Origin of the sequence: Mesorhizobium sp. CO1-1-8 (assembly GCF_020164875.1) — a bacterium.
In the GTDB taxonomy this organism is placed as follows: domain Bacteria; phylum Pseudomonadota; class Alphaproteobacteria; order Rhizobiales; family Rhizobiaceae; genus Mesorhizobium.
The window spans coordinates 1-56360 of record NZ_JAIUGZ010000025.1; the positions used below are offsets into that span (position 1 = coordinate 1).

Sequence of the window (56360 nt, forward strand, 5' to 3'; positions counted from 1 at the left end):
CCCAGCCTCCGTTCGCTGAAGATCAAACCGGACAACTCACGTGCTACCTAATCCGGACAACTCGTGTGCTTACGACATGCCGATTGCCTTTGGCTTGCACCTCCGGCCGCCTTCCGCTATAGAGCCGCCACCCGCGTAGACACCCTTGGAGGCAACGCGGCGGAAGGCCGCCTTCCCGCATGATCCCGAAAAGTGGATTCCGGTTTTCGGACCAGATCATGCGTGAGTATGTCGGCTTTCGACGTTTACGGTCCAGGCACTCTGCCAACCGTGAGCGCTCCAGAACAAACCGAAAGGAAATGCCATGAGCCACGACACTTACGAGCTCAAGGCCGAAGCACGCGAACAGGTCGGTAAGGGGTCCGCCCGTGCAGTTCGCCGCAACGGTAAAGTGCCTGCAGTAATCTATGGTGACAAGCAGCCTCCCCTGGCTATCGCGCTCACCTACAAGGACATCTACTACAAGATCCATGGCGGCGGGTTCCTGACCACGATCGCCACGATCGATGTCGACGGCAAGAAGATCCAGGTCCTGCCGAAGGACTTCCAGCTCGACCCGGTCAAGGATTTCCCTGTCCATGTCGACTTCCTGCGTATCGGCAAGGACACCCAGGTCAATGTCGACGTGCCTGTCCACTTCATCAACGAGGACAAGTCGCCCGGCATCAAGCGCGGCGGCGTGCTCAACATCGTGCGTCACGAAGTCGAGTTCCACTGCCCGGCCAATGCGATCCCGGAATTCATCACCGTCGATCTCACCGGCGCCAACATTGGCGACTCGATCCACATCTCGGCGGTCAAGCTGCCGGCCGGTGTGAAGCCCGTGATCTCCGACCGCGACTTCACCATCGCGACCATTGCCGGTTCGTCGGCGATGAAGCCGGAGACGGAAGAGACGGCTGAAGCGGCTGCACCCGAAGCGGCTCCTGCCGCCGAAGAGAAGTAACTCTTTCACGCCCGGAGCAGGCGATGCTGCTGTTTGCAGGTCTCGGCAATCCGGGCGCGAAATATGCCGGCAATCGGCACAATGTCGGTTTCATGGCGGCGGACGCAATCGCCCGCCGCCATTCCTTTTCGCCTTGGTCGAAGAAGTTCCAGGGCCTGATTTCAGAAGGCACGCTCGGCGGCGAAAAGATCGTCTTGATCAAGCCGCAGACCTTCATGAACCTGTCCGGCCAGTCGGTCGGTGAAGCGCTGCGCTTCTACAAGCTTGAGCTTTCCGCACTCACCGTCTTCTATGACGAGATCGACCTTGCCGAAGGCAAGCTGCGCATCAAGACCGGCGGCGGCGCCGGCGGCCACAACGGCATCCGCTCAATCGATGGCCATGTCGGCAATGCCTATCGCCGCGTACGCATCGGCGTCGGCCATCCCGGTGTCAAGGAAATGGTCCAGCACCATGTGCTCGGCGATTTCGATAAGGCCGACCGCGAATGGCTCGAACCGCTGCTCGACGCGATCGCCGACAACGCCGCCATGATCGCCAAGGGCGACGAGTCCGGCTTCATGAACAAGGCCAGCCTCGCCGTCCAGGGCAAGGCCGGCTCGGAACCTGAAAAGCCGGCGCCGAAGCAGCCGGCGCAGAAGCAGCAAAGTCACGTCCGCCAGGCACGGCCGCAGCAGGTGCCAGCCAAGCTGCCGGAATCCGGCCCGATGGCTGCCATGCTCAAGAAACTCTTCGGCGGCAAGGACTGAGCGGGATTGGCGCCACAGGGCTTGACGTTGATCACCCCTATCGCCCATAGCCCTGATCAAATTTCTATTTTCCCGATAGGACCGGACAAAAATGGGTTTCAAATGCGGCATCGTTGGCTTGCCCAACGTCGGCAAGTCGACGCTTTTCAACGCGTTGACCAGGACGGCTGCGGCGCAGGCCGCCAACTATCCGTTCTGCACCATCGAACCGAACACCGGCGAGGTGGCGGTGCCCGATCCGCGCCTGCAGAAGATCGCGGCGATCGGCAAGTCGAAGGAGATCATCCCGACCCGCATCTCCTTCGTCGACATTGCCGGCCTGGTGCGCGGCGCCTCGAAGGGCGAAGGGCTGGGCAACCAGTTCCTCGCCAACATCCGCGAGGTCGACGCCATCGTGCATGTGCTGCGCTGCTTCGAGGATGACGACATCACCCATGTCGAGGGCCGCATCGACCCTGTTGCCGACGCCGAGACGGTCGAAACCGAGCTGATGCTCGCCGACCTCGACAGCCTCGAGCGCCGCATCGTGCAATTCCGCAAGCGCGCCGGCAGCAAGGACAAGGAAGCGACGTCAGTGCTGCCGATGATGGAGGCCGCACTCGAACTGCTGCAAGCCGGCAAGCCGACCCGCGTCCTGCTCAAGGGAATCTCGGCGGAAGACCTGCGCATCCTGCAGGGGCTCAACCTTTTGACCTCGCACCCGGTCCTCTACGTCTGCAACGTCGCCGAAGCCGACGCCGCCACCGGCAACGAGCACACCAAGGCCGTGGAGAAGATGGCGGCGGCGCAAGGCGCCAGCACTGTCGTCATCTCGGCCGCGATCGAGGCCGAGGTCGCCCAGCTCTCGGATGAGGAAGAGATGGAATTCCTGTCCTCGCTCGGCCTCGACGAGCCCGGCCTGAACAAGGTCATCCGCGCCGGCTACGAGCTGTTGCACCTCATCACCTATTTCACCGTCGGGCCGAAGGAGACGCGTGCCTGGACCATCCATAAGGGCGACAAGGCCCCCCAGGCCGCTGGCGTCATCCACACCGATTTCGAGCGCGGCTTCATCCGCGCCCAGACCATCGCCTACAACGACTTCGTCACGCTGGGCGGCGAAGTGGCGGCCAAGGAAGCCGGCAAGGCGCGCGACGAAGGCAAGGAATATGTCGTCCAGGACGGCGACATCCTGCTGTTCAAGTTCAACACGTGATGTGAGGAAGGTCACGCCGCCGTGGCGGCGTGATCAGCGATTCTCTCCGTGGCCGAGAAATCGGCTATTGGCTGACCACCCTGCTGCCACTCACCCAGACCGTGGCGATGTTGGCCCGCGCTGCGTTGAGCACGATCTTCTGGAATATCTCCTCAAGCGTATCGTCGGCCATGCCGATGTGGATGTTCGAGGCCCTGGCACTGGTGTCGATCAGCAGCGCGTCAAACTCATAGCCGACGCGAAAATTGCCCGTCGGCAGATCAAGGGCTTCCGCACCGCCGGCGGTCGCCAGCCAGAACGCCTCCTGGTGCGTGATGGGTTCGCCGGGCGCACCGCGTTGCTCCGGAGGCAGGCCGGCATGCACACCGCTTTGCAGCGTCCTCGATGCTGACAATGCATGTCTGCAGCCGTCGAACAGTGACGGGCTGTAGCCTCCGGAAATGTCGGTTCCGAGCCCGACATGCATGTGCCGGTCAAGTGCCGCGCGCAGCGGAAATGCGGCATTGGCGAAATAGAAATTGGACAGCGGGCAATGGGCAACACCCGCGCCCCTCTCCTCTATGAGGTTCATATCCTGCTCATCGATGAAATTCGAATGCGCCAGGATCGTATGCCGGGTGAGCAGGCCGAAACCATCAAGGCTTGCCGCATCGGTGCGGCCGAAGCGCGTCTCGACGAACTGCTTTGCCCAGTCGCTTTCCGAGCAATGCGTCTGCACGTGGCAGCCGAATTCGGTTGCCAGCTCGCCGAGTCCTTGCAGCGCCGCATCCGTGCAGCTTGGGATGAAGCGCGGTGTGATCGCCGGCTGGACGAGCGGCCTGTCGCGCGGATCCAGCGCCTTGACCGCCTCGATGAACCGTCTGGTGTCCGACACCGCGCTTGCCGCATCGGCGTCGCGGTAGAAGGGCGGGCACTGCTCTGGATCGTCCATCACCACCTTGCCGACAAGCGCGCGCTGCCCCTTCTCAAGACAGGTCTCGGCAAGCACCAGACTCGCGTCGACATGGACCGTGGCGAAATAGAGCGCCGTGGTGGTGCCGTTGGCCAGCAGATTGTCGACCAGATCGGCATAGATCTCGCGGGCATAGTCGACGTCGGCGTAGCGCGCTTCGAGCGGAAAGGTGTATTTCTGCAGCCAGACTTCAAGCGGCACATCCAGCGCCTTGCCCATCTGCGGCCATTGCGGCGCATGGATGTGCAGGTCGATCAGGCCAGGCAGCAGGAATTGTCCATCGGCAAGCTCAACCAGCGTGCCAGACTGGCGTGCAGCGTTCTGCCTCGCTTGGTACTCCAGATGACCAGGCGCCAGAATCTCCGCGATACACCCCTGCCCATCGACGCTGAACAGATGGTCCTTCAACACCTCCAGCCTGCCGCGTTGGGGCGTATGGAAGGCGGTGCCGAGCAGCGTGAAGGGCTCTGTCGTCATGTGCGGTTCCGATTCGGCTAACAGTCTGCTTGGCCTACAAAAAAACAGTTGGCAAATGTTGTCGCCGCTGTCCTTCGGCACCGACTGATCCCATGATCGAGCGAAGATTTCCAGAGGGCCAGAAGGGGAACGGTATATGGAACGCGTTGCACCAGAGATCACATTGATTGCCCAACCGGACGATCCGCTGCCATGGGGCAAGGCAGCGCTGCTCGGCCTCCAGCACGTACTGGCGATGGACGTCTATATTGTGCCGTTTATCATCGCATCGGTGCTCGCCTTCAGCGTCGGCGATGCCGGCGCCTTTATCCAGTCCGCATTCGTCGCCGCAGGCATCGCCACACTGATCCAGTCGCAGCTGTTGATGCGACTGCCGGTCGTGCAGGGGCCATCCTTCGTCCCGATCGGCGCGGTGCTGGCCATCGCCTTCGGAGCGGGCGGCGGCATCGGCGGCCTTTCCGCCGTGGTCGGAGCGCTCATTCCGGGTGCCATATTGGTCATGCTGCTCGGGTCGCCGACAAGGATCTTCCATCGCCTTGTCAACCGCTTCGTACCGCCCATCGTCGGCGGTGCGATCATCATCGTCGTCGGCGTCGCCTTGATGCCGGTGGCGCTCAAGGAGAGCGTGTTCGCGGTCCACGGCACCGCCACGGTCGGCGGCAACATCGTCCTCGCTTTTATCGCCGCTGCCTTCCTCGTCGGCTGCATGCTGACCGGCATGGCACTTGGCGCGAAGGGCGCCTGGCTGCGCCTGCTGTCCGTGATCATCGCCCTGGTGGCAGGCAGCGTGGCCGCCGCCTTCATGGGCCAGTTGAACATGGCGGGCGTTGCTGACGCGACATGGTTTTCCATGCCGCGAATCGCCTTCCTCAATCTCGATGTGACGTTCTCGCTGTCTGCGACACTGACGATGCTGATAGTCTATATCGTCGTTCTTGCCGAAACGACCGGCACCTGGTTCGCTGTCGGCGCCGTCATCGACAAGCCGCTGTCGGACGAGCAGCTCGACCGAGGCGCCACCGGGGAAGGCCTAGGCTGCCTGGTCAGCGCGCTGCTGTGCAGCACGCCGGTGACAGGCTATTCGTCCAATGCCGGCATCATTGCCATTACCGGTATTGCCAGCCGCGCCGCCTTTGCCGCGGCCGGCATCTTCCTGGTCCTGTTCGGCCTGATCGGCAAGCTTTCGGCGGTCATCGCCTCGATACCGGGGCCGGTCATCGGCGGCGTTTTCGGCGTCCTCTGCGTCGTCATCGCCATGAACGGTTTTCGCGTCGTGCGCGGTACACCCCTGACCGAGCGGAACATGCTGGTCATCGGTCTGCCGATCCTGATGGCGCTGTTTGCCACGCTGGCGCCGCCGGATTTCGTCAAGACGCTCCCTGACCTCGTGCAGTACATCCTCGGCTCATCAATCGCCTTCGGCGCGGTCTGGGCCATCGTGCTGCATCAAATCCTGCCAAAGTCCCGGTAGACGTATCCCTAAGATAGCGGGCGGCAATGTGCTGTCCGCTATCTCTCTGCATCGTTGACAGCACGTGCCGTTGACCTGTTTTGCGGGCGGCATGGCCTGCCTTGACCTTGTCACATCACGGGTCTAATCGGCTGGGGTACGCGGTCCGCGCTTTCGGCGAAAGTGTCCGTCTCGTGCAATCCAACACGACGCGTCAATCCGAACGCACCCTTTGGCCCGAGCAAGGGATATCAGGCGATGATCAAGGCCTTCGTCGTGGACAATGATCGCCTGCGCGTCGTCGACGATCTCCTGGCAAACAGCGAGACCATCGTCTGGGCCGACCTGTTCAACCCGACAAAGGAAGAGGAAGCGACGATCGAGAGCTGGCTCGGCGTTGCCATCCCGACGCGCGAGGAGATGGAGGAGATCGAGATTTCGAGCCGCCTCTATGTCGAGGACGGCGCCTACTTCATGACCGCCACCCTGCCCGCCCAGACCGAGGTCGACGATCCCTTGATGTCGCCTGTCACCTTCGTGCTCGCCGGCACAAGGCTGATCACTGTGCGCTATCACGAGCCGAAGGCCTTCAAGACCTTTCCGCAGCGCGCCGAGAAGGTGGCGACCGGTTGTACCAGCGGTGACACCATCCTGATCGGCTTGCTGGAGGCGATCGTCGACCGTCTCGCCGATATTCTGGAACGTGCCGGCCGCGACATCGAGGCGATCTCGCGCGATATTTTCGAAGCGCGATCGACCAAGGTTTCCAAGCGCAATCGCGACTTCCAAGAGTTGTTGAAAGCCATCGGCCGCAAGGAGGACATTGCCTCCTCGATCCGCGACAGCCTGATCTCTCTGCAGCGCCTGGCAGGCTTTTTCGCCCATGCCTCGACCCGCACCAAGATGAGCAAGGACACCAAGGCGCGCATCAAGACGCTGTCGCGCGATGTGCTGTCGCTCGCAGACCACGCCACCTTCCTGTCGCAGAAGATCTCCTTCCTGCTCGACGCCACGCTTGGCATGATCTCGATCGAGCAGAACGCCATCATCAAGATCTTCTCGGTCGCCGCCGTCATCTTCCTGCCGCCGACTTTGGTCGCTTCGATCTACGGCATGAATTTCGACGTCATCCCCGAGTTGAAATGGGAGCTTGGCTATCCCTTCGCCATCGCCATGATGGTGATGTCGGCGATCCTGCCCTTCTGGTATTTCCGCCGCCGCGGCTGGCTCTGAGTGGCCCTGTCGATCGGCTGCCACAGGCTGGCGCAGTAGAAATCGCTTGACCAAATGAACGCCGGCCTGCATCCGGAAACCCCCATCCTGGGGATCGTGGGTCGACAAGCCGGATTCCAGACATGACTGCAGAGATAAAAACATGGGCCTATGAGGACTTCATCGAGGGCGCGTCGATCGACCTCGGATCGAAGCTCGTGAGTGCCGCCGAGATCGTCGAATTCGCCGGAGAATTCGACCCGCAGCCGATGCATCTCAACGAGGAAGCCGGCAAGGCCAGCATCCTTGGCGGGCTGGCGGCGTCGGGCTGGCACACCTGCGCCATGTTCATGCGCATGCTGTGCGATGCGTTCCTGCTGGACTCGACCTGCCAGGGCGCGCCCGGCGTCGATCAGGTCAAATGGAAGAAGCCGGTCCTGGCCGGCGATCAACTCACCGGCACCCTGCTGGTTGTTGCCAAGCGCCTGTCGAAATCGAAGCCGCAACTCGGCTTCGTCACCATGCGCAGCGAGCTGTTCAACCAGCGTGGCGAAAGCGTCTTCGAGCTCGAGAACTCCGTCATGTTCCTCACGCGCGATGCCGCGGGGAGCCAAGCATGACACTGGATGAGTTCTTCCGTATCGGCACCACCGTCACGCTCGGCTCGCACACATTCGAGCCCGAGGCGATCAAGGCCTTCGCCCGCAAATACGACCCGCAGATCTTCCATATCGACGAGGAAGCCGCGAAGAAAAGCGTGCTCGGCGGCCTCTGCGCATCCGGCTGGCACACGACCGCGACCTGGATGAAACTCAATCTGGAAAACCGTATGGACGCCGAGATCGCTGCGTGGAGCGGCCCCGGCCCGGTGCCGGAATTCGGCCCCTCGCCCGGTTTCAAGAACCTGAAATGGCTGAAGCCGGTCTATGCCGGGCAAACCGTCACCTTCACCCGCACCGCACTGTCCCACCGCCCGATCGCCTCACGCCCTGGCTGGCGGCTGCTGGCGCTGCGTTCGGAAGCTTTTGATCCGACCGGCGACAAGGTCCTCGAGTTCGAAAGCGCCGTGCTGGTGAAGACAGAGTAGTGGCGCCTCTTCCTTCTCCACTTGTGGGAGAAGGTGGATCGGCGCTCAGCGCCGAGACGGTTGAGAGGTGCTGGACGGAGTGAGGCGTTGGCGTTCCCTGGAACACCCCTCATCCGACCGAGCTTCGCTTGGCCACCTTCTCCCACAAAGGGAGAAGGATAGCCCCGCTCAGCTCAATGCCCTTCGAAACCAATCAGCGTCCGCACCGGCACGCCGAGCGCCTCTAGCTTGGCGCGGCCGCCGAGGTCCGGCAGGTCGATGACGAAGCAGGCGGCGAGGATGTCGGCACCGATCTGGCGCAGCAGCTTGACCGCCGCTTCCGCGGTGCCGCCGGTGGCGATCAGATCGTCGACCAGGATCACCTTCTCGCCCGGAGCGACGCCGTCCTTGTGCATCTCCATCTCATCCAGACCGTATTCCAGGCTGTAGGCGACGCGCACCGTCTCGTAGGGCAGCTTGCCTTTCTTGCGGATCGGCACGAAACCGGCCGAGAGCTGATGGGCAACGGCGCCGCCGAGGATGAAGCCGCGCGCCTCGATGCCGGCGATCTTGTCGATCTTCTGGCCGGCATAGGGATGCACGAGCTCATCGATGGCGCGGCGAAAGGCGCGCGCATTGCCGAGCAGCGTGGTGATGTCGCGAAACAGGATGCCGGGCTTGGGATAGTCCGGAATGGTGCGGATCGCGGCAAGCAGCGTGTCTTCGAGAGAGGATTTCATGGGTCGAGATTACCTGAAACGGAGGTTGTTGCGCGACAATTGTTCGATCGAACTGCAGCCCATCAGCTTCATGCCGCGTTCGATCTCGACCCGCATCTGCTCAAGCGCCCGTTCGACGCCGGGCTGGCCGGCCGCCGCGAGCGGAAACAGATAATAGCGGCCGACACCGACGGCCTTGGCACCGAGCGACAGCGCCTTCAGCACATGGGTGCCGCGCTGCACGCCGCCATCCATGATGACGTCGATCCTGTCGCCAACGGCATCGACGATCTCGGCAAGCTGGTCGAACGCCGCCCGCGAGCCATCAAGCTGCCGGCCGCCATGGTTCGACAGTACGATGCCGCTGCAGCCGATGTCGACGGCGCGTCTTGCATCCTCCACCGACATGACGCCCTTGAGGCAGAATGGACCCGCCCAAAGCTTGACCATCTCGGCGACGTCGTCCCACGTCATCGACGGGTCGAGCATCTCGGTGAAGTAGCGGCTGATCGACATCGTGCCGCCGCCCATGTCGACGTGCTCGTCGAGTTGCGGCAGCTTGAACCCCTCATGCGTGAAATAGTTGATCGCCCATGCCGGCTTGAGCGCGAACTGTGCCATTCCGGCGAGATTGAGCTTGAAGGGAATGGCAAAGCCGGTGCGTTTATCGCGTTCGCGGTTTCCTCCGGTGATGCTGTCGACGGTCAGCATCATCACCTCGACGCCGACCGCCTTTGCCCGCTGCATCATCGCCCGATTAAGACCGCGATCCCGATGGAAATAGAACTGGTAGACCTGCGGGCTGCTGCTGATGCTGCGCGCCTCCTCGAGGCTGACGGTGCCAAGCGAGGAGACGCCGAACATGGTGCCGTATTTGGCGGCGGCCTTGGCGACCGCGCGCTCGCCCTGATGGTGGAACAAGCGCTGCAAGGCGGTCGGCGAGCAATAGAACGGCATCGCCAGCTTCTGGCCCATGACCGTCACCGACATGTCGACCTCGCTCACCCCGCGCAGCACGTTGGGAACCAGGTCGCAGGTCTCGAAGCTTTCGGTGTTGCGGCGATAGGTGACCTCATCGTCGGCCGCGCCGTCGATGTAATTGAAGATCGGCCCGGGCAGCCGCTGCTGCGCCATGCGGCGGAAATCGGAAAAATTGTGACAGTCGCTGAGCCGCATCATCGAATTCCAAAGGCCGTGGCGGGACAGGTTTCCCCGCCACCGTTCGATGCGTCGAATATCAAGCTGATGCCGCTATGCCAACGGACTAATTACCGAACCTCCGCTCAAGCACTGCCTAAACGAGAAGGGAGCGCCTGAGGCGCCCCTTCCCGTCTAAATTCGACTGAAGAAGATTACATGCCGAGATCGGAGCGAAGCTCGGCCCGGGCCACTTCATACTCGGCCTTGAAGTCGTCCCGGTTGAGCAGGACTGCGGCAATCACGCTGCCGGAAATCTTGCCCATCTCGACGTCGGACGCGTAGTGGATGCCGCCGACTTCACGATTGTGGGCGTATTCAGCCGCACGCGCCATGATCTCGGCGCGCTTTTCCGGGACCATGTCGGACAGGATGATGCCCATCATGGTGCCGACGGTGGCGTGTCCGGACGGCCAGGAACCGGAGCTCGACAGCTTGACCGCCGGCTTGACGAGGTCGCTGAGCTGGTGCGGGCGCGGGCGCTTCCAGACATCCTTGGCCGGATCGACGACGGCGCCTTCGGTGGCCACGACGCGATCGAAGAAGGCGCTGAATTTCGGCAGCGTTTCCTTGTTGAATTTCGGCCCCATGACGTTGGCAAAGCGCCAGACATTCTCCTCGGCGTCGGCGACGGCGCTGGCGACCATCTCTGGGGTCCGCGTGACCTGCAGCGTCAGCACTTCGCCGAGTTCGGCCTTGGTCTGCGCCGAATCATTTGCCGGCGGCGGCGGCAGGATCATCGTCAGGTCGACGTCCTTGTTGGTGACGAAGGGCTGGGCGTCTTCCGCTTGCGCGGCCGAGCCGACGATGAGCAGCAACAGGCCTGCCGCGAGCGATGCGTATCTTTTCATGGGTGCGATCCTTTGATGAGAGCAGCACAGGATCGCCGGATGCGGTGACGGCCATGTGACACGACAGGCCTCCGGAAATGCAAAAGGGCGCCTCTCGGCGCCCTTTTCGATCACTTGATTGTGTGGCTCAATGCGCCACGCCTTCCCACACCTTGCGCTTGGTGAGATAGACCAGCGCGCCGAACAAAAGCAGGAACACCAGAACGCGAAAACCGGTCTTCTTGCGGTCTTCCATATGCGGCTCGGCCGCCCACGCCAGGAAGGCGGAGACGTCGCGGGAATACTGGTCGACGGTCTGCGGCGCGCCGTCATCATAGGTCACCTGGCCGTCGGAGAGCGGCTTGGGCATTTTCAGCGACACGCCGGACATGAAGTACGGATTGTAGTGGGTGCCTTCCGGGATCACCATGCCGGCCGGCGGCGTCTGGTCGTAGCCGGTCAGCAGCGAGTGTATATAGTCGGGGCCGCCCGCATCGTACTGGGTGAAGATATCGAAGACGAACTGCGGAAAGCCGCGTTCGACACCGCGTGCCTTGGCCAGCAGTGACATGTCGGGCGGAGCAGCACCGCCATTGGAGGCAGCGGCGGCTTCCTCATTGGCAAAGGGCGGCGGGAAGTGGTCGGACGGCTTGCCGGGACGGTCGAACATGTCGCCGGCATCGTTGGGGCCGTCGTGGATCGTGTACTCGGCCGACAGCGTCTTGATCTGCGCATCGGAATAGCCGAGGTCCGACAACGTGCGGAACGCCACCAGATTCATCGAATGGCAGGCCGAGCAGACTTCCTTGTAGACCTTGAGGCCGCGCTGCAGCTGCGCTTTGTCGTAAGTGCCGAATGGGCCGGTAAAACTCCAGTCCATTTCCTTCGGCTCGTCGATCGGGAAATGCGTCGGATTGGCCACATTGTGTGCCTCTTCGGCGGCGATCGCCCGAGTGCCCGCGGCCCCAGCGGCGACGGCCACAAGGCCGATCAGCGCCAGCGAGGTGAGAATCTTTTTCATGCCAAATCCCCTTAGATTCTCTACCCGCTCAGCCTTTGGTTTCCGGAGCCGCCGTAGCGCCCGCCGGATGTCCGCTGCCGCCCTTGTTCTTCTCGAGCACCGCCTCGGTGATCGAGTTCGGCAGCCGTCGCGGCGTCTCGATCAGTCCGAGCACCGGCAGCGCGATCAGGAAGAAGGCGAAGTAGAACAATGTCGCCATCTGCGCCATGAACACATAGCTGCCTTCGGCCGGCTGCGAGCCCAGCCAGCCAAGCAGGATGGCATCGGCCACGAACAGCCAGAAGAACAGCTTGTACCAGGGCCGGTAAACCGCCGAGCGCACCTTCGAAGTGTCGAGCCACGGCACCAGGAACAACATGACGATGGCGCCGAACATGCATAGCACGCCGCCGAGCTTGGAGTTGATCGGCCCGACATTGAAGGTGATGGCGCGCAGGATCGCGTAGAACGGCAGGAAGTACCATTCGGGCACGATGTGGGCCGGCGTCTTCAGCGGGTTGGCGACGATGTAGTTGTCGGGATGGCCGAGATAGTTCGGCAGGTAGAAGACGAAATAAGCGAAGAAGAACAGGAACACGATCATGCCGAACGCGTCCTTGATGGTCGCGTAGGGGGTGAAGGCGACGGTGTCGGTCTTCGACTTGACCTCGATGCCGGTCGGGTTCGACTGGCCGACGACATGCAGCGCCCAGATGTGCAAAACGACGACGCCGGCAATCATGAACGGCAACAGATAGTGCAGCGCAAAGAAACGGTTGAGCGTCGGGTTGTCGACGGCAAAGCCGCCGAGCAGCAGCTGCTGGATCCAGTCGCCGACCAGCGGAATGGCGCTGAAGAAGCCGGTGATGACGGTGGCGCCCCAGAAGCTCATCTGGCCCCATGGCAGCACGTAACCCATGAAGCCGGTCGCCATCATCAGGAGATAGATGATGCAGCCAAGGATCCACAACAGCTCGCGCGGCGCCTTGTAGGAGCCGTAATAGAGGCCACGGAAGATGTGGATGTAGACGGCGACGAAGAAGAACGAGGCGCCGTTCGAATGCATGTAGCGCAGCAGCCAGCCCGAATTCACGTCGCGCATGATCTTCTCGACCGACCCGAAGGCCAGATTGGTGTCGGCCGTGTAATGCATGGCCAGCACGATGCCGGTCAGGATCTGCGCCACCAGCATGATCGAAAGGATGCCGCCAAAGGTCCATGCATAGTTGAGGTTGCGCGGCACCGGATAGGCAACGAAGCTGTCATAGACCAGCCGCGGCAGCGGCATGCGGGCGTCGAACCAGCGTCCGAGACCGGTTTTGGGCGTATAGGTCGAGTGTCCCTCGCTCATCGAAATATCCCCTGCCTCAACCGATAAGGATCTTGGTATCGGAAATGAACTTGAATACCGGAACCGCCATGTTCTCAGGCGCCGGGCCTTTGCGGATGCGGCCGGCCGTATCGTATTGCGAACCGTGGCACGGGCAGAACCAGCCGCCGAAATCGCCTTCCTGGCCAAGCGGAATGCAGCCGAGATGCGTGCAGACCTGAACCATCACCATCCAGGCTTCCTTGCCGGGTGTGGTGCGATTGGCGTCGGTCGCCGGCGCATCGGACGGCAGATTGGCGTTGCGGGCGATCGGATCCTTGAGATCGGCGAGATTGACAGCCTCGCCGTCCTTCATTTCCTGTTCGGTGCGGTTGCGGACCACGACAGGCTTGCCGCGCCATTTGACGATCAGCGACATGCCCGGCGTCAGCGAGGCGACGTCGACTTCGACGGAGGCGAGCGCCAGCGTCGAGGCGTCAGGGCGCATCTGGTCGATGAACGGCCACGCGAAAGCACCCGCGCCGACCACTGCGGCCATGCCGGTGGCGACGTAGAGAAAATCACGACGGTTGGGATCCTGGGTGTCGGTTGCGCTCACGGGTGCCTGATCCTTTCGCCTCTTCCGTGCCGGTGGCTGAGCCTTGTTCCCCGCTCAATTACGCCAACCCGACAGCGCATGGCGAACAGGCTTGCGAATTCCTCCGGCATTTGGACTTCGGTTTATGCGTGAAGCCCGTTTTTGTCCAGACGGGTGAAGGCACAAGGGCAGATTGTCGCGGGGACAAAATCTGCCGCCGGTCAACACGACGCCGGATGGCCGCCAAACATCGCTAAACAACCGGGAAACAACCGCAAATCCGACGCCCTTGTTCGGCTCGACACAAGGCGCCAGCCGGGTCTATCCTTGCCATCATGGCACACGTCATAGACCGCGACACCTGGGCCGTTCGCTCCGACCATTGGAAGGGCGAGTTGCAATGTGGCGCCTACGGCTCCAACTCCTGCCTGATCTTCAACCACCTGCCTGATGTCGGCGGCGGTCCACGGCTGCACGCGCATCCCTACGCGGAGATCTTCATCATCCGCCAGGGCACCGGCCTGTTCACCGTCGGCGACCAGGAGATCGAGGCATCCGCCGGCCAGATCCTGATCGTGCCGCCCAATACGCCGCACAAATTCACCAATCTCGGCCCGGGCCCGCTGGAAACGACCGACATCCACGAGAATGGCAGCTTTATCACGGAATGGCTTGAGTGATCTCTATTTCGCGCCGAGCCTGGCCAGCACTGCTTTCGGGATGTTGTATTCACGAATGACGGCATCGTGCTTGCGCAAGCCGCACAGCTCGCGCTGGATGAAATAGCCATGCACCGCCTCGGCGGCATCCCTGAGCAACCGGGGGCGCAGTTGCTCGTCGGCATTGTCGCGCAGCCTGGCCAGCGTTTCCTCTACCCGCTGGCCGGCGCGGCCAAGTGCTGCCGCCTTTTCCGCCAATATTTCATGGCCGAGTGCGTCGAAGGCCGCTTCAGCGGCCGAGCCGCCGGCAAGATGAGATGGCGGACGCAAGGACATTTCAGCCTCCTTTCCCGAAAACCATGCGGTGTGTGACGAACTCTTCGCCTTCCACACGCGTAAATCCGAGCCGTTCGTAAAAACCAGAAGCCTCTTGCGGCGCGCGGGTGTTCAGCGCGGCAAAATGGTGACGTGCCCTGTCGATAACGGTTTCGACCAGCATCCGGCCAAGACCGGCGCGACGCTGGCGCGCGCTGACGAACAGGTGCCGGACCCGGCCCTGGTCCCTGCCTTCGAAATAGGGATCGATGTTCAACCCGCACACGCCGGCGAGTTCCCTTCCATGCCAGGCTCCGTATAGCGCCTCGCCCCGTTTCAGGAACTTGTTGCGGCCACTTGCCCAGCCATCCGCCAAGCGCACCAGCATCCAGTAGCCTTCCAGCCGGCTCTCTTCCTTCAGCGTGTCGAAGGCCGGCATGGTCGGCCGGAGCCGCTTGAGCACGTAGCCGACCTCTGAGATGGCGCCTGTTGATCCACCCATGGAGCTACTCCGCCGGGCGTGTCTCTTCGAGCACGCTGTCCTCGTGATAGAGAAAACCGCCAGACTGCCGCTTCCACAGCCGCGCATAGAGCCCGTCGCGTGCTACCAACTCGTCATGCGTGCCCTGTTCGACGATGCGGCCGCCATCGAGCACCACCAGTCGGTCGAGTGCCGCGATCGTCGACAGCCGGTGGGCGATGGCGATGACCGTCTTGTTTTCCATCAGCCGCGTCAGATTCTCCTGGATCGCCGCCTCGATGTCGGAATCGAGTGCCGAGGTCGCCTCGTCGAGAATCAGGATCGGCGCATCCTTGAGGAAGACGCGGGCGATCGCCACGCGCTGGCGCTGGCCGCCCGACAGTTTGACGCCGCGCTCGCCGACAAAGGCCTCGTAGCCGGCGCGGTCCCTGTTGTCGCGCAAGGTCAGGATGAACTCGTGCGCCTCGGCCTTTTTCGCCGCCGCGATCACCTCGGCATCGGTCGCGTCAGGCATGCCGAGCTTGATGTTGTCGCGCAGCGAACGGTGGAACAGCGCCGTATCCTGGCTGACGACGCCGATGTTCGCGCGCAGCGAATTTTGCGTGACTTTGGCGACATCCTGGCCATCGATGGTGATCGATCCGCTCTCGAGATCGTAGAGCCGCAGGATCAGATTGGCGAGGGTCGTCTTGCCGGCGCCAGACGGTCCGACCAGCCCGACCTTCTCGCCCGGCTTGACGACAAGGTCGATGCCGTTCAGCACGCCGAAACCTTTGCCGTAATGGAACTCGACGTTCTTCACCTCGATACGCCCGCCTGCCACCACGAGTTCCTTGGCGTCCGGCGCATCGGTGAGGCCGAGCGGCTGCGAAATCAGCGCCTTGGAGTTCTCCAGCACGCCGAGGTTTCGCAAGATGCTGTTGAGCTGCATCATCAGCCGGCCAAGCAGCATGTTGAGCCGCAGCACCAGCGACAGGGTGAAGGCGACAGCGCCGACGGTGATCGAGCCCTCGACCCAGAGATAGACGGCAAAACAGCCGATCGCCGTGATCATGATGCCCGACAGCGTCGTCAGCGCCATGCGCACGCCGGTCAGCCGGCGGGTGAACGGGCGCAATGCGTCGAGATAGATATCGAAGCCGTTCCTGATGTAGCGATCGTCGCCATCGGCCGAGAACAGTTTCAGCGTCTGCACGTTGGAATAGGAATCGACGATGCGGCCGGTGATCATCGAGCCGGCTTCGGCTGTTTCCTCGGCATGCTTGCGGATTGCCGGCAAATAGAGCTTGGCCAGCCAAGCGAAAGCGGAAATCCAGATCACCACCAGCACCGCCAGCCTGAGATCGAGGCCTGCGACCAGCGCCAGCGTCGTCACTGTGTAGACGATCATGAACCAGACGACCTCGATGAAGCTTTCCATCAGGTCGCCGGTGGCTTGCCCCGCCTGCCAGACCTTTGTCGCGATGCGGCCGGCGAAATCGTTCTGGAAGAAGGCGTAGGACTGGCGCGAGACATGCCGGTGCGCCTGCCAGCGCACCAGATTGTAGAAACCAGGCGTGATCGTCTGTTCGTCGACCAGCGCCGAAAGGCCGACGACGAGGGTGCGGATGACCAGCACCACCACGGCCATGAAAACCAGTTCAGGGCCGGCGGCGGCCCACAGTGCGTGCCAGCTGCGCTCGGCGGGAAGCTGGTCGAGAATATCGACCAGCCGCCCGACGAAGTAGAACAGGCCGGCCTCGACCAGCGGCGCGATGCCGCCGATGACCAGCATGGCGAAGAAGGCGAACTTCGCCTGGCCGACATAGTGCCAGAGAAAGCCGCCGACGCTGGTCGGTGGCCGAAGATTCGCTGGCTCCCTGAACGGATAGACCCAGCTCTCGAACCAGCGATAGACGGCTGTCATCATGCGGCGGCCATCATTCTGCGGCTTGCCCCTTTGCGAGTGCGTCGTTGGCGGCGTCGGCGGGACCGTCCTCAAGCAGGAACCCGCCCGACTGGCGCTGCCAGAGCTGCGCGTAGAGCCCGCCCTTGGCGACGAGTTCTTCGTGCGAACCTTCCTCGATGACACGGCCCTTGTCCATCACCACCAGCCTGTCCATCGCCGCGATGGTCGACAGCCGGTGCGCGATGGCGATGACGGTCTTGCCTTGCATGAGCTTGTAGAGATTCTCCTGGATCGCCGCCTCGGCTTCGGAATCAAGCGCCGAGGTCGCTTCGTCAAGGATAAGTATAGGTGCGTCCTTCAACATAACGCGAGCAATGGCGACGCGTTGCCGCTGACCGCCGGACAATTTGACGCCGCGGTCACCGACATGGGCATCGAAGCCCTTGCGGCCGCTGGCATCCGAAAGCCCTGATATGAAATCCAGCGCCTCGGCGCGCCGCGCCGCCTCGACAAGCATCTCGTCGGTGGCATCGGGCCGGCCATAAAGGATGTTCTCGCGCACCGAACGATGCAGCAGCGAGGTGTCCTGCGTGACCATGCCGATCTGCGCACGCAGCGAATCCTGCTTCACACCGGCGATCTCCTGGCCGTCGATCAATATCTGCCCGGCTTCGAGGTCGTAGAAGCGCAGCAACAGGTTGACCAGCGTCGACTTGCCGGCGCCGGAACGGCCGACGATGCCGACCTTCTCGCCCGGCTTCACCGCCAGCGACAGGCCTTCGATCACACCCTTCTGCTTGCCGTAGTGGAAGCGGATGTCCTCGAACCGGATCTCACCCCTGGAAACGCTGATCTCCTTCGCGTCCGGCCTGTCCTCGACAAGGCGCGGCAGCGAGATCGAGGCGATACCGTCCTGCACCGTGCCGATGTTCTCGAACAGGCCCGACATTTCCCACATGATCCATTGAGACATGCCCCACAACCTGAGCACAAGGCCGATGACCACGGCGACCGCGCCGATCGTCACGGCTTGCCCCAGCCACAGCCACAGCGCCATCGCGGTCACTGAGAACAAGAGCAGCGCGTTCAGTATGTAGAGCGAGCCGAAAAGCACTGTCACCAGCCGCATCGACCGGTAGACCGTTTCGAGAAAGCCGGACATGCCGTCTTTGGCGAATGACGCTTCCCGGCGTGCATGGCTGAACAGCTTGACCGTCTGGATGTTTGAGTAGCTGTCGACGACCCGGCCCGTCATGATCGAGCGCGCATTGGCCTGTTCCTCGCCGACCTTGCCCAGCCGGGGAATGAAAAACCGCAGCAAAAGGATATAGCCGACCAGCCAGACGCCGAGCGGCGCGGCCAGCCGCCAGTCGGCCGAGCCGACAATGAGCAGCATGCCGAGGAAATAGACGATAACGTAGTTCAGGACGTCGATCACTTTGATGACGCATTCGCGCACCGCGAGAGCCGTCTGCATCAGCTTGGTCGCGATGCGGCCGGCGAACTCGTCCTGGTAGAAACTCATCGACTGCTTGAGCAGATAGCGGTGCACCTGCCAGCGGATGCGCATGGGATAATTGCCCATCAGCGTCTGCTGGTTGAGGAGCGAATGCAGCCATACCGTGCCCGGCAACGCGAACAGCACGATGAAGGCCATGCCGGCGAGCTTCCAGGCTTCCGTCTGCAGGAAGGTTTCGCGATTCTGCCCCGACAGCCAGTCGACGATGCGGCCGAGGAAGCCGAACATCCATACTTCCGCGATCGCGATGGCCGTCACCAGCACCGCGTCGAAAAGGATATAGGGCCACGCGCCGCGCGTATAATGTACGCAGAAGGCAACCAGCGTCTTGGGCGGCTCGACCGGTTCCGCCGCGGGGAACGGATCGAGCCTTTTTTCAAACCAGCTAAACAACAACATAGGTCATGCCTGTGAAATGTATTTGCCGCTTACGCGGCACGTGAGCGTACGAAGTCCCCGGTACCATGGCATCAAGAGCCGACGGTCCGGAATCACCCGGACCGTCGGCCCTACTTCGCGCAATATAGGGGCTCGCGGGCTTTTCGCCGACAGCTGCGCCAGACGATCCTGACGACACGGTGCCGCCAGCCCGGTTTTTCGCGCCCGGCCTGACCAGCCGGATGATCCGGCGCACCAGCGACGGCCGGCTCGGATCGGGAACCGCGCGCGAAAAATCGACGTCCGGCAGCATGCCGCGATGCGGTCGGCGGCGAACCTCGGCGTGAACCGCCGACGAATAGGTGTCGCCGATCAGCAGCGCCCAGGTCGGAAGTCGGTGGATATGCAGGCTCCTCGAGCCCGGTATTCTGTAGGGATCGAACATCGGTCCGTCCTCCGTGTTGAAATAGAGATAAAATGGATGATCGACGTCCTGCCGCGGGATCGGCGACGGATCAGTCGAGACGCGTTGGGACGGGGCCATCGGCCCCTTCGGCAGCTTGAAAAACATCGCAGGATTCCTTCGAAGACCAGGGAATGGTTTCGGCGGAGATCGGTGCGGAAGTGCCTAAAAGATCAGGAGAAACGTCGTACCGAAACCGCCAGGGCGCAAGTAAGCCCACGGGTGGGGCGCTGGATGTGCATGGTCATCATGAATTACCCCTCCATCGGTTCGGGTTGACAATGCTGGCCGTATACCCGACTTCGCAGAAAATGGCCACCCGCAGGTCGAGGAATTTCCAAAACCGCGAGCCCGCTGTGGCCGATCCGCCACTTATTAGAAGGACGCGGAAATGAACTGTCGTCTCCGCATCGCCCTCTACCAGCCTGACATTGCCGGCAACACCGGAACAATCCTGCGCTTCGCCGCGTGCCTCGGACTTGGCGTCGACATCATCGAACCGGCCGGATTTCCGCTCTCCGACAAAGCGCTCAAGCGAGCCGGCATGGATTACCTCGAAATGGCTGCCCTGACCCGGCATGTCGACTGGCACGCCTTCGAGGACTGGCGCAAAACTGGCGCGCCGGCTGGTGCTGCTGTCGACCAAAGCCACGGTCGCCTACACGGATTTCGCCTTCGCCGGCGGCGACATATTGCTGTTCGGCCGCGAATCCGCAGGCGCTCCGGATCCTGTCCATCAGGCGGCGGATGCGCGGCTGACCATCCCCATGCAGGGAGCGGCGCGCAGCATCAATGTCGCGCTGTCCGTCGCCATGGTGGCGGGCGAAGCCATCCGGCAACTCGGATAGGATCCGCAACCCGTCGGCAACACCACGTCTGTCGGCGACGACGACAGGGGCTTCCCCACTTGTTGTTACCCAGGCGCACATCGCCTTCTCCTGCATTTGCCCAAACGATCTTTCTTCGCTACAAGCTCAACTTAACTTGAGGTCAAGAAGAAAAAACGGAGCGGAAAGTCAGGAATGGCACCGGTAACGGAATTGACGGTCGGCCAGGTCGCCATGCGCAGCGGTGTGGCGGTGTCGGCGCTGCATTTCTACGAGGCCCGCGGCCTGATCCGCAGCCACCGCACGGCGGGCAACCAGCGCCGCTACGGCCGCGACGTGCTGCGGCGGGTGGCGATCATCAAGGTGGCGCAGGAGGTCGGTATCTCGCTGGCCGAGATCGGCGAACCCCTGGCATCGCTGCCGGAGGGCCGCACGCCGACGCGCGATGACTGGAACCTTTTGTCGACCGCCTGGCGCGACGGGCTCGATCACAAGATCGCCCAGTTGAAGAAACTGCGCGACGGGCTGACCGACTGCATCGGCTGCGGCTGCATGTCGATCGACAAATGCCCGCTGCGCAACAAGGGCGACCGGCTGGCGAGGGAAGGCACAGGCGCTAGGCGGCTGGTGGCCGGCTGAGCAAGCTGCGCTTCAATCAGCTACCGGCAACCGCCTGATGGTGAACTCGATCAGGTCGCCCGGCCGCTCGAACCAGCTTTCGATCTCGGTCCAGTAGGCCTGCTTGGGAAAGCGCTCGAACCATTCCTTGGCCTTGAGCCGCGCATCGGAGCGCGGCAGCACGAAGGTCTCGCGCAGAAAACCGTCGCGCGGCATGCGCACGCGCTCGGCACGGCTTTGGTCGAGCCTCTTCTTCAGGCCATCCAGCGGCGGTCTTGCCGGGGTGCGCACGAAACAACTCCTTGCACCGTAATGACACTTGACCCTGTCCCCTAAGAGATTAGGGATCGCGCCCGGAAAAGACGAGTCTTTTGTCGACTCACCGCCCCGCAACCGGAGACGGCACTTGGAACGACCTGAAATACCGGCAGGGTTGCCCGCCGACATCGAACAGAAGAAGATGAAGGCGCGCCTCTGGTTCGAGGCGCTGCGCGAACGCATCTGCGCCACGTTCGAGCAGATCGAGCAGGACCTTGGCGGGCCGCTGGCCTCGTGGTCGCCCGGCCGCTTCGAAAAGACCCCATGGGAACGCGACGAGGGCCGCGGCGGCGGCGGCACCATGTCGATGATGCACGGCCGCGTCTTCGAAAAGGTCGGCGTCCACACTTCGACCGTCCATGGCGAGTTCTCGCCCGAGTTCAGGAAGCAGATGCCCGGCGCCGAGGAAGACCCGCGCTTCTGGGCATCCGGCATTTCGCTGATCGCGCACCCGTGGAATCCCAACGTTCCGGCCGTACACATGAACACGCGCATGGTGGTCACATCCAGCCAATGGTTCGGCGGCGGCGCCGATCTGACACCAGTGCTTGATCGCCGCCGCACCCAGGACGACCCTGATACCGTCGCCTTCCACCGTGCCATGCAATTCGCTTGCGAGAAGAATGTCGCGGTGGCCGATTACCCGAAATTCAAGGCCTGGTGCGACGAGTACTTCTATCTGCCGCACCGCAACGAGCCGCGCGGCACCGGCGGCATCTTCTTCGACTGGCTGCATTCGGGCGAGGACAAGGGCGGCTGGAATGCCGATTTCAACTTCGTCCAGGATGTCGGACGTTCTTTTCTCGTCGTCTACGGTCACCTCGTGCGCGCCAACTTCAACGAGAACTGGACCGATGGCGACCGTGACGAACAACTCATCCGCCGCGGCCGCTATGTCGAATTTAATCTGCTTCACGATCGCGGCACCATCTTCGGACTGAAGACCGGCGGCAATGTCGCGTCCATTCTCTCCAGCCTGCCGCCCGAGGTTCGCTGGCCGTAACAAAATGGTGAGCGGGGCGTGAGCCGCATTGATGTCACATTCGCCCGAAATGGGCATGGAATGTGGCACAAGGTGCGGCGAAAAATTTCTTTTTCGTCTAATAGGCTGGTGAAAAGACTGGTCTATTTGTGGCGCTGGGTCGGGAAGCGCCGGCGGTTCGCCTGCGCGCAATTCCAGGAAAGTGCGAAACGGCTTCCGACCGGAATTGCGTCAAGACAAAGCGAGCCGCGACCCGACGCGACCGGACGGCCCAGGACGATGCGGGACATCTTCGTCAAAAAGATGCCCGCCTTTCCAGGAGTACCTCGCATGCGCAAGATCATTGTTTCGGCGGCCGCCGCTGCCCTTCTCGCTTCCGGTTCGGTGGCATTCGCCGCCGTCAAGCACACCACCGGGACGATCAAGACCTTTGACACGACGGCCATGACCCTGGTCCTCGATGATGGGTCGTCTTTTACGCTTCCCAAGACCTTCAAGGATCCTGGCCTGACGGTCGGTGAAAAGGTCCGCGTCTCATGGGATATGAAGGGCAAGAACAAGGTCGCCGAGGCCGTCAAGGTCGCAAAATGATGGCTTGCCCGCCAGAGCAGGATGAGACGATATCCGCTCCTGTTTCGGGGTAGCGTAAGAGGGCGGAGCAGCGCCTGCTCCGCCTTTTCGCCGTTGACTGCAACCAATGCCACCCCATCTGTGTTATGTTTCTCCCGCTCGCGGCCCCAGGATCCGATCTCGGATTTGGACCGTCAGCCAAAAAAGTGCCGGAGCCTCGAGCTCCACGGAGGAAAGGAGAAATCTCATGAAGGAATTTCACTGCGGGTCGCTCGTGCCCGGCTGTGACTGGCATACACGTGCCAACGAGGAAGCCGAGGTCATGCGCCGTGCCGTCGAGCACATGCGCGAGACGCATGGCGAGACGGTCATCCGCGAGACGATGATCGAGGCGATCCGCTCGCGCATCGAAAAGACCCGCGACGCGGCCTGATCTACCCGGCCTTCAAGGCTTCGGCGGCGCGCTTGAGGAGCGCGTCGCGATCGGGGGTAAACCCGGCTTCGACCCATTCCGCTTCGAGATTCCGGAGGATTTCGCCGAGTTTCAGGCCTGGAGTTGCGCCGAGCGCCGTCAGATCGGCACCTTTCAGCGGAAACAACGGCTTTTCCCATTTGGTGGCGAAGGCAAGCAGGCGCGAAAAGCCACCGGCTTCGAGCAGCGCCTCGTTGTCCTCGACGGCGCGCACCCTGGCTGCCGCAAGCGACAGCCGCAGACGGTCGACAAACCCTTGCCGGTCAGCGCGATAGAGCCTTTTCGCCAGTTCGCCCTCGGTCGTCTTCGGCTCGACGGCGGTGGCAAGCGCCCAGTGGCGCAGGCGATCCGCTTCAGCGGTCGAGAGTTTGAGCCGCTCGGCCAGCGTCTCCATGCGAGCGGCATCGGGCGGCACGACCGCTTCCAGTCTGAGCAGCGGGTCGGGTGCCCAGCCCAGATCCTTCCCGGCCTTGGCCAACCCATGGATGGCATCGATGCCCCATTTCTCGCTTTCCGGCAGCGCTGCGGTCAAGACACCTGCCTGCCGCATCCAGAGCAGTGCCCGTGACGGATCGGGCGCCGACAAAAGTTTCTTCAGTTCCGACCAGATTCGCTCGGACGAAAGCTGGGCCAGTCCTTCCTTAAGCCGGGCGCAGGCTTTCAGCCCTTCGGCGTCCGGCCGTCCGTCGCCGTACCAGGCGAAGAAGCGGAAGAAGCGCAGGATGCGCAGGTAGTCTTCGCGAATACGCGCTTCCGGGTCGCCGATGAATCGCAGCCGGCGCGCCTCGATGTCGGCAATGCCGCCGACCAGGTCGACCACCTTGCCATCGGCCCCGGCATAGAGCGCGTTGATGGTGAAGTCGCGCCGCTCGGCATCGAGCTTCCAGTCGCGCCCGAACAAGACTTTCGCGCGCCGCCCGTCCGTCTCGATATCGGCGCGCAACGTGGTGATTTCATAAGGTTTTCCGCCGGCAACCACGGTGATTGTCCCATGCTCGATGCCGGTTGGCACCGCCTTGAACCCTTCCGCTTCGGCGCGGCGGAGGGTTTCCTCCGGCAGGCAGGTGGTGGCGATGTCTATGTCGGCGACCGGGTGGCCCATCAGCGTGTTGCGCACCGCGCCGCCGGCGACTCGCGCCTCTTCACCGCCTTCGGCCAGTGCGAACAGCAGGCGCTGCAGATGCTTGTCGGTGAGCCAATCAGCCCTGCCCGCGATCGAGACACTCACGCATAGAGCCTTTCATAAAGGGTACGAATGATGCCGGCGGTGACGCCCCAGATGCGCCGGTCGCCGTAAGGCATGTCGTAGAAGAACCATTCGAGATCGTTCCACATACGGCTGTCGCGCTTGTGGTTCGCCGGGTCCATCAGGAAGCGCAGCGGCACTTCGAAAGCGGCATCGACCTCGTCGGCGTTGAGCGTCAGCTGGAAACCGGGCCGCACGATGCCCAGCACCGGAGCGATACGGTAGCCGCTGCCGGCCACATAATCGGGCATGCGGCCGATGATCTCGATGCGGTCTTGGCCAAGCCCGATCTCCTCGAAGGTCTCGCGCAGCGCCGCCGCCTCAGGGCTCGGATCCGTCGGATCGATGGTGCCGCCGGGAAATGCCACCTGCCCCGAATGGCTGCGCAGCTTTTCGGCCCGTTTGGTCAGGAGAACCGTCGCATCACCCTCATGATCGACCACCGGGATCAGCACCGCGGCATCGCGCAGCGCCTTGCCCTGGTTGAGGCGCGGATGGCCGGGGTTGAAGCGATGGTCGCCATAGTCGTCGTCGCCTGCATGCGCATCGGGCTGCACGGCAAAGCGCGCGCGAAAATCCGCGGATGAAAACGGCCCCGGCGTCACCTGGTCCATCACGCACTCAGCCGCTTCAACTGGTCCGCCGGCATGATCGGGAACACCGCGCCCTTGGAGCGCACCGCGAACATCGTCTCGCCGCCGATCTCGACCTCCTCGCCATGCCCGACCAGTTCATACATCACCGGCCGCGCCACCAGCGCCTCCAGACGGCCACGCACCAGCACATAGGGTTTCAATCCGCCGGTCTCGTTCTCATCGACAAACCGCAACGGCCGTTCCGGCCCGGCCTCGACGACATCGCCGACATTGGTGCGGAAGGTGATGATCTGCGCTTCGCCGTTACCCGAAACGTCCATTTCGACGGCGATGAACGGCGCATCGGCGACGCGGATGCCGACCTTTTCCACTGGTGTCACCAGATAGGTCCTGCCATCGGCGTCCTTGCGCAGCACCGAGGAGAAAAGCTGCACCAGCGGCATGCGGCCGATCGGCGTGCCCAGATAGAACCAGGTGCCGTCGGCCCGGATTTCCATGTCGAGATCGCCGCAGAAGTCCGGATTCCAACGCTCAACGGGTGCTGCGCCCTTGCCGGCGCGGGCCGCGCGCGAGATCAGCGCCTCAAGACCGCGCGCCTCGGTGGCATCAGTCAGGCTTTCTTCACGATGTCCCAAGGGTCCCGTCATGGTCACGAAATAGTCACTGTTGTTCCGCTTGTCAGCCTAAGTCTGTGATTTAAGTTTTGACATAGGCGCCACGCGAGGCCGAATCGCGGCAACTTATGGTATGGTGCAGCCGTTGTTCCAGCCATGGTCTTCCAACCACAAGCCAACCACAAGGATCGATGCGGCATGAGCGTGATGGTCAAGGAAAGCCCGATCAGCGAAAAGGACATGATCGCCGAGGCCGAAAAGGCGCTTGCCGACATCTCCCGGATCCGCGACGGGGTCGGCCGGGTCATCTTCGGACAGGAAAGCGTCGTCGAGCGTACGCTGGTGGCGCTGCTGGCCGGTGGCCATGCGCTTTTGGTCGGCGTGCCGGGCCTCGCCAAGACCAAGCTGGTCGAAACACTTGGCATCGTGCTCGGCCTCGATTCGCGTCGCATCCAGTTCACGCCGGACCTGATGCCGTCCGATATTCTCGGCTCCGAAGTGATGGAGCAGGACGAGACCGGCAAACGCTCCTTCCGCTTCATCTCCGGGCCGATCTTCGCCCAGCTGCTGATGGCCGACGAGATCAACCGCGCGTCGCCGCGTACCCAGTCGGCGCTGCTGCAGGCCATGCAGGAATACCACGTCACCATTGCCGGCGCCCGCCATGACCTGCCGGCGCCCTTCCACGTGCTGGCAACCCAAAACCCGCTGGAGCAGGAAGGCACCTATCCGTTGCCCGAGGCTCAGCTTGACCGCTTCCTGATGCAGGTCGATATCCTGTATCCCGAGATCGAGGCAGAGCGCCGCATCCTTCTGGAAACCACCGGCATCGAGGACGCGAAAGCGCAAAACGTGCTGCAGCCGGTGCGGCTGAAGGAGATCCAGACGCTGATCCGCCGCATGCCGGTGCCTGAAAGCGTCGTCGAGGCGATCCTGACGCTGGTGCGCTCGGCGCGTCCGGGCGAAGGCAACGCCGAGACCGACAAGAACGTCGCCTGGGGTCCCGGCCCGCGCGCCAGCCAGGCGCTGATGCTGTGCACAAGGGCGCGCGCGCTTTACGACGGACGGCTGGCGCCCTCGGTCGACGACGTGCGTGCGCTGGCCGAGCCGGTGCTGCAGCATCGCATGGCGCTGACCTTCGCCGCCCGCGCCGAAGGCACCAGCGTGCGTGACGTGGTGGCGAAACTCGTGAAAGGGATTTGATGCCGCGCATCGGCGAGGTCCAGGCTCCGGCAGCGACGCGTGACGCGCTCGCTCGTGGCCGGTTGCGGGCCTCGCTTGTGCCAGACCTGCTGGTCGAGGCGCGGCGCATCGTCAACACCGTGATCGCCGGCTGGCATGGCCGCCGCAAGCGCGGCATCGGCGAGAATTTCTGGCAGTTCCGGCCCTATGTCGAGGGCGATTCCTCGCGCATCGACTGGCGCCGCTCGGCCCGCGACGACCACACCTACGTGCGCGACCGCGAATGGGAAGCCGCCCATACCGTCTGGCTGTGGGCCGACCCCTCGCCGTCGATGCTCTACAAATCGACCGGCGCCAGCGTTTCCAAGCAATCGCGCGCTTTGGTGCTGGCGCTGGCCATGGCCGAGCTGTTGTCGCGCAGCGGTGAGCGCATCGCCTGGCCGGGCCTCACCGACCCGTTCACCGCCCGCAACGGCGCCGAGCGCATTGCCGCCCAGTTGATGCATGCCGGCGAGCTGCCGGCAAAACCCGGCCTGTCCGACATCAGGCGCTTCTGCGACATCGTCATCGTCAGCGACTTTCTCGATCCCGTCGAGGAGACGATGGCCTGGCTCGACGTGCTGGCCCGCCACGGCGTGCGTGCCCACCTGATCGAGGTCGCCGACCCGGCCGAGGAGACCTTCCCCTATGCCGGCCGCACCGAATTCACCGATCCCGAGACCGGCGACAAGCTGACCGCCGGCCGCGCCGAAATGCTGGGGGATGAGTATCGCCTGCTCTACACCGCCCGGCGCCACGAACTGGCGGCCTGGTGCAAGCGGCTTGGCTGGAGCTTTACCGTCAATCACACCGACCGGCTCGCTTCCGACGCGCTGGTACGGCTGCACATGGCGATGACCACTGATGGCCCCTCGGTCAGGCCGACCGCTGGCGGTCGTGCAGGCACGATCGCTGGTGACGATCGGCCAGGAAAGGCTGTCGCATGAGTTGGCTGCCGCTCTCCTTTGGCGCCCCCATGGTGCTGTGGGGCCTGCTGGCACTGCCGGTAATCTGGTGGCTGCTCAGGCTGACGCCGCCCAAGCCGCAGACCGAAATCTTCCCACCGCTGAAAATCCTGGCCCGCGTGCTGAAGCGCGAGGAGACGCCGCAGCAGAGCCCGTGGTGGCTGACGTTGCTAAGGCTCTTGATGGCGGCGCTCATCGTCGCCGCATTGGCCGACCCGGTCTTCAATCCGCGTGAAAAGCTGCCGGCCGAGGGAGCAGCGCTTGCGCTCGTCATCGACAATGACTGGGCAAGTGCCGCCGACTGGGGCAAACGCGTCGCCACCGCCGAGCGGCTGATCAACGACGCCGGCTCCAACGGCGTACCCGTCGTCATCGCCTTCACCGCCGAAAAGGCCAATGCCGAGATCGGCCCGTTCGATGCCGCCACCGCCCTTGACCGGCTGCGCGCCGCCAAGCCGCGGCCGATCCCGACCGACCGGCCCGCCGTCTATGCCCGCGTCGCCGGCGCGCTGGAAACCTTGCCTGGGGCCAGTGTCGCCGTGCTTGCCGACGGCCTGGCGGCGAAAGGCGATGAAGCCGCCTTCAACATACTTTTGTCGAAAAATGCCGCCCGTGTCGTCTGGGCAACCGCCGACAGGCTGTCGCTGACCGGCCTGACCGCCGCCGACAACCAGGTCGACGGCTTTGCACTGACCGCCATCCGCGCGCCGGGCGATCCCGCCCCGGCTCAGGTCACCGCCGGCGCCTTCGATGACAAGGGCCGCCGCATTGCCGATGCGACGCTGACCTTTTCGCCTGGCGAAACCACCGCCACCGGCACCATGGCGGTGCCGTTCGAGTTGCGCAACGACTTCGCTTCGATCGCGCTCGACGGCGAGCGGCAGGCCGGTGCGGTGCGCGTCCTCGACGAAAGCTCCAAGCGCCGCCGCGTCGGGCTGCTGTCGCAGGCCGAGGCCGACCAGGCGCAGCCGCTTTTGTCGCCGCTCTACTACATCAGGCGAGCGCTGCAGCCCTTCGCCGATCTGGTCGAACCCTCCAGCGCCGATCTTGCCGACGCCATCCCGCAGATCCTCGACCAAAAGCCCGCGATGATCGTCATGGCCGATATCGGCACCATTCCCGGACAGGTCCGGCAGAGACTTGTCGATTGGGTCGACAATGGCGGCACGCTGGTGCGTTTCGCCGGTTCGCGGCTGGCTATTGCGAGCGATGACGACGATCTGCTGCCGGTCCGCCTGCGCACCGGCGAGCGTTCGCTCGGCGGCGCGCTGTCATGGACGTCGCCGCAGCCTGTCACCGAATTCCCCAAGGCCGGCCCGTTCGCCGATCTGGCGCCGCCGACCGAGGTCACCGTCAGCAGGCAGGTGCTGGCCGAGCCGACGCCCGATATCGTCGAGCGCACCTGGGCGGCCCTTGCCGACGGCACGCCGCTGGTCACCGGACTGAAGAAAGGCAAGGGCACGCTGGTGCTGTTCCACGTCACCCCTGAGGCAACCTGGTCGAACCTGCCGATCTCAGGCAGCTTCGTCGAGATGCTGCGCCGCATCGTGCAGCTGTCGCGCAACCAGGGCGCGGCCATCGCCAATGCCGAAGCCGCCGCGGCGTCGCTGGCGCCCTATCGCATGATTGCAGCCGACGGCTCGCTGGTGCCGCCGACGCCGGATGCACGGCCGCTTGTACCGGGCGCCGGCGCGCTGCCGGTGACTTTTGAAAACCCGCCCGGTCTCTATGGTTCCGAGACGGGTGTATTTGCCCATAATTTGCTTGAAGCCGACAGCACGCTGGCCCCGCTGGCGCGCCCGCAAATCGCTGTTCCCGTCACCTCGATCCAGTATGCCTTTGACGAATCGCGCAATTTGAAGGGCGCGCTGGTCGCGGCCGCCCTGGTGCTGATGCTGCTTGATACGCTGGCGGTGTTCTGGATGGGCGGCCTGTTTTCACGCCGGCCGCGCCGCGCCGGTGCCGTGGCAACAACCGCCGCGGTCCTGATTGCGCTCGGTGCCTTGTTCGGCCACGCAGACCTTGCCCGCGCCGACGACGCCAAGCCGGGCGACGAGGTTGCCATCGAAGCGATTTCGAAGACCCGCATCGCCTATGTGCTGACCGGCGTGCCGGGCGACGATTCGATCAGCCGCGCCGGGCTTGAGGGCCTTACCCGCTTCCTGGTCGAAAAGACTGCACTGGAACCGGGCGCGCCGGCCGGTGTCGACATTTCGAAGGACGAGCTGTCGTTCTATCCCTTGATCTACTGGCCGATCGATCCGGCCGCCCCGATGCCGAGCCAGGCCGCCATCGCCCGCATCGACGCCTATATGCAGCAGGGCGGCACGGTGCTGTTCGACACCCGCGACCAGTTCGCCAACGGCATCGGCGCCGATTCGACCAGTCCGGCTACGGAGCGGCTGCGCGACATCCTCGGCAACCTCAACGTGCCGCCGCTGGAGCCGGTGCCCTCCGACCACGTGCTGACCAAATCCTTCTTCATCCTGCCCGAATTCCCCGGCCGCTTCGCCGGCAGCCCACTGTGGGTCGAGGCGTCGCTCGAAGCCAGCAATGCCGAGAACCGGCCGGTGCGCACCGGCGACGGCGTCTCGCCGATCATGATAACCGCCAATGATTTTGCCGGCGCCTGGGCGGTCGACGAGAATGGCGATCCGCTGCTGCCGACCGTACCGGCGGACCCGATGCAGCGCGTCTACGCGTTGCGCGCCGGCGTCAACATCATGATGTACATGCTGACCGGCAACTACAAATCCGACCAGGTGCACGTGCCCATACTGCTCGAACGGCTGGGGCAGTAAGATGATGTCTTTTATTGCACCTCCGCGGAACGACCCTCCCAGATGGGAGGGTAAGGAATGAACTGGTCGATCTCCTTCGAACCGCTGATCTCCTGGCCCCTGCTGGCCTTGGCGCTGGTACCGCTGGCGCTGCTGGTGCTTGTCGGCCTGTGGTTTCGCCAGCGCGGCTCGGTCTTCCGCTTCATCGCCCTTCTGGCGCTCGCCGCCGCTTTGTTCAACCCGGTGTTCCTCAACGAGGAGCGCGAGCCGCTGAAAAGCGTTGTCGCCCTCGTCGTCGACCGCAGCCAGAGCCAGGACATCGGCGAGCGCACCAAGCAGACCGACGAGGCGCTGGCCGGGCTGCAGCAGCGGCTTGGCCGCTTCAAGCAGTTCGACGTGCGCGTCGTCGAGGCCGGCAAATCCGAGGCCGCCGAAGAACGTACCGAGACACGGCTGTTCGGCGCGCTTGAAGGCGCCTTCCGCGACGTACCGCCGTCACGCATCGGCGGCGCCATCATGATCACCGATGGCGAGGTCCATGACGCCCCCCCGGGCGCGCCCGATTTCAACGCCCCCCTGCATGCCCTGATCACCGGCAACGACCACGAAAAGGACCGCCGCATCCGCTTCGAGAACGCGCCGCGCTTCGGCCTTGTCGGCAAGCCGCTCGACATGAGCTACCGCGTCATCTCGACCGAAAACGAAACCGGCCCGGTCGATGTGCGCGTCTCGGTCAATGGCGAACAGGTTGCGGTCGAGCACGCCACCGTTGGCCAGGCCATGCCGCTGCAGGTGACCATTCCGGGCGCCGGCCGCAACATCGTCGAGCTCGCCATCGACCGTGAGCCGGGCGAGCTGACCGACACCAACAACCGCGCCGTCGCACTGATCGACGGTATTCGCGAGAACCTGCGTGTGCTGCTCGTCTCCGGCGAGCCGCATGCCGGCGAGCGTACCTGGCGCAACCTGCTGAAATCCGACGCTTCGGTCGATCTCGTCCATTTCACCATCCTGCGGCCGCCGGAAAAGCAGGACGGCACGCCGATCAACGAACTGTCGCTTATCGCCTTCCCGACCCGCGAGCTGTTCGTCGAGAAGATCAAGGATTTCGATCTCATCATCTTCGACCGCTACCAGCACCGCGACGTGCTGCCGATCCTTTATTACGACTACATCTCCGAATATGTCGAAAAGGGCGGCGCGCTGCTGATCGCGGCCGGCCCCGAATATGCCGGCGAAAGCTCGATCGCGCGCACGCCGCTGATGGCGGCCCTGCCGGCAATGCCGACCGGCGAAGTTGTCGACAAGGCCTTCTATCCGCGCCTCACCGAACTCGGCCAGCGCCACCCGGTGACACGTGGGCTCGATGGCTCTGCCACCGAGCCGCCGCATTGGAGCCGCTGGTTCCGCACCATAGGCGTGCAGAACCCGGAAGGCGAAGTGGTGATGAAGGGCGCCGACAACCGACCTCTGCTGTTGCTCGACCGCAAGGGCGAAGGCCGCGTCGGCATGCTGCTGTCCGATCAGGGTTGGCTATGGGCACGCGGCTTCGAGGGTGGCGGCCCGCATGTCCAGCTCTACCGGCGCATCGCGCACTGGCTGATGAAGGAGCCCGAGCTCGAGGAGGAGCGGCTGACCGCCGACGGCCGCGGCATGGTGCTGGAGATCCGCCGCCAGACGATGGCTGACGATCCAGGCCCCTCCCAGATCATCACTCCGTCCGGCAAGACACTGACCGTCAAGCTCGATAAATCCGAGCCCGGTGTCTTCCTCGGCAGCGTCGAGACCAGCGAGATCGGCCTCTACCAGGTCGCCAATGGCGACCTGACCGCGCTCGCCCATGTCGGGCCGGTCAACGCACCGGAATTCGCCGACGTCATTTCCACCGAAAACCGGCTGAAGGCGCCGGCGGAAGCCACCGGCGGCAGCGTGCGCCGGCTGGCGTCGTCCACAGCCCTTGGCAGCGACGTGATGCTGCCCTCCATCGTGCCGGTGCGCTCGGCTGGTGCCGCATCCGGCAACGACTGGATCGGACTGCGCACAACAGACGACAGCGTGCTCAAGGCCGTCTCGCGCGTGCCGCTGTTCGGGGGCTTCCTCGGTCTCGGCCTGCTGCTTCTGGCAATGGGTTCGATGTGGTACCGCGAGGGACGGTAACGGCACTTTTCCTTCTCCCCTTGAGAGGGAAAAAGCGCCCTGCTCTACTCCTCCGGCTCCGTCGTGAACATCAGCGGATAGCCCTTGGCCTTGCCGGCATCGGTGGCCCGCGTCGCCTTGGTCTCAGCGACATCCCTGGTGTAGACGGCGACGACACAGACGCCGTGCCGATGCGCGGTGATCATCACTCGATGCGCCTGGTCTTCGCTCAGCTTGAATTCGCCCTTGAGCACCGTCACCACGAATTCGCGCGGCGTGAAATCGTCATTGATGAGGATGACCTTGTAGAGCTTCGGCCGCTCGACCTGCGGCTTGACCTGGACACGCGGTTTTGTGGTGATTTCAGGCATTTGAACCGACAATTCTGCGTAAGCGCCGCGCCATCATTCTCGCACCACAAAAAGCGGCCGTCTATTTTGATCGACGCGCGAAAGCGGTGTCCGGCGGGCGTGGCCATTGACGACTATGTGGGAAAGTGTCGGTTGCCGTTCAACGGTCCTGGCGGCCGAACATGCGGCGGCCGGGAATCTGGCGCGCGGTCGTGGCGGACGGCATGTCAGGAAAGCGGTTTTCTCCGGCATCCGTCCGGCGTTCCAGCCAGGCCGCGATCGGCCACGCTGCGACGCAGACCAGCGTCGCGCCGGTCAGCACGATCAGCAGCCAGGTCTGTGCCGGCGTGATGTAGTCCCAACTGGTGGAAATCGCTGGCGCGAACAGCGAAGGCTCGGTGCGCCCGCTAGCCGGATCCGGCACCGGGCTGGCGGTGAACAGGATGAGCACCCTGGCGACCCCGGTGGCAACCAGGCCACCGAGAGCCATCGAGCGCAGAATGGACGAAAGCCGCTTCTTCATGCGGATTGTCTTACAGGGCCGGCGTTGCAAACGGGTTAAATCAGAAGCCCATGGTTGGAAGCCGCCGGCGTTCAGTTTCCGACCATGCGCTTTGGCAGAAGGCCGCCCCAGCCGGTTTTGCGGCTGGAACGGCCTCGCTAGAACTGACCTCGAAGGCGATCAGGGCTTCTTCGGAGCAGCCTTCGCGGGAGCCATCTTCGCGGGCGCCTTCTTGACCGGGCACTTGTGCTTCTTGGTCACCTTGCAGACGGTCTTCTTGGCGACCTTCTTCGGAGCAGCCTTGGCCGGAGCGGTGGTCGTCGCGGCAGCAGCCGGAGCGGTGGTCGTGGCGGCGGCAGCCGGGGCGGCGGTCGTCGTGGCTGCTGCGTTGCCGAGAACCGGCATCGAGAAGGCGAGGGCAACGGCGAGACCGAGGACGGACAGGAGGGACTTTTTCATGGCTTCGTTTTCCTTTTATGCGGGTCGTGTTTTTAGTTTCACTGAACCGGGTCGTTCGGTGTCACTCCAAGCAGCTTCAAAGCGTTGGCGAGCATCCGGATGCCCTGGGCCTGTTTCTTGGCGGCGCAGTACCGGTTGCCCTTTCTCTGAAGTGCCTTTGCCGCGGTGACCTGCGTTGCCGCGGCGTGGGTTTCGAGGGCTTCATCAAATTGGTGGCTGAGATTGGCGCACCGTTCGCTCCGGGTTGTGAGCGTCGCCTTTGCGTCCGATTGTCCGACAGCGGCAGTGACCAGGCAGAAGCCCAGCAACGCACCCAACAAACTGATCGACAATCTTGGCATCGGTTTATCCGTAAACCCGGAGACTAGCGTCGCAGCCGATGACCTGACCGCCACGAGATCAGTTATGCCTTTGAAATTTTTCAGGAGTTTTTCTGAACTGTAGAATTTTGTTTCTGGATTGTGTCTGAGAAAGCCGGTGTGAACCCATCATAGCCACTGGCCAACATATGGCCTGAATTCTATCGTGTGGGTTGCGACAGAAGGACTTGGCAATCAAAGACAGAAGGGCTTGGCAACAATGACAGGGCTGCTGTGAAATCCGACGCACACATACTGATCGTCGACGACGACAAGGGTATCCGCGACCTGCTGCAGGAATTCTTCCAGAAGCGGGGCCTGCACACTTCTGTTGCCGCCGACGGCATCGAGATGGAGACCATCCTGCGGCGCGTCCAGGTGGACCTCATCGTCCTCGACGTGATGCTGCCCGGCAAGAGCGGGCTGGAGCTGTGCCGCGACCTGCGTGCCCAGTATTCGACGCCGATCATTATGCTGACCGCCGTCACCGAGACGACCGACCGCGTCGTCGGCCTGGAAATGGGCGCCGACGACTACGTGCCCAAACCCTTCGACCCGCGCGAGCTTTTGGCGCGTATCCGCGCCGTGCTCAGGCGCAATGGCACCGCCGAGCCGAAGCGCGCCACCACCAAGCAGATCTACCGCTTCGCCGGCTGGACGATGGACTGTGCTCGGCGCCGGCTGATCGCACCCGACGATGTCAGGGTCGAGCTGACCATGGCCGAATTCAATCTGCTGCAGACCTTCGTCAAGAGCGCACAGCGCGTGCTGACCCGCGACCAGCTCATCGAACTGTCCGGCGGCGACAGCGACTATTCCTTCGACCGCAGCATCGACATCCTGGTCAGCCGGTTGCGGCGCAAGATGGAAGACGACCCGAAGACGCCCAAGCTGATCCTGACCGTACGCAGTGGCGGCTACCAGTTTCTGCCCGAGACGACCTCCGAATGAGACGTTTCCTGCCGCAGACCTTGCCTGTCTGGGTGCTGCTGATCGTCATTGCCGGCCTGCTGATCAGCCAGGTCGCGACCCTCTACATCGTGTCGCGCGATCGCGCCGCCGCCAACGACGTCGTCGACCTCTACCGGCTCAACGACCGTGCCTTCTCGCTGGTGCAACTCATGCATGACGCCAGTCCGGACGAGCGCAAGGCGACGGCGACCGGCCTGTTCAACTCCACTTACGCGCTCACCGTTTCGGACACGCCGGCGGTCACTTCGTCGATCGCCGGCGACGACGAACTGGCCGAACTCGAAGACATCCTCGTCGGCCGGCTGTCGAAATTCGGCATCACCGATGCACGCGTGCGCCGCGATCCGGCAACGCGCGAGGCCGATGACGCGGACGGCACGGCGCCGGGGCCCGACATCGGCCAGGTCGAGCGCGACCTTCTGGTATTGGCCGCCGACTTCGCCCAGAGCGACAAGCTGACGGCGTCGCTGCGCTTCGCCGACGGCCAATGGCTGAACTTCACCGAACCGATCACGCCCGTCGGCCCGATCCTGAGCTTCGACAGCCTGCCGCTCTATTCGCTGATCGCAGGCCTGGTGGTGATCATGTCGATCTGGTCGCTGCGCCGGCTGACGGCGCCCTACCGGATGATGGAGACCGCCGTGAACCGCATCGGCAAGGATCTGAAGAGCCCGCCGATCGCCGAGAGCGGCAGCCGCGAGGTGCGTGCCGCCGCCAAGGCGATTAATGCCATGCAGGCAAGGTTGCGCGAATATGTCGAGGACCGCGAACATCTGGCGGCGGCACTGGCGCATGATCTGCGCACGCCGATGACCAGGATGCGCCTGCGCCTGGAGCTGTTGCGCAAATCGGCGGTCCGCGAGGCGCTGGCGCACGACCTCGCCGATGTCGAGAGCATCGCCAGCTCGGTGATCGACTTCGCCACCTTCGAAGTGACCGAGGAAAAGAACGAACGCATCGATTTCTGGTCGCTCGTGGAATCGATCGCCGACGGCTATGACGACGTGTCGTTCGACGACGAGACCCGTTCGCGCGGGCTGATCTGCATGGCGCGGCCGGTCGCGCTCAAGCGCTGCGTCACCAATCTGGTGCAGAACGCGGTCACCTACGGCAAGAAGGCGCATCTTTCGCTGCGCCGGTCGGAAGACATGATCCTGCTCACCATCCGCGACGAAGGGCCTGGGATACCGCAGGCACAGATCGACGCCGTGTTCGGCTCGTTCGTGCGCCTCGAACAATCGCGCAACCGCCAGACCGGTGGTCTGGGCCTCGGCCTGACCATTGCCCGCAACATCGCGCGCGCCGCAGGTGGCGAGATCCGCCTGTCCAACAACCCCGGCGGCGGCCTGCTGACGCAACTGCGCCTGCCGTTGGCGGCGTAGAGCGTAGCCATAGTTGTGCTTGTTCTGGATATGTTCCTCATTGCGGCTTATAATCCACTGTAGGCTGATGCCAAAGGTAACCGCCTGTTCACGATACACTGCCAGACCAAGAGTGTGGAAAGGCTCGTGAAACCGCTTCGATGATTTGCGCGTTTACGATACAGTTAACGAAGTGCAAGAAAGCGGGAAAGTTTTGTCGAACGTCAAGCAGATATTAGCAATGCTGAGAAGCCGTGCAGAAGGCGACGACGAAACCTTTTTCTCAATCGCCCTGCAAGTCGCCGCAGCGGAAGCACGTCAGGGGCGAAGAACGACCGCCGAAGAAATGCGCTTGGAAGTCGATCGAGCGCGAGCGTCAAAATCCCGTGGCCCGAGCGTCCCGATTTCATTTAGTACACCGCGTGGGAATCTCGAAGGTCTGCTTGAACTCCGCGACCCCAAATTCAAGCTCAAAGATGTTGTGCTGAGCAAGCCACTGGCCGCTCGGATTGCGGATGTGGTCCGTCAGCAACGTCGGCGAGACTGGCTCCGTGAGCACAATAGGGTGCCAAGCCGACGCGTCTTGTTTGTGGGACCTCCGGGATCAGGCAAGACGATGTCTGCTGAGGCTCTTGCTGGTGAGTTGAACCTGCCGCTTTATGTACTCCGGCTGGAGGCGCTGATTACCCGATATATGGGCGATACTGCGGCGAAGTTGCGCTTGGTATTCGATGAAACCGCTAAGCGTCGAGGAGTTTATTTGTTCGACGAGTTCGATGCAGTTGGTGGACAGCGTACTTCGACAAACGATGTGGCCGAGATGCGCCGAGTATTGAATTCCTTCCTGCAATTCATGGAGGAGGACAACGCCACTGACAGTTTGATCGTTTGCTCGACGAACCATCCTTCTTTGCTCGATCGAGCACTATTACGCCGCTACGATCAGGTTCTAGAATTTGACGCGCCGACGGCAGCGCAGATCAGGCAGATCATCGCCTCGAGTGTTAGGCCGATGAGGGCCGGGCGCCTCGCTTGGAAGCGCATTACTGATGCGGCAGAAAATTTGAGCCAATCTGAAATTGTTCGCGCGACAGATGACGCCGTCAAGACAGCCATTCTTGATGAGCGAAATACAATCTCAACGGACGATCTCTTGACGCGCCTTCGCGAAAGACATGAAATGCGGGAGGCCTTTATTAACGTAGGGTCTTCCTCATAACGAATGCCCACACGCTTCACACTTCCTCATATTGATATTTCTGCGCTTCATATTTCGAGCGAATACACCGGGTCGAGTACGGGCGGCTCTAGTAATCCGCGCATTCGAGCGGAGCACGCTGCAAAGCTTATCAATGAGCTGAATGCCGCATTCGTGGCAATGGAAGAATCCCGGGGACATGACGAAAGGCTGGAAACACCGGCGGGCGGCTTTGTGGAAGTCGAGTTAAAGCGAGGCACCAACCCGACAGTGTTGGAGCGAAAGACAGAAGGCATCAAGCCTGGCGCGGTTAAAGACACAGACAATTCACGCACAGTTGCACTGTTCGTTCCAGACCATGCACGCGAGGCCCTGACGCAAATCCTCCAGGACTATCGCGATGGCCCCCTAACCGAGATCGCTCAGAAGCCGCCAAATGCGTCGCGTGTCGAGCCTATCGAAGCTTTTCGACGCGCCCATCTTGGTACGTTCTGGACTGATGATCCAGATGCGCTCCCTATCGATGCTCAGCACGAAATGTGGTGGGCAATCTGGACGCATTTGGACAAGGAGGCGGGCGTCGAGGACGTGTGTCGCCGCCTTGATGTGCGTGCAGCGTCTCGTGATCGAAGGATGTACTTTCCTGAAGCCGTGGTCATACCGGTGTTTGCCAGACGCGCCGCCATCGAGCTGATGACGTTTACCGCTGGTGTGGTTGATGAGTTGCGCAGAGCCACAGACAATCCTGCCTTCTTCATCGATGATGTGCGTGAAGAGCAGCATGAGTGGAACGACGATTTAGCGGGGCGCATTGTCTGGCCTGGCAACGAAGTGCCAGCAGTTTGTCTTCTGGATACGGGTGTCAACCGTGCCCACGCTCTTTTGGAACCGGCCCTCGCGGCTAACGACCAACATGCCGTCAACGCCGCATGGGGCGTGTCCGACCATGACGGGTTTGGACATGGAACCGCGATGGCTGGACTTGCGTTGCACGGGGACCTCACTGCGCAATTGGCTGATACCTCTGGGCGCGTTCTTGCGCACCGGTTGGAGACCGTAAAGCTAATTCCACCCCACGGCGCGGATCCGAATGACCCCAATTCTTATGGTATCATTACGCAAGCAGCTATCTCCTTGCCGGAAATTGCCCAACCTGAACGCAGCCGGGTATTCTGTATGGCGGTAACGAACGACAGGGTGTCAGGGGCAACGCCTTCGACCTGGAGTGCTGCCATTGATCAAGCTTCGGCCGGTACAATGATCGGGGATGACGAAGATTCGCCCAAACGGCTGTTTGTAATATCAGCAGGAAATGTCCCGCCAGTTATCGACTATGGTCAGATGCAGCCGCAGGACATATATCCGGCAGAAGACCCTTGCCAGGCGTGGAATGCCTTGACGGTAGGGGCTTGTACCGACTTGGCAGATATTCACGACAGCGGTTATGAGGACTGGACGGTTTTGGCCAAGGTGGGAGCACTCAGCCCGCACAGTCGAACGTCTGTCACATGGTCGCAAGGCCGCGCTCCGATTAAGCCCGAAATTGTTCTGGAGGGTGGAAATAGAGCGTTAAGCCCCAGCGTCCGGGAAGTGCTGACACTAGATTCTCTCTGTCTACTTTCGACAGGGAAAGATACGGATGCCCGGCCATTGGTGTCTTTCCACGCCACAAGTGCCGCCACTGCCCAGGCAGCACGTATGGCGACTCAGCTCTCGGCTGCCCATCCGGAGTATTGGCCAGAAACTATCCGTGCGCTGATGGTTCATAGCGCGGAATGGACTACACCGATGCTTGCGGAGTTCGCGGCCTGTCCTGGCCGAAGAGAAAAATATGAGGTAGTTCGCCGCTTTGGTTATGGCGTTGCAGATCTCGACCGAGCTACCGCTTCGGCGCAAGATCATCTGGCCTTGGTGGCGCAAGCAGAAATTCAGCCATTCCGCCTTCAAGGTCAACGAAAATTCAATGAATGTCACTACTACGACTTACCATTGCCTGCCGCCGTTCTGGAGCAACTTAACAACGAGACTGTTCAACTCAAAGTCACGCTGTCATACTTTATCGATCCCAATCCAGGGTTCTCGGCAAACGTTGATCCACAACGGTATCAATCATATGGCTTGCGCTTCGATCTGAGACGGCGCGGCGAAACTCTGGAGCGTTTTCGACAACGCGTAAATGCTGCTGAACGTGAGGATGGTCGGGCACCGCCAGCTCACCCTGATGATGATCGATGGATGCTTGGCCCAAATAGCGTATCCGCAGGTTCTTTGCATTGCGATGTATGGACCGGACCCGCTATCGATTTGCTTGGACGCGATAAGCTATGCATCAAGCCAGTAATGGGCTGGTGGCGCAGCCGAGCGGCTCGCGATATTGTCAATCGCCGTACTCGTTATTCGCTAGTAGTTACGCTAAAGGCGTCTGACGTTGAGGTTGACCTCTATACGCCCGTGCGCACCATCGTTGACTTGTCTACAGTTAGCGTCGAAACGCAAATTTAAATCGGCAAGCAACGGCCCTACTTGATGTAGGCCGCCGACACCCCCAAAAAGCCGTTAGATTACCTTCTCAGCACCGCGCTCAGCACATCTCGAATACCGATCGCGCCGACGAAGCGCGACTGGTCGTCGAACAGCGCCACGGGAGCGGTCTGAGAACGGTGCATGGCCAGCATGACGGTTTTCAGCGAGGTGCCCGGATTGGCCCAGAACACTTGCGCGGCTTCCTCGGATTGGCCTTCGACGTCGGCGCACGACACCCAGACCGCCGGCTTTCCATCGCGTTCGGCCGCCGCCACCAGCCCGTGCTCGTCGATCTTGAAGCGCGTCGTCTTGCGGCGGTCGAGCCACACCCAGCCATTGTCGCCATGCTCCAGATCACGGCGGTCGCGCATCACGTTCCAGGCGGTCAGCACCGACAGCGGGTTCACATTGGCGATGAAGTCGCGGACATAGTCGTTGGCAGGCCGCAGCACGATGTCCTCCGGCGCACCGGTCTGCACGATGCGCCCACCCTCCATGATGGTGATGTGGGAGCCGATCTTCAGCGCCTCCTCGAGATCGTGGCTGACGAAGATGATGGTCTTCTTCAATTCGGCCTGCAGCTGCAGCAATTCGTCCTGCAGCTTGGTGCGGATCAGCGGGTCGAGCGCCGAGAACGGCTCGTCCATCAGCAGGATCGGCGCCTCGGTGGCGAAGGCCCGTGCCAGGCCGACGCGCTGCTGCATGCCGCCCGACAGTTCATGCGCGTATTTCTTCGACCACTGGTCGAGATTGACCAGCTTGAGCTGGCGTTGCACGCGCTCCTTGCGCTCGGCTTCCGGCACGCCGGCGAGTTCGAGGCCGAGACCGACATTCTCCTCCACGGTGCGCCAAGGCAAAAGGCCGAACTGCTGGAACACCATCGCCACCTGTTTCTGGCGCAGGCGCCGCAAGGTCGCCTCGTCGCAGGTGACGACGTCGACGGTCTTGTCGCCATCCTTCACCAGAACCTGGCCGCGCGACACCACGTTGAGCCGGTTGACCGCCCGCAGCAATGTCGACTTGCCCGAACCGGAGAGGCCCATCAGCACGGAGATCTCGCCCTCGTTCACGGTCAGGCTGGCGCCGGCGCAACCCAGTACATTGCCGGTCTTTTCGAGGATATCGGCGCGGCTGGCGCCGGCGTCGATCATCTTCAGCGATCCGGCCTGGTCGGCGCCGAAGACGATATCGACGTTCCTGAAATCGACGGCGACGGTCATTTCTTGCCTCCAACGGCGATGCGGGTCATCCGGTCGAGCACGATGGCCAAAACGACGATGGCAAGGCCCGCCTCAAGCCCGAGGTCGATGCGGCGCGAGCCGAGCGCGCGGTTGATCTCGGTGCCGAGACCGCCGGCGCCGATCAGTGCGGCAAACACCACCATCGACAGCGACAGCATGATCGATTGTGTCAGCCCAGCCATGATCGTGGGCAGCGCCGACGGCAGTTCCACCTTCCACAGCAACTGGCTCTTGGTGGCGCCGAAAGCCTCGCCGGCCTCGACGATCGACTTCGGCACCGAGACGACGCCCAGATGCGTGAGCCGGACCGCGGTCGGGATGACGAAGATGATGGTGACGATGAGGCCGGGGGCGTTGCCGAGGCCGAACAGCGTCAGCACCGGGATAAGGTAGACGAAGGTCGGCAGCGTCTGCATAAGATCGAGCACCGGCAGCATGATGCGGTAGACCTTCGGCTTGTGCGCTGCCCAGATGCCGAGCGGCACGCCGATGGCCATCGCCATGGCAGCGGCCGCGACGACCAGCACCAGCGTCTGCACCGTCTGCTTCCAGAGGTTCTGGTTGATGATGAAGATCAGGCCAAGAAAGACGCCGGTGGCAAGCGGCCGCGAGCGTTGCAGCAGCCAGGCGATAACAGCGATGATCAGCGCCAGCAGCACCGGCGGCACCATCAAAAGGATGCCGACCAGCCCGTCCAGCAGGAAATTGAGGCCATTCGAAAAAGCCCTGAACACAGTGTCGAAATTGTCGGTGAGGAAACCGAAGAAGGCCTTTCCCCAGGCGCCGATCGGAATCTTGTGATCGACCATGAATTTCGAAATCGGATCCATATCGCCCCTCTCATGCAGGAGACCGCCCTGCCCTCGGCCTCGACTGCCGTCATCTTGTCACAGGATATGAAAAAGGGCAGCCTTTTCTAAGATGGCTGCCCTTCCTGGTTCGGCTTTGCCGAATTCAGTCGGCTCAGCTTCCGAGCGCGGTCTTGATGGCGGCGGCGGCGTCGCCGCCATCAAAGGTGGTCACGCCGGCGATCCACGGGGTAACCGCATCCGGGTGCTTCTTCAGCCAATCGGTCGCAACCGTGTTGGCGTCGCCGCCCTTCAGGATCGCATCCATCATCTCGCCTTCCATGTCCAAATTGAACTTCAGATTGGCGATGAACTTGCCGGCGTTCGGGCATTCGGTGGTGTAGCCCTTGCGCACATTGGTATAGACGGTGGCGGCGCCGAAGCCGCTGTCTCCCATGCCGTCGAGATAGGTGATCTTCATGGCGCCCATCACCGGATGCGGCGTCCAGCCGAGGAAGGCGATCCATTCGTTGTTCTTCATCGACTGCTCGGCCTGCGTCAGCATGCCGGCTTCCGAGGATTCGACCAGCTCGAAGCCTTCGAGATTGTCCTTCGGGTTCTTGATCATGTCGAGGATGATGCGGTTGCCGTCATTGCCCGCCTCGATGCCATAGATCTTGCCGTTGAACTTGTCCTTGAACTTACCGATATCGGTCAGCGATTTCACGCCGGCGTCAGCGACATAGGTCGGCACGACGATGCCGTAGCCGGCGCCGGTCAGGTTGGTGCTGATCGTCTCGACCGAACCGTCGGCGGTATAGTCCTTGATGTCGTTGGTCATCGACGGCATCCAGTTGCCGAGGAACACGTCGAGATCCTTGTTCTTCAGCGACGCCATGGTCACCGGCACCGAAAGCTGGATCGTTTGCGGCTCATAGCCGAGCGCGGTCAGCAGCACGGAGGCGACGCCGGTCGTCGCCTGGATGTCGGTCCAGCCGACATCGGAAAGGCGCACCGCCTTGCAGCTTGCCGGATCACCGGCGTAGGCAGCGCTGGTGGACAAAAAAGCCGCCAGGCCGAGGCCGGCGACGAAAGAGTTCATACGCGACATAGACAGTCTCCCATTGTGATTGTTTGGCGAAGCCTAGCTACGGTTTCTCTGCCCGCCTTGTTTCGTCAGCCAAACACCATTCTGGTGTGGTTTCAAGCATTAAGACAATCACGATCAACGGCGCAGACTGGCCAATGAGCGACACGGCTGACGCTTTTGCCGTGCCGGGCGGTTTTTTCGAAGACGGGCCGGCTTTTTCAGGGGAATGCGGCCGGCCGCCCCTCCCCGTGTCAGGCCAAGTCGGCTTAAAAGAGCGCATGGCCAAGCTTTACTTCCACTATGCGACGATGAACGCCGGCAAGACGACGATGCTGTTGCAGGCCTCTTACAATTATCGCGAGCGCGGCATGGGCACGATGCTGTTCGTCGCCGGCCACTACCGCAAGGGCGATACAGGCCTGATCTCGTCGCGCATAGGCCTGGAGACGGAAGCCGAGATGTTCCGCGATGGCGACGATCTGTTCGCCCGCGTCGCCGATCACCACGCGCATACGTCAGTGCATTGCGTCTTTGTCGACGAGGCGCAGTTCCTCGAGGAAGAGCAGGTCTGGCAGCTCGCCCGCATCGCCGACCGGCTGAATATCCCCGTCATGTGCTACGGCCTGCGCACCGATTTCCAGGGCAAGTTGTTTTCCGGCTCGCGTGCGCTGCTGGCCATCGCCGACGACTTGCGCGAAGTGCGCACCATCTGCCGCTGCGGCCGCAAGGCGACGATGGTCGTGCGCCTCGGCCCCGATGGCAAGGTGGCGCGCCAGGGCGAGCAGGTGGCGATCGGCAAGGACGTCTACGTGTCGCTCTGCCGCCGCCACTGGGAAGAAGAGATGGGCCGCGCCGCGCCCGACGATTTCATCGGCTTTATCAAGGGCTGAGGGCGCCGGCGGCCTTGACCCCGGTCCGGTGCAGCGTTTCTTAAGGCCTCGGCCCTATAAGGCCGACAGCCAGAGTTCTCCGGGGTCAGCCATGTTTCGAGCCGCTTCGTCCGTCAGCATTCTTCTCCTTGCCACCTCGCCTGCCGCCCATGCCGGCGGTGATCCTGCCCTTGGCAAGAAAGTCTTCAACCGGTGCATGGCATGCCATGAAGCAGCCACCGACCGCGACAAGGTCGGTCCGCATCTGTTGGGCGTCGTTGGCCGCACCGCCGGCAGCGCCGGGAGTTTTCTTGGCCACTATTCCGAAGCGATGAAGAGTGCCGGCGCCGCCGGCCTGGTCTGGGATGAAGCCAATCTCGCCGAGTATCTCAAGGCCCCCAAGCTGAAAGTGCCCGGCAACAAGATGGCGTTTGCCGGTCTGACCAAAGACGACGACATCGCCAATGTCATCGCCTTTCTAAAGGCCGATCCCAAGCCCTGATCCGCTGTTCGTCAGCTCTGTAAAGCCGGCTTTCGCGTCGCATGTCGCGGCCGCGATTGCTTCAGGGTTCGCTGAATACAAAGGCATCCGTGCGCCATCGCCTGCCGCATGAAAGTTCAATGACAGCTGAACTATGGCTGGCCGGCAAGCTAATCACGCCAGGCCCCCGCCTTCACTGGCTTTCAAGACCCTGATGGATTCTTTTGTTTTCACGCCGCCCTTGTCTTCACGTCTTTCAATCCCCCGATGCCCCACATATATTCGCCGCTGTTCGCGACCAGCGACGTCATGCCGAAGCGGGAGGCCCCAATGGCGACATTGCAGAATTTCGACGCCGAAATTGCCAAGACCAAGCAGGTCGTGCAGGACATGCGCTCCAAGATCGAGCAGTCCGGCACCATGCTTGATACGCTCGCCACATCAGACAAGAAGATCGGCGACGCCAATTTCGACCTCGAAAACGCCCGCATCGAGGATGTGCTGAAGCAGCAGAAGGTGATGGAAGGCAACATTGCCGACCTGATCATCGGGCTGGAGGACGCCACCAACGTCTTCGGCGCGGAGTTCGAGAGCATGAAGAACTACACCGGCTGGGAAAAGTTCATCGGCGTCTTCTCCAGCCAGAGCAAGCAGCGCATGCGCACCGACCGCGTACGCAACATGTCGCTGGCCGGCAATCTGCAGGAACTGCTGGTCAAATCCGACACCATCGTCGGCATATTGAAGGCGCAGAAAGAGGTCCTCGACCAACGCTATAAGACCTCGGAAACCAGCCTGTCGCAGGTGATCGAGCGCCGCAAGACCACCATGACAAACCTCGAAGCCGTGCAGAAGCGCATCGAGGAGCTCAACCCGATGCTGCTCGACATCGAAAACAAGATCGCCGCTTCGACCAGCCAGAAGGACCGCACGCAGCTCGAAGGCGAACGCTCCAAGCTGGCGACGGAATACAACGAAAGGCAAGCCAAGGAGCAGGAGCTGCTGGCCGAGAGCCAGACGCTCGAGCGTTACACATCGATGTTCCAGACCTTCGTCGATTCGCTCAACAACCAGATCGCCGCGCAATCGACGCTGATCAACAAGCTGACCATCGATACCGAGCAACGCATCGTGCTCTACAAGGCGCTGGAAGATTCGCTGAAGACCGCCGCCCAGCAGGACGTCGCCCACAAGATCAACACGCTGGGCAGCCAGGTCGACAACACCGCCGAGGAAACCATGGCCGGCATCGGTGCTGCTTCGCAAAAGCACATCGGCGACCTGCTCGAGATGCACGAGAAAAACATGGTCGCCACCGCCGACATCCAGCGCCGCAAGAAGCTGGCCGACGATGCCTTCGCCCGCCGCTTCGACGAGGTGCTGAAGAAGCACAATTCGGCAAACTACGTGCAGTCTTAGGGGTGACAGGACTGCCCGCGAGCACACAAGGCATGACCCCCGAAAACGAAGCCGCGGCACGGTATTTCTCCGCCATCACGGCCGCGCTCAGCGGCCTTGAAGTGTTCATGCGCGACGATCGCTCGCCGCTCTACCGGCATGGCATCGTCGCCAAGATCGTCGCCGAACACATCGCCCGGCTCGACAAGTCGTTTGCCTGCTGGCGCAACCGGCTGGGCTTCATGGACACGTTCCGCATTTCGCGCGCCGAAAGCGGATTTCCGGTGTTCCAAAATCTGCTCGAACTGGAAAACGACCGCCGCCAGGCCGACGCGCGGCTTGCCAACATTCCACTCGCCGGCGAGTTGCGCGAGGAAATGGCCGACTTCATCCTGCGCCACAAGGAATTCCCCGAGGCGCTGCAGAAGTCGATGGCCGAGCGCCTTTATCTCGAGGATGTGAAAAGCGAGAACACCTTCGGTCCCTTCACCCTGGCGCAAACGGCCAAGGTCTCGGTCAACCCGAAGACGGGGCGGCCCTATTATCTCGTCCATTGGGCGACGTTCGACGGCAGCGCCAACCTGCCTCTGGTCTACATGGTGACGGTGGAGGATTCCTCCGACGCGATGATCCGCCAGCTTGTCGACAGAAACGGCAAGCTGAACGAGACGATTGACATTCCGCTGCCGGTCGATGGCCTGCTCAATCCCGAGCTTGCCCATCGTTTCGACGATTTCACCGAGAAGAATTCAGCCTACACGCTGTCGCCGGCGACCATCGCGGTCAACCTCGACAAGGATTTCGAACCGCTGCACCCCAAGCAGCTGCGCCGGGTCGTGCTCGGCCCCTTCTATTCGGCTGGCATTACCGACAACAATTCGACGGTGACCGAGGTTCTGGCCAAGGTGCGCAAGCCGGAAAATGCCTGGCTTTTGACCTGGACCATCCAGGAGGTCTATTCCAAGAGCGAGAAACCGGGCCGCAAGGGCCTGTTCTCCAGCGAGAAGACGACGCAGGAATTCTTCATCAACACCGATGATCTGGAAGCCGCGCGCCAGGGCGTGTCGAGCTACGAAAACCATGCGCTGATCCCGCACGAGGCCTACCAGGCGCTCTACGCCGCCGGCGAGGCGCAGAAGATTTTTGCCGGCTACAAGGTTCACATCCTGTCCAACGGACAGGTCATCTCAGACGTCTGACCGTCACACCACGGAGCACCCTTCATGGATACCGGCCTGACCACCATTCCGGAAGCCGCCATCGAGAAGCACCGCGCCACCGCGCAGAGCTTCATCACACGCATTGTCGTGCTGGAGGATCCGTCTAGCTCCTCCGGCACCGCACTTGCCGGCACCAACCGCCGCTTCGTCTCGACCGTCTCGGTCGGTTCGGTACGCCGTACGCGCGAGGTCGAGCTGGCCAAGACAGTCGGCGCCGTTCATCCTGACGACCAGCTGCTGACCATCCCGCAGCATACGCTCCTGTTTCGCGCCCGGCGCGGCACGGCTATCGCGCTCGCAATATCGGATGTCTTCGCCGAAGGCTCCGACCTCGAAAGCCTGCAGGCCAGGAACACCCGCGCGCCACTCGAAGGCGACGAAGCGTCCACCTTCAAGAAGCTTCTGTCGGCCTCGGCTTACATCTCCGCCTTCAGCCTCGCCTCCTATCTGTTCCAGCTGATCGATAGCGACGGCGAAGCGCCCAACGACATCCCCGAGCCGGACTTCCTGTTCGACACGCCGCAGGATGCGGTGAAGTCGATCCTGGCCGGCCTCGACAAGGCGATCTCGGGATCGTCCGACGATACCGACCTGATGACAAGGGCACGTGCCTTCGCCCGTGTCGCCATCGACGGGCTACTGGCCCGCAAGGGCCGCTTCGACGGCATCGGCCCGTTCGAGAACGCCCATATCCGTATCGATGCCGACGATTTCACCCTCGATGGTTTCGACGTCGCGCCGGGCAAGCGCTCAAAACCGCTGGTGATGACCTTCAAGAAGCCGGAAGAGGTCGTCGGCAACCACATCGCCAAATACCAGTCGGTCAAGCTCGCCAAGATGCTGATGGCCTACGACTTCGAGCGCGAACTCAATCCGTTCGTCGAGCTCGGCGGCTTCCTGTTCACCTTCATCGGCGACGGCGCGCCCGGCACCGGCAAGACGACGCTGATCCAGATGATCGCCGGCCTCGTCAACGGCTACTGCCAGGTCGCCGGCTATCCCTTCGCCTACGAGAATTTCGGCGTCGACCAGATCTCGTCCTACCAGGGCAAGTCGGGCCAGAACTGCCGCCAGTTCATCAACAATGTCTTGAACCCGCGCGTCATCGGCTTCGGCACCATCGACGACATCGACCAGGTGGCGGCGCGCCGCTCCGACGACCGCGCCTCGGCCGGCCAGCAGGAAATAACAGGCGTTTTGATGGATGCCTTCGCCGGTGCCGCCACCGTGGTGCGCGGCAACTGCTCGTTCGGCATGTTCTCCAACTATCCCGAAAATGTCGACGACGCGCTGCGCCAGCGCGCCGGCGCCCGCTGGCTGGTCGACGGGCCGCAGAGCCGCGACGACTACATCGATATTTTTGTCCTGCTGGCGGGAAAAAACCACAAGATCCCCCTCGGCGACCACGATCTCTACGCCGCGCAGGAAATCCAGCGTGCCGTGACCGAGGCCTATGAGGAGCACGAGAAGCCGCAAGAAGACGGGCTGATCAAGGTCTACGAACGCTACATGAAAGAGAACGGCGCGCCGAAATCGATGGCCGACATCGGCACCTATCTGCACCTGATCAAGGATGCCGAGCCGCGCTTCACCGGCCGCGCCATCAAGAACGTCACCGACGCCATCAAGATGCGCGCCATGGACATCGAGCTTCCCGACGACTGGTTCGAGAAGCCGGAAGTCTTCATGCACAAGGGCTACGACGAGAAGAAAGCGATGATCGAGGAACTGCGCGGCCCCTTCTCGATGGACATGGTCATGCAGGAGATCAACCGCTACGCCGACTCGGAGTTCCGCTATTCCGACAAGTCCGACGACTCCGCGGTGCAAAAGCTGCTGCGCGACGCCCGCCTGCGCGAACGGGCCGCGCGGGAGATGGAGGAGATGAAGAAGAAGGGGCTGTGGAATGCCTAGAGGTTGGCAATGACCCCCGCCAAGAAACCTGACCTTCTGCGCGACAACGAGCTGATCTATGGCCGGTTGCTGACGGTCGACGAGCCGCATCTGATCCAGCGCTACAACAAGGCGCTCGCCGCGTTCGGCCTGAAGCCGACGAAACTGAAGACCTTCCAGATCGACCGCACCGGCTTCTCGCCCGAAGTGGCCGAGGAATGCGATGATTATGACTATCTCGATCCCAACGAGGTCAACCGCCGTTTCATCATCCTGACGCCGTCGCAGATCGACCTGCCGGTGGTGCACACCGCCTTCTCCAACACCTCGCAGCTGATGTTCGAGTTCATGTCCAAGAACCAGCGCGCCATCGATGCGCTGACCATCAAGGACGTCATCTACGGCGAGATCGAGGATTCCGTTCCCAAGGTCAACGACATCGAGGATTTGCTGTCGATCAGCCAGGTCGAGTTCAAGGTGCTGTCGGCCGAGGATGTGTTGGGCAAGGCCGCCGAACTCGGCAAGCTCGTCGACCGGCTGAAGCAGGAGCCCGACGCCTGGCGCGACAGCGCCATGCTGAACCGTATGGTCGAGCTCGCCAAGATCTGCGGCGACATCCGCGAGAACGCGCTGGTGCCGGACCAGGTGATCTTCCGTCACAACGCCTACTGGACCAGCCATTTCGGTGGCCTCTACGTCTTCGTCGACCCGGATGTGACGACGGTGATCAGCGATCCTGCGGCGCCAGGCTTTCGCCGCTCGCGGCCGTGGCAGGTCAGCTATCTCTCCATCAACGACGCCGACAAGGTGTTCAAGTTCCTCGCCACCACCGGCCGCATCGAGTTGCCGCGCGCCTCCTGGGTCGAGGCCTCGGGCTATCTCGAGCACCGCGCCGAGATGGTGGTGCGCGCGCTGATCCGCGACGCCGAGCCGAACCGCAACTTGACCGATGTCGACAAGGTCTGGCTGCAGACCTGGATCCAGAGCCATGCCGACCTGATCACCAGGGACGGCAATTTTCCTTTCCTCAACGCTGCCAAGCGCGAGATCGCCCAGCTCGGCCATCTCAAGATCGAGGATGTCTTCCCGCAGCAGCGCTTCCTGGTGATCCGCGCCAAGCCCGACCATCCTGACGCCTGGCTGACCAACCGGCTGATCTCGGATTTCGTGCCGTCGGACTTCGTCTCGCGCTACATCTTCAACAAGGACGGCTTCTACAAGGACTATGACGGCTTCAGCGACGCCTGGCGATCGCATGTTGTGGACGTTCTCAAAACCACATATTTGAAGGACAAGGTGGCGTTTCGCACACGCCTCTACGGCCTGACTGACTAGAACGAAATTTCGTTCTAACTTCTTGTTTTTGCGCATGATGTATCCAAAAGTCTGCAACTTTTTGGCATCATGCTTTGAGGGGGTGACACAGCCATGCTCGATCCGATCGTGAACTTCTTCACCCGCATTTTCCAGTGGATTGGCCGCGGCATCGGCCTGTTGATCGGCGTGATTCTGTGGCCCTTCCTATGGGCCGGGCGCTGGTACACGCAGCGCGGCTGGATCCTCAAGGCGGCGGTCGGCCTCGCTCTGCTGGTGCTGATCGGCCTCTATGCCAATTTCTTCTACGCCACCCAATGGTGGAACAATTTCAACCCGAACTATCCCGACACCTACACGTTCGAGAAGCGCAATGTCTCCGCCGGCGAACAGGTCTCCGCCGGCGCCGGCACCGACACCGCCAAGACCTGCGGCAACTCCGGCATTGCCCAGATCGCCGCCGACCTGACCGACTTCAACGTCAACCAGAATGCCTGGATCTCGTCGATGATCCTCTACAAGCTCGGCCTGTTCGGCATCGACTGGGACAACACGCCGTGGATGGACAACAAGGCCTCCTTCCAGCGCGGCATCAACCAGGCGGTGCGGCGCACGGCGACCGAACTCGCCGACAATCTCGGCCGCGTCCGCACCACCTCGCAGATCGACAGTGATCTGCAGAATGCCCGCGGCAACCTGCAGTTCGACGAAGAGACCTGGTATTTCGGCCTGAACCCGTTCGGCCCCAAGACACCGACGCCGAGCTACTATCGCGATGCCGTGCGCATGCTGCGTTCCTTCAACGCTCGCCTTGCCACCTGCCAAGCGACATTCGACGCCCGTGCCGACAATCTGAAGCAATATATCGACCGCATCTCGTCCGACATCGGCTCGACCTCGGCGATCCTCAAGGAACGCGCCGAGAACCACAACAATGGCTGGTTCGACTTCCGCGCCGACGACCGCTACTGGTTCGCCTATGGCCAGCTCTATGGCTATTACGGCCTGATGAAGGGCGCCCAGGCCGACTTCGAGGACGTCATCAAGGAAAAGCATCTGCAGAACCTGTGGGACACGATGGACGCGCAGTTCGTTTCGGCGCTGAAGATTCAGCCTTTCATCATCGCCAATGGCCGCGAGGATGGCTGGCTGTTGCCGACGCATCTGACGACGATGGGCTTCTATGTGCTCAGGGTGCGCTCCAATATGGTCGAAATCAGCAACGTTCTGACGCAATAGCGCTGTTCCATTAGGGACCAGGCGATGGCGAATTTGCGCCGTCGCCTCTGTCGCATTCCGTGCATTGTGCGGCTGTTTTGAGACGGCGGAACGGCGCGTCCTCTGGCTTCTATACGGCGCGGCAACGGAGCCAGGAAGAACCGACGACAGGTCGGCCGGTCCGCAGAGGATTTTTCTCTAGAGGAAACATAGTTGCATACAAGTTGACGCCGCGGCAGCGACAGGGTTAGAACATGCCCGCGCCCGGTTCCAACCTGCTTGCCAGTAAGATCAAACCCGTCCCCTCCACCGTCCAATCCAGAGGAAAGCCGTCATGGCCGAAGTGAAGTCCGACATCGAGATCGCGCGCGGCGCCAAGAAAAAGCAGATCCAGGAGATCGGCCAGAAGATCGGCATCCCGACCGAACACCTGCTGCCCTACGGCCACGACAAGGCCAAAATATCAGCCGAATTCATCAAATCGGTGAAGGGCAACAAGGACGGCAAGCTGATCCTTGTCACCGCCATCAACCCGACGCCCGCCGGCGAAGGCAAGACCACGACCACGGTCGGTCTCGGCGACGGCCTGAACCGCATCGGCAAGAAGGCGATTGTCTGCATCCGCGAGGCCTCGCTCGGCCCGAACTTCGGCGTCAAGGGCGGTGCCGCCGGCGGCGGCTATGCGCAGGTCGTGCCGATGGAAGACATGAACCTCCACTTCACCGGCGACTTTCACGCCATCACCACGGCGCACAACCTGCTTTCGGCGCTGATCGACAACCACATCTATTGGGGCAATGAACTCGGCATCGACACCCGCCGCGTCGTCTGGCGCCGCGTCATGGACATGAACGACCGCGCGCTGCGCGAAATCATCTGCTCGCTCGGCGGCGTCGCCAACGGCTTCCCGCGCGAGGGCGGCTTCGACATCACCGTCGCCTCGGAAGTCATGGCCATCCTGTGCCTGTCGATCGACCTGAAGGACCTGGAAAAGCGCCTCGGCGACATCATCGTCGCCTATCGCCGCGACAAGTCGCCGGTCTATGCCCGCGACCTCAAGGCCGACGGCGCCATGGCTGTGCTGCTGAAAGACGCCATGCAGCCGAACCTGGTGCAGACGCTGGAGAACAACCCGGCCTTCGTGCACGGCGGACCGTTCGCCAACATCGCGCATGGCTGCAACTCGGTCGTCGCCACCACGACGGCGCTCAAGCTTGCCGACTATGTCGTCACCGAAGCCGGCTTCGGCGCCGATCTTGGCGCTGAAAAGTTCTTCGACATCAAGTGCCGCAAGGCGGGCCTGAAGCCGGCAGCGGCGGTCATCGTCGCCACGGTGCGCGCCATGAAGATGAATGGCGGCGTCAAGAAGGAGGATCTCGGCAAGGAAAACGTCGAGGCGGTGAAGAAGGGCTGCGCCAACCTTGGCCGCCACATCGAGAATATCAGGCAGTTCGGCGTGCCGGCGGTGGTTGCCATCAACCACTTCTATTCCGACACCGACGCCGAGATCCAGGCGATGAAGGACTATGTCGCCTCGATGGGCGAAGAAGCGATCCTGTGCAAACACTGGGCGCATGGTTCGGCCGGCATCGAGGATCTCGCCAACAAGGTGGTGGCACTGGCCGAATCCGGCGCCTCGCAGTTCGCGCCGCTCTATCCCGATGCCATGCCGCTGTTCGAGAAGATCAACACCATCGTCCAGCGCATCTATCGCGGCTCGGAAGCGATTGCCGACAAATCGGTGCGCGACCAGCTCAAGGCCTGGGAAGACGCCGGCTACGGCCACCTGCCGGTCTGCATGGCCAAGACCCAGTATTCCTTCTCGACCGACCCGAACCTGCGCGGCGCGCCGACCGGTCATACCGTGCCGGTGCGCGAGGTCAGGCTTTCGGCCGGTGCCGGCTTCGTCGTCATCATCTGCGGCGAGGTCATGACCATGCCCGGCCTGCCGAGGGCGCCGTCCTCGGAAAAGATCTTCCTCAACGAGGCGGGCCATATCGAAGGCCTGTTCTAAAATCCTTCAATTCAAAACAGAAAGGGCGCCGCAGCGATGCGGCGCCCTTTCTGTTTTTCGGATAGCTCTAAGCAGCGCTGCGCGACAGCGCCCGCTGGTTGGAGCCGAAGATCGTGTCGCGCTCCGGCAGCGCGCCGGTCTGCAGGCACTTGACCCATTCCGCGGTCGTGAGCACGGCAGCGAAGCGCGACTGCAGGATAACAGTCACCACGCGGTGGATCTCCTCGGCCGAGGCGTGGCCGGCGCTGTTGGCGTAAGGCACTGAGCCGGTAGCATCGGACAGGAACTCGACGGCAAAGCCCATATGCACGGCGTGGATGATGGTCGACAGGTCGCAATTATGCGTCATGTAGCCGACCACAGTGATCGTATCGATGGCATTGGCGCGCAGCCAGTCTTCCAGATCAGTGCCGGTGAAGGCGGAGGGCAGGTTCTTTTCGACATAATGGTCGCGCTCGCGCCTGGCGATTTCAGGATGCAGTTCACCGCCATGGCTTCCCCTGGCGAAGATCGGCGATGTCTCGGGCGCCATCTGCTTGACGACCACCACCTTGATGCCGGCCGCTACCGCCGCGTCCATGGCGCGTGCCACATGGACGACACTGTCGCGGAATGGCGGATGCTGAATGGCGAGATTGCCGCCGTCATAATCGTTCTGCACATCGACGACGATCAGCGCCCGGCGCGGCGTGATGTTGGCTGGGTCAGACATGGTTTTTTCCTTTCCGGCTTGAACGCGATGGGTGGAAAAATACGCGGACTCCTCGACAGCCGAAAGTGTCCCGATTGACATCATTCGAAAGAATTGGGACAATCCACACTCACTTGCTGGAAGCACCCATGACCGACCCGATCATTGCCGTCCTCGCCTTCGACGGCATCAGCCCGTTCCATCTTTCCGTACCGTGCCTGGTCTTCGGCGAGGACAGGACAGCACTTGGCCTGCCGCGCTTCGACTTCCGCATCTGCGCGGTGAAGGCCGGGCCGATCCACGCCGAAGCCGGGCTGACAATTGCCGCGCCGCATGGGCTCGAAGGGCTCGATGGCGCCGATATCGTCATCGTCCCGAGCTGGCATCATCTGGGCGAACCGGTGTCGCCGCTGCTGATTGAGGCGCTGCGCCAGGCGCACCAACGCGGCGCCTTGATTGTCGGCCTCTGCCTCGGAAGCTTCGCCATTGCCGCGGCCGGGCTGCTTTCGGGCCGACGTGCCGCGACCCACTGGGCCTATTCAGAGCGGCTGCAAAAACTCCATCCCGACATCGCTGTCGATGCCGCGGTGCTCTATGTCGACAATGGTGACGTCGTCACCTCAGCCGGCGTCGCTGCCGGCCTCGACTGCTGTCTCCACATCGTGCGCGCCCGCTATGGCGCGGAAGCAGCACTGCGGCTCGCCCGCCAGATCGTGCTTTCTCCGCATCGGCAAGGCGGGCAGGCGCAATTCATCGAGCATCCGGTGGCGAGGGCTGCTGACGCCGACCGGTTCACCCAGGCGCTCGACGGCGTCCGCGCGGCGCTCGGCGAGACGCATAGCCTGGACAGCGTCGCCGAGGCCGCCGGCCTGACCCGCCGCACCTTTACCCGTCGCTTTCAGAAATCGATCGGCGCCAGCTTTGGCGATTGGCTGACCAGCCAGCGGATCGAACTGGCGCAGCGTTTGCTGGAAGCGACCGAGAAATCCATGGACATGGTGGCCTTCGAAGCTGGCTTCGGCAGCGCCGCCTCGCTGCGCCAGCATTTTTCGGCACGGCTCAAGACATCGCCGGCGCAGTATCGGCGGGAATTCTCCAGAAGGACCGATCAGGATGAGCGCATGACGTACGTCCTGTCGTCCTGACCTGTTCAGTCTCGTTTGATCGCCCGCGCCGGATTACCGACCACCGTGGTGTTCGCCGCCACGTCGCGCGTCACCACCGCGCCGGCGCCGACAATGGCGCCCTCACCGATGCTGACGCCGCCAAGGATGATCGCGCCGCCGCCGATCCAGGCATTGGCGCCGATCTCGACCGGTCGGGCGATCTCCAGTCCGGCTCGCCGCCCACTGGCCTCCTTGTGGTGCTCGGCGCAGTAGATCTGCACATTCGGGCCGAGCAGCGTTGCCTTGCCGATGCGCACGCTCGCCGTGTCGAGGATGGCGCAGCCGGCATTGAGAAACACGCTGTCGCCGAGAAAGATGTTGAAGCCATAGGCGCAGTGGAACGGCGCCTCGATACGGGCGCCCTCGCCGGCTCTTCCTAGCAGTGCCTTCAGACCCTGCCCGAGATTGCCGCGTTGCCGCGGCGGCAGCGAGTTGTGCTCGAACACCGCATCGCGCGCTATCACCCGCAAGGACTCCAGTTCGTCATCGAGGCAGGTGTACCATT

Annotated in this window: 54 protein-coding genes and 1 pseudogene (1 of these 55 running past the window's edge); 30 read left to right on the forward strand and 25 right to left on the reverse strand. The window is 62.5% G+C overall.

The features are described 5' to 3' along the window. Positions 1-304 precede the first annotated feature (304 nt). The 3 genes from LB558_RS30740 (at position 305) to ychF (ending at position 2890) form a co-directional block, all read left to right on the forward strand. Complete coding sequence (locus LB558_RS30740; protein WP_023809827.1) at positions 305-946, forward strand: 50S ribosomal protein L25/general stress protein Ctc; 642 nt, start codon at positions 305-307, stop codon at positions 944-946. Positions 947-969: 23 nt separating this feature from the next. Further along, entirely contained in the window at positions 970-1695 is a 726-nt protein-coding gene (gene pth / locus LB558_RS30745; RefSeq protein ID WP_224700934.1) for an aminoacyl-tRNA hydrolase, read from the forward strand. 91 nt (positions 1696-1786) lie between these two features. Continuing rightward, a complete protein-coding gene (gene ychF / locus LB558_RS30750) occupies positions 1787-2890 on the forward strand; it encodes a redox-regulated ATPase YchF (protein WP_224700935.1) in 1104 nt (367 codons plus the stop codon). Between the two features lie 64 nt (positions 2891-2954). Here ychF and guaD read toward each other — a convergent pair whose 3' ends face one another. Beyond that, the gene (gene guaD / locus LB558_RS30755; protein WP_224700936.1) at positions 2955-4319 is read right to left on the reverse strand and encodes a guanine deaminase; all 1365 of its coding nucleotides are present in this window, start codon (positions 4317-4319) and stop codon (positions 2955-2957) included. 136 nt (positions 4320-4455) lie between these two features. Between guaD and LB558_RS30760 the strand changes: the two genes are divergently transcribed. The 4 genes from LB558_RS30760 (at position 4456) to LB558_RS30775 (ending at position 8068) form a co-directional block, all read left to right on the forward strand. Next, entirely contained in the window at positions 4456-5790 is a 1335-nt protein-coding gene (locus tag LB558_RS30760) for a uracil-xanthine permease family protein (protein ID WP_224700937.1), read from the forward strand. Between the two features lie 237 nt (positions 5791-6027). After that, complete coding sequence (gene corA / locus LB558_RS30765; RefSeq protein ID WP_224700938.1) at positions 6028-7002, forward strand: magnesium/cobalt transporter CorA; 975 nt, start codon at positions 6028-6030, stop codon at positions 7000-7002. 122 nt (positions 7003-7124) lie between these two features. Then, positions 7125-7601, forward strand: coding sequence for a MaoC family dehydratase (locus LB558_RS30770; protein ID WP_224700939.1), 477 nt, complete (start codon positions 7125-7127; stop codon positions 7599-7601). Beyond that, positions 7598-8068, forward strand: coding sequence for a MaoC family dehydratase (locus tag LB558_RS30775; protein WP_224700940.1), 471 nt, complete (start codon positions 7598-7600; stop codon positions 8066-8068). Before LB558_RS30770 ends, LB558_RS30775 begins: the two co-directional genes overlap by 4 nt. 173 nt (positions 8069-8241) lie before the next feature. Here LB558_RS30775 and LB558_RS30780 read toward each other — a convergent pair whose 3' ends face one another. The 6 genes from LB558_RS30780 to petA form a co-directional block, all read right to left on the reverse strand. Next, positions 8242-8787, reverse strand: coding sequence for an adenine phosphoribosyltransferase (locus LB558_RS30780; protein ID WP_013529989.1), 546 nt, complete (start codon positions 8785-8787; stop codon positions 8242-8244). Positions 8788-8796: 9 nt separating this feature from the next. Further along, positions 8797-9942, reverse strand: a complete 1146-nt coding sequence (locus LB558_RS30785; protein ID WP_224700941.1) for an alpha-hydroxy acid oxidase — start codon at positions 9940-9942, stop codon at positions 8797-8799. A 176-nt stretch (positions 9943-10118) separates the two neighbouring features. Further along, a complete protein-coding gene (locus LB558_RS30790) occupies positions 10119-10814 on the reverse strand; it encodes an acid phosphatase (RefSeq protein WP_224700942.1) in 696 nt (231 codons plus the stop codon). A gap of 127 nt (positions 10815-10941) precedes the next feature. Beyond that, positions 10942-11814: a cytochrome c1 gene (locus LB558_RS30795; RefSeq protein ID WP_023809837.1), complete on the reverse strand. Its 873-nt coding sequence runs from the start codon at positions 11812-11814 to the stop codon at positions 10942-10944. Between the two features lie 28 nt (positions 11815-11842). Then, a complete protein-coding gene (locus LB558_RS30800) occupies positions 11843-13144 on the reverse strand; it encodes a cytochrome b (RefSeq protein ID WP_013529985.1) in 1302 nt (433 codons plus the stop codon). 16 nt (positions 13145-13160) lie between these two features. Next, the gene (gene petA / locus LB558_RS30805) at positions 13161-13721 is read right to left on the reverse strand and encodes a ubiquinol-cytochrome c reductase iron-sulfur subunit (protein ID WP_023809838.1); all 561 of its coding nucleotides are present in this window, start codon (positions 13719-13721) and stop codon (positions 13161-13163) included. Positions 13722-14035: 314 nt separating this feature from the next. On the opposite strand from petA, the gene LB558_RS30810 reads away from it, so the two are divergent. Continuing rightward, complete coding sequence (locus tag LB558_RS30810) at positions 14036-14380, forward strand: cupin domain-containing protein (protein WP_224700943.1); 345 nt, start codon at positions 14036-14038, stop codon at positions 14378-14380. 3 nt (positions 14381-14383) lie between these two features. Here the strand turns inward: LB558_RS30810 and LB558_RS30815 are convergent, their stop codons facing one another. From LB558_RS30815 to LB558_RS30835, 5 genes are read right to left on the reverse strand one after another with little or no spacing between them, the layout of a single operon-like run. Continuing rightward, complete coding sequence (locus LB558_RS30815) at positions 14384-14695, reverse strand: DUF6665 family protein (protein ID WP_224700944.1); 312 nt, start codon at positions 14693-14695, stop codon at positions 14384-14386. A 1-nt stretch (position 14696) separates the two neighbouring features. Beyond that, positions 14697-15176, reverse strand: coding sequence for a GNAT family N-acetyltransferase (locus LB558_RS30820; protein ID WP_224700945.1), 480 nt, complete (start codon positions 15174-15176; stop codon positions 14697-14699). Positions 15177-15180: 4 nt separating this feature from the next. Beyond that, positions 15181-17064 (reverse strand): ABC transporter ATP-binding protein, encoded by a 1884-nt coding sequence (locus LB558_RS30825; protein WP_224700946.1) that lies wholly within the window; start codon positions 17062-17064, stop codon positions 15181-15183. Between the two features lie 10 nt (positions 17065-17074). Beyond that, positions 17075-18961: an ABC transporter ATP-binding protein gene (locus LB558_RS30830; RefSeq protein WP_032901410.1), complete on the reverse strand. Its 1887-nt coding sequence runs from the start codon at positions 18959-18961 to the stop codon at positions 17075-17077. Next, a complete protein-coding gene (locus tag LB558_RS30835; RefSeq protein ID WP_224700947.1) occupies positions 18948-19511 on the reverse strand; it encodes a hypothetical protein in 564 nt (187 codons plus the stop codon). Before LB558_RS30835 ends, LB558_RS30830 begins: the two co-directional genes overlap by 14 nt. A gap of 283 nt (positions 19512-19794) precedes the next feature. Here LB558_RS30835 and LB558_RS30840 point away from each other — a divergent pair. Next, a pseudogene (locus tag LB558_RS30840) lies at positions 19795-20251 on the forward strand (tRNA (cytidine(34)-2'-O)-methyltransferase). Between the two features lie 174 nt (positions 20252-20425). Continuing rightward, the gene (gene soxR / locus LB558_RS30845; protein WP_224700948.1) at positions 20426-20869 is read left to right on the forward strand and encodes a redox-sensitive transcriptional activator SoxR; all 444 of its coding nucleotides are present in this window, start codon (positions 20426-20428) and stop codon (positions 20867-20869) included. 12 nt (positions 20870-20881) lie between these two features. On the opposite strand, the gene LB558_RS30850 is transcribed toward soxR, so the two are convergent. Further along, the gene (locus LB558_RS30850) at positions 20882-21139 is read right to left on the reverse strand and encodes a hypothetical protein (protein WP_127257484.1); all 258 of its coding nucleotides are present in this window, start codon (positions 21137-21139) and stop codon (positions 20882-20884) included. 115 nt (positions 21140-21254) lie between these two features. Between LB558_RS30850 and hemF the strand changes: the two genes are divergently transcribed. The 3 genes from hemF to LB558_RS30865 all read left to right on the forward strand — a co-directional run bounded on the left by hemF (position 21255) and on the right by LB558_RS30865 (position 23151). Next, complete coding sequence (gene hemF, locus LB558_RS30855; protein WP_224700949.1) at positions 21255-22169, forward strand: oxygen-dependent coproporphyrinogen oxidase; 915 nt, start codon at positions 21255-21257, stop codon at positions 22167-22169. A gap of 309 nt (positions 22170-22478) precedes the next feature. After that, positions 22479-22739: a DUF1344 domain-containing protein gene (locus LB558_RS30860; protein WP_224700950.1), complete on the forward strand. Its 261-nt coding sequence runs from the start codon at positions 22479-22481 to the stop codon at positions 22737-22739. A 226-nt stretch (positions 22740-22965) separates the two neighbouring features. Beyond that, entirely contained in the window at positions 22966-23151 is a 186-nt protein-coding gene (locus LB558_RS30865; RefSeq protein WP_224700951.1) for a DUF1059 domain-containing protein, read from the forward strand. Position 23152: 1 nt separating this feature from the next. Here the strand turns inward: LB558_RS30865 and LB558_RS30870 are convergent, their stop codons facing one another. The 3 genes from LB558_RS30870 to LB558_RS30880 are packed head-to-tail and all read right to left on the reverse strand — an operon-like array spanning position 23153 to position 25679. Next, positions 23153-24418 carry a CCA tRNA nucleotidyltransferase gene (locus LB558_RS30870; RefSeq protein WP_224700952.1) on the reverse strand — a complete coding sequence of 422 codons (1266 nt, stop codon included), beginning with the start codon at positions 24416-24418 and terminating at the stop codon, positions 23153-23155. Next, a complete protein-coding gene (locus LB558_RS30875; protein WP_224700953.1) occupies positions 24415-25050 on the reverse strand; it encodes a CoA pyrophosphatase in 636 nt (211 codons plus the stop codon). Before LB558_RS30875 ends, LB558_RS30870 begins: the two co-directional genes overlap by 4 nt. Further along, entirely contained in the window at positions 25050-25679 is a 630-nt protein-coding gene (locus tag LB558_RS30880; protein WP_224700954.1) for a DUF1285 domain-containing protein, read from the reverse strand. The genes LB558_RS30875 and LB558_RS30880 overlap by 1 nt, the downstream gene beginning before the upstream one ends. 165 nt (positions 25680-25844) lie before the next feature. On the opposite strand from LB558_RS30880, the gene LB558_RS30885 reads away from it, so the two are divergent. From LB558_RS30885 to LB558_RS30900, 4 genes are read left to right on the forward strand one after another with little or no spacing between them, the layout of a single operon-like run. After that, positions 25845-26849, forward strand: a complete 1005-nt coding sequence (locus LB558_RS30885; RefSeq protein ID WP_224700955.1) for an AAA family ATPase — start codon at positions 25845-25847, stop codon at positions 26847-26849. Next, a complete protein-coding gene (locus LB558_RS30890; RefSeq protein ID WP_224700956.1) occupies positions 26849-27814 on the forward strand; it encodes a DUF58 domain-containing protein in 966 nt (321 codons plus the stop codon). The genes LB558_RS30885 and LB558_RS30890 overlap by 1 nt, the downstream gene beginning before the upstream one ends. Then, on the forward strand, positions 27811-30633 hold the full coding sequence (locus tag LB558_RS30895) for a DUF4159 domain-containing protein (protein ID WP_224700957.1): 2823 nt from the start codon (positions 27811-27813) through the stop codon (positions 30631-30633). The genes LB558_RS30890 and LB558_RS30895 overlap by 4 nt, the downstream gene beginning before the upstream one ends. 57 nt (positions 30634-30690) lie before the next feature. Further along, the gene (locus LB558_RS30900; RefSeq protein WP_224700958.1) at positions 30691-32769 is read left to right on the forward strand and encodes a hypothetical protein; all 2079 of its coding nucleotides are present in this window, start codon (positions 30691-30693) and stop codon (positions 32767-32769) included. Positions 32770-32813: 44 nt separating this feature from the next. On the opposite strand, the gene clpS is transcribed toward LB558_RS30900, so the two are convergent. The 4 genes from clpS to LB558_RS30920 all read right to left on the reverse strand — a co-directional run bounded on the left by clpS (position 32814) and on the right by LB558_RS30920 (position 34400). Further along, positions 32814-33119 carry an ATP-dependent Clp protease adapter ClpS gene (clpS, locus tag LB558_RS30905; protein WP_224700959.1) on the reverse strand — a complete coding sequence of 102 codons (306 nt, stop codon included), beginning with the start codon at positions 33117-33119 and terminating at the stop codon, positions 32814-32816. Between the two features lie 139 nt (positions 33120-33258). Beyond that, positions 33259-33621: a hypothetical protein gene (locus tag LB558_RS30910; protein ID WP_224700960.1), complete on the reverse strand. Its 363-nt coding sequence runs from the start codon at positions 33619-33621 to the stop codon at positions 33259-33261. 159 nt (positions 33622-33780) lie between these two features. Next, entirely contained in the window at positions 33781-34059 is a 279-nt protein-coding gene (locus LB558_RS30915) for a hypothetical protein (RefSeq protein WP_224700961.1), read from the reverse strand. A gap of 38 nt (positions 34060-34097) precedes the next feature. Then, entirely contained in the window at positions 34098-34400 is a 303-nt protein-coding gene (locus LB558_RS30920) for a hypothetical protein (protein ID WP_224700962.1), read from the reverse strand. Positions 34401-34652: 252 nt separating this feature from the next. Between LB558_RS30920 and LB558_RS30925 the strand changes: the two genes are divergently transcribed. From LB558_RS30925 to LB558_RS30940, 4 genes are all read left to right on the forward strand, one after another. Next, the gene (locus tag LB558_RS30925; RefSeq protein ID WP_127290180.1) at positions 34653-35369 is read left to right on the forward strand and encodes a response regulator; all 717 of its coding nucleotides are present in this window, start codon (positions 34653-34655) and stop codon (positions 35367-35369) included. Next, a complete protein-coding gene (locus tag LB558_RS30930; RefSeq protein ID WP_127257508.1) occupies positions 35366-36772 on the forward strand; it encodes an ATP-binding protein in 1407 nt (468 codons plus the stop codon). The genes LB558_RS30925 and LB558_RS30930 overlap by 4 nt, the downstream gene beginning before the upstream one ends. A gap of 193 nt (positions 36773-36965) precedes the next feature. Beyond that, on the forward strand, positions 36966-37970 hold the full coding sequence (locus tag LB558_RS30935) for an AAA family ATPase (RefSeq protein WP_224700963.1): 1005 nt from the start codon (positions 36966-36968) through the stop codon (positions 37968-37970). A 3-nt stretch (positions 37971-37973) separates the two neighbouring features. Next, positions 37974-40451 carry a S8 family peptidase gene (locus LB558_RS30940; protein ID WP_224700964.1) on the forward strand — a complete coding sequence of 826 codons (2478 nt, stop codon included), beginning with the start codon at positions 37974-37976 and terminating at the stop codon, positions 40449-40451. A 59-nt stretch (positions 40452-40510) separates the two neighbouring features. Here the strand turns inward: LB558_RS30940 and choV are convergent, their stop codons facing one another. The 3 genes from choV to LB558_RS30955 all read right to left on the reverse strand — a co-directional run bounded on the left by choV (position 40511) and on the right by LB558_RS30955 (position 43612). After that, a complete protein-coding gene (choV, locus tag LB558_RS30945) occupies positions 40511-41692 on the reverse strand; it encodes a choline ABC transporter ATP-binding protein (protein WP_224700965.1) in 1182 nt (393 codons plus the stop codon). Continuing rightward, positions 41689-42543: a choline ABC transporter permease subunit gene (gene choW / locus LB558_RS30950; protein WP_224700966.1), complete on the reverse strand. Its 855-nt coding sequence runs from the start codon at positions 42541-42543 to the stop codon at positions 41689-41691. The genes choV and choW overlap by 4 nt, the downstream gene beginning before the upstream one ends. A 133-nt stretch (positions 42544-42676) precedes the next feature. Continuing rightward, positions 42677-43612 (reverse strand): choline ABC transporter substrate-binding protein, encoded by a 936-nt coding sequence (locus tag LB558_RS30955; RefSeq protein WP_127257514.1) that lies wholly within the window; start codon positions 43610-43612, stop codon positions 42677-42679. A gap of 257 nt (positions 43613-43869) precedes the next feature. Here LB558_RS30955 and LB558_RS30960 point away from each other — a divergent pair, with 257 nt between their 5' ends. The 8 genes from LB558_RS30960 to LB558_RS30995 all read left to right on the forward strand — a co-directional run bounded on the left by LB558_RS30960 (position 43870) and on the right by LB558_RS30995 (position 53998). After that, positions 43870-44481: a thymidine kinase gene (locus tag LB558_RS30960; protein ID WP_024504537.1), complete on the forward strand. Its 612-nt coding sequence runs from the start codon at positions 43870-43872 to the stop codon at positions 44479-44481. Between the two features lie 91 nt (positions 44482-44572). After that, positions 44573-44962 carry a c-type cytochrome gene (locus LB558_RS30965; protein ID WP_224700967.1) on the forward strand — a complete coding sequence of 130 codons (390 nt, stop codon included), beginning with the start codon at positions 44573-44575 and terminating at the stop codon, positions 44960-44962. Between the two features lie 309 nt (positions 44963-45271). After that, entirely contained in the window at positions 45272-46360 is a 1089-nt protein-coding gene (locus LB558_RS30970; protein ID WP_224700968.1) for a hypothetical protein, read from the forward strand. Between the two features lie 32 nt (positions 46361-46392). Beyond that, entirely contained in the window at positions 46393-47538 is a 1146-nt protein-coding gene (locus tag LB558_RS30975; RefSeq protein WP_224700969.1) for a hypothetical protein, read from the forward strand. A gap of 24 nt (positions 47539-47562) precedes the next feature. Beyond that, on the forward strand, positions 47563-49473 hold the full coding sequence (locus LB558_RS30980) for an AAA family ATPase (RefSeq protein WP_224700970.1): 1911 nt from the start codon (positions 47563-47565) through the stop codon (positions 49471-49473). 9 nt (positions 49474-49482) lie between these two features. After that, positions 49483-50787: a DUF6638 family protein gene (locus LB558_RS30985; protein WP_224700971.1), complete on the forward strand. Its 1305-nt coding sequence runs from the start codon at positions 49483-49485 to the stop codon at positions 50785-50787. A gap of 93 nt (positions 50788-50880) precedes the next feature. Further along, on the forward strand, positions 50881-52005 hold the full coding sequence (locus LB558_RS30990) for a DUF2333 family protein (RefSeq protein WP_224700972.1): 1125 nt from the start codon (positions 50881-50883) through the stop codon (positions 52003-52005). 313 nt (positions 52006-52318) lie between these two features. Further along, positions 52319-53998 (forward strand): formate--tetrahydrofolate ligase, encoded by a 1680-nt coding sequence (locus LB558_RS30995; protein WP_224700973.1) that lies wholly within the window; start codon positions 52319-52321, stop codon positions 53996-53998. Between the two features lie 67 nt (positions 53999-54065). Here the strand turns inward: LB558_RS30995 and LB558_RS31000 are convergent, their stop codons facing one another. Next, entirely contained in the window at positions 54066-54710 is a 645-nt protein-coding gene (locus tag LB558_RS31000; protein WP_224700974.1) for a cysteine hydrolase family protein, read from the reverse strand. Positions 54711-54838: 128 nt separating this feature from the next. Here LB558_RS31000 and LB558_RS31005 point away from each other — a divergent pair, with 128 nt between their 5' ends. Next, positions 54839-55834 carry a helix-turn-helix domain-containing protein gene (locus LB558_RS31005; protein ID WP_224700975.1) on the forward strand — a complete coding sequence of 332 codons (996 nt, stop codon included), beginning with the start codon at positions 54839-54841 and terminating at the stop codon, positions 55832-55834. A gap of 5 nt (positions 55835-55839) precedes the next feature. On the opposite strand, the gene LB558_RS31010 is transcribed toward LB558_RS31005, so the two are convergent. Next, a protein-coding gene (locus tag LB558_RS31010; protein WP_224700976.1) for a sugar O-acetyltransferase crosses the window boundary here: on the reverse strand, positions 55840-56360 show its 3' portion. The gene runs 37 nt beyond the window's last position; only the last 521 of its 558 coding nucleotides appear in the window; its start codon lies beyond the right edge, outside the window — the gene reads right to left on this strand; its stop codon occupies positions 55840-55842.

Bases quoted from the DNA above. Each gene is read 5' to 3' on its own strand.
- LB558_RS30740 (WP_023809827.1), top strand. From the start codon at position 305: ATGAGCCACGACACTTACGAGCTCAAGGCCGAAGCACGCGAACAGGTC.
- pth (WP_224700934.1), top strand. From the start codon at position 970: ATGCTGCTGTTTGCAGGTCTCGGCAATCCGGGCGCGAAATATGCCGGC.
- ychF (WP_224700935.1), top strand. From the start codon at position 1,787: ATGGGTTTCAAATGCGGCATCGTTGGCTTGCCCAACGTCGGCAAGTCG.
- guaD (WP_224700936.1), bottom strand. From the start codon at position 4,319: ATGACGACAGAGCCCTTCACGCTGCTCGGCACCGCCTTCCATACGCCC.
- LB558_RS30760 (WP_224700937.1), top strand. From the start codon at position 4,456: ATGGAACGCGTTGCACCAGAGATCACATTGATTGCCCAACCGGACGAT.
- corA (WP_224700938.1), top strand. From the start codon at position 6,028: ATGATCAAGGCCTTCGTCGTGGACAATGATCGCCTGCGCGTCGTCGAC.
- LB558_RS30770 (WP_224700939.1), top strand. From the start codon at position 7,125: ATGACTGCAGAGATAAAAACATGGGCCTATGAGGACTTCATCGAGGGC.
- LB558_RS30775 (WP_224700940.1), top strand. From the start codon at position 7,598: ATGACACTGGATGAGTTCTTCCGTATCGGCACCACCGTCACGCTCGGC.
- LB558_RS30780 (WP_013529989.1), bottom strand. From the start codon at position 8,787: ATGAAATCCTCTCTCGAAGACACGCTGCTTGCCGCGATCCGCACCATT.
- LB558_RS30785 (WP_224700941.1), bottom strand. From the start codon at position 9,942: ATGCGGCTCAGCGACTGTCACAATTTTTCCGATTTCCGCCGCATGGCG.
- LB558_RS30790 (WP_224700942.1), bottom strand. From the start codon at position 10,814: ATGAAAAGATACGCATCGCTCGCGGCAGGCCTGTTGCTGCTCATCGTC.
- LB558_RS30795 (WP_023809837.1), bottom strand. From the start codon at position 11,814: ATGAAAAAGATTCTCACCTCGCTGGCGCTGATCGGCCTTGTGGCCGTC.
- LB558_RS30800 (WP_013529985.1), bottom strand. From the start codon at position 13,144: ATGAGCGAGGGACACTCGACCTATACGCCCAAAACCGGTCTCGGACGC.
- LB558_RS30810 (WP_224700943.1), top strand. From the start codon at position 14,036: ATGGCACACGTCATAGACCGCGACACCTGGGCCGTTCGCTCCGACCAT.
- LB558_RS30815 (WP_224700944.1), bottom strand. From the start codon at position 14,695: ATGTCCTTGCGTCCGCCATCTCATCTTGCCGGCGGCTCGGCCGCTGAA.
- LB558_RS30820 (WP_224700945.1), bottom strand. From the start codon at position 15,176: ATGGGTGGATCAACAGGCGCCATCTCAGAGGTCGGCTACGTGCTCAAG.
- LB558_RS30825 (WP_224700946.1), bottom strand. From the start codon at position 17,064: ATGATGACAGCCGTCTATCGCTGGTTCGAGAGCTGGGTCTATCCGTTC.
- LB558_RS30830 (WP_032901410.1), bottom strand. From the start codon at position 18,961: ATGTTGTTGTTTAGCTGGTTTGAAAAAAGGCTCGATCCGTTCCCCGCG.
- LB558_RS30835 (WP_224700947.1), bottom strand. From the start codon at position 19,511: ATGTTTTTCAAGCTGCCGAAGGGGCCGATGGCCCCGTCCCAACGCGTC.
- soxR (WP_224700948.1), top strand. From the start codon at position 20,426: ATGGCACCGGTAACGGAATTGACGGTCGGCCAGGTCGCCATGCGCAGC.
- LB558_RS30860 (WP_224700950.1), top strand. From the start codon at position 22,479: ATGCGCAAGATCATTGTTTCGGCGGCCGCCGCTGCCCTTCTCGCTTCC.
- LB558_RS30865 (WP_224700951.1), top strand. From the start codon at position 22,966: ATGAAGGAATTTCACTGCGGGTCGCTCGTGCCCGGCTGTGACTGGCAT.
- LB558_RS30875 (WP_224700953.1), bottom strand. From the start codon at position 25,050: ATGGACCAGGTGACGCCGGGGCCGTTTTCATCCGCGGATTTTCGCGCG.
- LB558_RS30880 (WP_224700954.1), bottom strand. From the start codon at position 25,679: ATGACGGGACCCTTGGGACATCGTGAAGAAAGCCTGACTGATGCCACC.
- LB558_RS30885 (WP_224700955.1), top strand. From the start codon at position 25,845: ATGAGCGTGATGGTCAAGGAAAGCCCGATCAGCGAAAAGGACATGATC.
- LB558_RS30890 (WP_224700956.1), top strand. From the start codon at position 26,849: ATGCCGCGCATCGGCGAGGTCCAGGCTCCGGCAGCGACGCGTGACGCG.
- LB558_RS30895 (WP_224700957.1), top strand. From the start codon at position 27,811: ATGAGTTGGCTGCCGCTCTCCTTTGGCGCCCCCATGGTGCTGTGGGGC.
- LB558_RS30900 (WP_224700958.1), top strand. From the start codon at position 30,691: ATGAACTGGTCGATCTCCTTCGAACCGCTGATCTCCTGGCCCCTGCTG.
- clpS (WP_224700959.1), bottom strand. From the start codon at position 33,119: ATGCCTGAAATCACCACAAAACCGCGTGTCCAGGTCAAGCCGCAGGTC.
- LB558_RS30910 (WP_224700960.1), bottom strand. From the start codon at position 33,621: ATGAAGAAGCGGCTTTCGTCCATTCTGCGCTCGATGGCTCTCGGTGGC.
- LB558_RS30915 (WP_224700961.1), bottom strand. From the start codon at position 34,059: ATGAAAAAGTCCCTCCTGTCCGTCCTCGGTCTCGCCGTTGCCCTCGCC.
- LB558_RS30920 (WP_224700962.1), bottom strand. From the start codon at position 34,400: ATGCCAAGATTGTCGATCAGTTTGTTGGGTGCGTTGCTGGGCTTCTGC.
- LB558_RS30930 (WP_127257508.1), top strand. From the start codon at position 35,366: ATGAGACGTTTCCTGCCGCAGACCTTGCCTGTCTGGGTGCTGCTGATC.
- LB558_RS30940 (WP_224700964.1), top strand. From the start codon at position 37,974: ATGCCCACACGCTTCACACTTCCTCATATTGATATTTCTGCGCTTCAT.
- choV (WP_224700965.1), bottom strand. From the start codon at position 41,692: ATGACCGTCGCCGTCGATTTCAGGAACGTCGATATCGTCTTCGGCGCC.
- choW (WP_224700966.1), bottom strand. From the start codon at position 42,543: ATGGATCCGATTTCGAAATTCATGGTCGATCACAAGATTCCGATCGGC.
- LB558_RS30955 (WP_127257514.1), bottom strand. From the start codon at position 43,612: ATGTCGCGTATGAACTCTTTCGTCGCCGGCCTCGGCCTGGCGGCTTTT.
- LB558_RS30960 (WP_024504537.1), top strand. From the start codon at position 43,870: ATGGCCAAGCTTTACTTCCACTATGCGACGATGAACGCCGGCAAGACG.
- LB558_RS30965 (WP_224700967.1), top strand. From the start codon at position 44,573: ATGTTTCGAGCCGCTTCGTCCGTCAGCATTCTTCTCCTTGCCACCTCG.
- LB558_RS30970 (WP_224700968.1), top strand. From the start codon at position 45,272: ATGGCGACATTGCAGAATTTCGACGCCGAAATTGCCAAGACCAAGCAG.
- LB558_RS30975 (WP_224700969.1), top strand. From the start codon at position 46,393: ATGACCCCCGAAAACGAAGCCGCGGCACGGTATTTCTCCGCCATCACG.
- LB558_RS30980 (WP_224700970.1), top strand. From the start codon at position 47,563: ATGGATACCGGCCTGACCACCATTCCGGAAGCCGCCATCGAGAAGCAC.
- LB558_RS30985 (WP_224700971.1), top strand. From the start codon at position 49,483: ATGACCCCCGCCAAGAAACCTGACCTTCTGCGCGACAACGAGCTGATC.
- LB558_RS30990 (WP_224700972.1), top strand. From the start codon at position 50,881: ATGCTCGATCCGATCGTGAACTTCTTCACCCGCATTTTCCAGTGGATT.
- LB558_RS30995 (WP_224700973.1), top strand. From the start codon at position 52,319: ATGGCCGAAGTGAAGTCCGACATCGAGATCGCGCGCGGCGCCAAGAAA.
- LB558_RS31000 (WP_224700974.1), bottom strand. From the start codon at position 54,710: ATGTCTGACCCAGCCAACATCACGCCGCGCCGGGCGCTGATCGTCGTC.
- LB558_RS31005 (WP_224700975.1), top strand. From the start codon at position 54,839: ATGACCGACCCGATCATTGCCGTCCTCGCCTTCGACGGCATCAGCCCG.